Below are 57,671 nucleotides of genomic sequence, written 5' to 3' on the forward strand. Positions count from 1 at the left end.
CGCGCGATTCGCAGCCTTGCGCTCGCCGAGCAATGGAAACAGCTCGCGGTGCCGAGGCCGCACGGCCTGTTCGTCGGCGCACTCAACGATCACGACGACGTGACGCTCTCGACCTACCTGCGCCCGGGCGACAACGACCGCCCGTCGCGATGGCAGCCCTACGCGGCGCTGTTCGCGGCGATGCCCGGCGCTCGCGCGAGCCCGGCCCGCGGCGGCGATGTGCTGCAATGGATGATCGACCATATCGTGGCGCTGCAAGCATCCGCTCCGTTCGTCGTGCGCTTCCCGTTCCTGCTGGAGCCCTACCGGGGCACAGACGACCCGCTCGACGCCATGTGGTCCGCCGCGCGTACCGAGGCACGCGACGGCGAACCGGCGCCAGACTAGCCGCGTCGGTATCGAGTTATGTTCCCGACGTTCCCGGCCATTGCCACGCACGGCAAACGAAACGGCGCGCTCGTCGCGCCCGCGCCTGCCGCTGCACGGCCCTCGTTTACTAGGTCGTTGCGAGCCGCGCCAACCCGCAGACTTTATGTTTCGCGTGTTGCCGATGCGGCTATGCGGTATTCATGTGCACTGCAACATGGCAGAATGGCGGCGTCCATCGAGCGAGCCGCCATCATGATGTTTGCCGTCCATCTCACCGCGCCGACCGTTACCGGCGATGACTCGATCTGGTTCACCGCCTATGCGCCGGGCTGGGGGTACGCCGCCTATGCGCTGCCGGCCACCACGTTACGTGAGAAGCTCGGCGCGGCCGGCAGCCAGCCTCAGCAATTGCTGCTGGCGTTCGAACTGAGCCGCCACCGCCTCGTACGCGCCATCACGCAGCGCCTGCCCGCGCCGCCCGGCGTGCGCACCACGCTCACGTCGAACGACGTCTGAACCGCAGGCCCGCTGCCGGGCACGCCTCGCGGCGCGCATCAATGCGGCAGCCGCCGATCCAGCATTCGCATCGCCGCCCATAGCCACAGCACCTCGTGCATCGCCGCCGCATGCGCCGCGCTGCACCGGCACCAGCGCTCGCACGCGGCGAACTCCTCGGCCGCATCGCCGGCCACGCGCAACCACATCAGCCAGCGGATCGCGCCTTCGCGGATCGTGTCGTCGCCTGCCGCGAGCGCGTCATGCGGCGCGCCCGATTCTGCCCGGATCGTCATCTTGCCGTCCCCCGCAGCACGTTATTTGCCGCGCACCTGCCGTCGCGCCGCATCGCGGCACGCAGCCCAAGCTCGTGCATCGGCGCACCGTGCCCACGCCATCGCGCACGGCGCCTCTCATGAATAGAGTCGGTTCGAAGCGGTGCCAACCCGCATGCGAATTCCGTCGCGCCGCATGGCGCAACGCCGCGGCCCGTCACCCGGAAACGATCAGGATGACGGAGCAACGGCATGGCGGGTACGACCGAGGAAAGGAAAGACGCGGCGGCGAGGCGAGCCCCGGTTCAGCTCACCAGGACGATATTGCCGGGCAAGCGCGTGATGCGCGCGCCGTACATGTGGCCGAGCATGTCGATCACGCTGTCGACGCGCGCGATCGGGAACTGCGCCTGCATGCGATTCTCGCCGAGCGACGGATTGCGCAGGATCACCTTGCCGGGGCGATAGCGGTTGATCTGTTCGACCACGTTCGATAACGGCACGTCGTCGAACACCAGTACGCCGCGACGCCAGGCGGTCGCAGCACCGGTATCGGCGCGAGACACGGCCTGCACGCCGCGATCGTCGTAGATCACCTGCTGATCGGCCGCGAGCGTGCGCCGGCCGGCCGGATGCACGAGCTCGACGCTGCCCGACATGCACGTCACGCAAACGTGGCCATCCATGCGGCGCACGTTGAAGCGTGCGATCGCAGCCTGGATGCGCCCCTGGCCGGCCACCACGGTCACCGGCCGCAGCGGCTCGGCGCGGCCCGGCACCGGCGCTGCCGCGTCGACCTCGGCCTCGCCGGACACCAGCACGATGCCCTGCTCGGTATTCGAGGCGAGGGTGTCGATGCGGGTTTGCGTGTTCATCTCGACGGTCACGCGCGACGACAGCGCGATCTGGCGCTGTTCGCCGGTGCCGGTGTAGTAGTTCGAGGCGAGATCGCCGAGCGACGGCCAGAGGCCAAGCGGCGGGCGGACCGCCAGCCACGACGCGCCGGCCGCGACCGCGAAGCCGACGAAGGCGCGCCGCCCGGTGCGCATCGCGCGTTCGCGCCGGGCCACGCCGGCCCACGCCGCGCCGCGCGCGCGATCTTCCTGGGCGACCTCGGCGGCGGCCGTGCGCAACACGCTCCAGGTTTCGCGCAACTGGCCGGCGGCCTGCGGATGCGCGGCCGACCAGCGCTCGAATGCCTCGACATCGGCCGCGCCGGCCTCGCCGGAACGCAGCCGCAGCAGCCATGCGCTGGCGGAATCGTGTGCGTCGTCGGCGGGGTCGAACTCTGTCGTCATCGTCGGGATGTTCAAAATTTACGCGGCCCGCCACGCGAGCCCGGAAGCGAATCGCCTTCGTCCTGCATGCGCTGCAGGCAATATTTCATCGCGGCGCTCAGTTCGCTCTCGACCAGCCGCAGCGAAATGCCGAACTGCTCGGCGATCTCGCGGTTCAGCAGGCCATCCACGCGCGCGGCCACCAGGATCGCGCGACGGCGCGGCGTAAGCCCGCGCAGCACTTCCTTGAGCGTCTCGACCTTGCGGCGTGCCGCGACGATGCGCTCGGGATCGGCTACTTCGTCGGGCAATTCGAGCACCGCCTCGATGTCGTCCTCGTGCAGGTGCCGCCGCTCGCGCCGATGTTGATCGATCGCGACGTTTTGTGCCATCCCGAGGATATACGCATCGGTGTTGCCGACCTGGGTCGAGACATTGGCGTTTTCGAGGCGCAACCAGGTTTCATGCAGCGCATCGGCCGCATTGTCCTTCGAGCCGGTCGCGCGTTCGAGGCGGCGCACGAGGTGGCTGTAGCGCGAGGCGATCAGCTTGCGCAGACCGGCGCGGGAGGAATCGGACATGGCCGCCTAGTTCCGGGACGCCGCCGTCGGGCAGCGGAAATGCACGCCGCTGCCGATCGGCCGCAGCAGGATCGTGATCGGTTGCGGCAGGTCGGCCGGCACCACGGCATCGAGCCGCAATGCGCGCAAGCTGCGCAGGATCGCCGCGTCGCGCGCGGCCTGACCGCTCGACGCCACCTTGTTGACCGCCACGACCGCCCCCTTGTCATCCATGCGTATCTGCGCGACGAACCGGTAATCGCCCGGCACCGCATCCGGTTGAGCGCACAGCGCCTCGATCAGCCGGGCCTGCAAGGTGCCGGCGAACGCGCGGCGTTCTTCCGAACCGTCCACCCCGTCGATCGGCAAGGCGCCGTCCGGCGGGTCGTCCGTCTGCGCGGTGTTCGCGCCTCTCGATCCCGGATCGGCGACGATGATCGCTTCGTCCGGCTGTGTAAAGTCGGCCCGCAAGCCGGTGCCCGCCAGCGCGCGCAGCAAGGCCTCGCGCGGCGGGTAATCCCCGTCGACCGCCGTGCTCATGCGTCCTTCGAGCAGCGGCGCCGGCGCCAGCACGGCCCACGCCGCCACCTTGGCAAAACGCTGCAAGGTGCGAGACAAGGACTGGGCGGGAAGATCGAAATGCCTGGGGCCGGCTGCCGGCGTGGCCGATGCGCCCGCCGCCGCTTCCTGGCCGGATGCGTGACCGGCGGCCCCTGCGATCAGCATCGACGCAATGGCCGATGCCAGGCGCCCGGTCGACGTCCGAAAGCGTGTCATGAATCCCCGGCCCATTTTGAAAAGCACGGCCGGTGTTGCGCCGCCAGCCCGATGATCGGCCGAGCGGCGGATCTGACAGCGCATTGTGAGCAAAACGTATGACAGTCCGGTGACCGGTTCCGCTCCGGCAAGCAATCGTCATGCCCCATCGGCCCCTATATTGTTCGGGGTACGGAATGATGTCGCATTCCGCCGCACGCAGCCGCTCACGGCTGCCGCACGAGGTAGTTGCCGATCCCGGTCGAGACGACCTCGACGCGAATCGATTCCGAGGCCAGCGTGATGGTGACGGGCGTGTCGATGCTCTCCTCGCCGATCACGACGCGTGACAGCGGCTTGCCGCCATCGGTATAGCGGATCGCCACGTTCGTGACCTCGCCGCCCCAGCGGCGCGGCCGGAACAGATCGTCGCCCATCGTGGCCCAGGCGCCGCTGCCGGTGCGCTGCATGAAACGGTAGCCGCCGCCCACCGGCTGCCAGGCGATCGCCTGCGAGCGCACCTGCGCCTCGTCGGTGGCCGATTCGAGCAAGGTCGCCAGGCGGTTCGCCTCCTCGGTCAACGCGGTGCGGCGGTTGCCGGTGGGCGCGAGCGTGACGGCCGCGATCAGGATGCCGGCGATCAGCAGCACCACCAGCATCTCGATCAGCGTGAAGCCGGCCTCGTGGCGCGAGCGGCCGAGGCGCCGTGGCCGATGGCGTGCGCGCGCCCTCATGCCGCGCTCACTGCCACGAGCCGATGTCGGCATCGTTGCCCTCGCCGCCCGCCTTGCCGTCCGCGCCGTAGCTGAGCACGTCGATCGCGCCGTGCGTGCCGGGGCTCAGGTATTGATAGGCATTGCCCCACGGGTCGTTCGGCAGCCGTTCGAGATAGCCGCCGTCCTTCCAGTTGCCCGGCACCGGATCCACCGTGGGCTTCTGCACCAGCGCGCCCAGCCCCTGCTCCTGGGTCGGATAGCGGCCGTTGTCGAGCCGGTAGAGATTGAGCGACTGCATGATCGAGCCGATGTCCTGCTTGGCCGCGACGCGGCGCGCCTCGTCGGGGCGGCTCATGATCTTCGGCACGATCAGCGCGGCGAGAATGCCGAGGATCGCGATCACCACCATGATTTCGATCAGCGTGAAGCCGCGTTGCTTCCGCCGTGCCCGCCGCCGTGCCGCACCGGCCTTGCGCCGGGCTCGATTCACCGTCATGCCTGCATCCTCGTATCGAAGGGCGCTGCCGCGCCCGTGTCACTGCACCATGTTGTTCAGTTCGATGATCGGCATCATCACGGCCAGCACGATCACCAGCACCACGCCGCCCATCGCGAGAATCAGCAGCGGTTCGAGCAGGCTCGTCAGGAACATCGTCTTGCGTTCGAGTTCGCGCGATTCGCCCTCGGCCGCGCGATCGAGCATGGTGGTCACGTCGCCGGTGGCCTCGCCCGAGCGGATCAGGTGCACCAGCACCGGCGGAAACGTCTTGGTGTTGCCGAGCGCGCGCGACAGCGAGATGCCCTCGCGCACGCGCACGATCGCGTCGTCCACCTTGGCGATCATGGCGCGGTTGCTCAGGGTTTCGCCGGCCGCCTGCAGCGCGCGCAGGATCGGCACGCCGGCGGCGGTCAGGATGCCGAGCGTGCTGGCGAAGCGCACCGTGTTGTAGCCGCGCACCAGCTTGCCGAACAGCGGCGCGGTCAGCGCCCAAGTGTCGAATGCCAGCCGTGGCGCGGGCCGCGCCAGCACCTTGCCGATCGCGAATACCATCACCGCCACGCCCGCCAGCGACGCCCACCACCAATGCCGCACGAAGTTCGACAGCGCCAGCATCAGGATCGTCAGCGTCGGCAGTTGCTGCTTGGTGCTGGTGAACACATTGGCCACCTGCGGCACCACATAGCTGAGCAGGAACGTGACGATGCCGAACGCGATCATCGTGACCACGCCCGGATACGTGAACGCCAGCACGATCTTCTGCCGCAGCGCGTTGCTCTGCTCGATGTAGTCCGCCAGGCGCGACAGCACGATGCCGAGCTTGCCGGTGTGTTCGCCGGCCGCCACCAGCGCGCGATAGATCTCGGGGAAATCGTTCGGATGCTGCGTGAGCGCATTGGCGAAGGTGTGGCCGCCCACCACTTCGGCGCGGATCGAGGCCATCAGCTCGCGCACGTAGTCGCGCTCGGATTGCTCGCTGAGCACGGAAAGCGATTCGCTGAGCGGCAGCCCGGCGATCAGCAGGCTGGCGAGTTGCCGCGTGAGGATCGCCTGCTCGCGCTGCGAAAGCTTGCGGCCGATCGAGAGGCGCTGCTTGCGCTCGCCCTGCTTGCGCGAGGCGGCCAGTTCGACCGACAGCGGCGTGAGGCCCTGGGTGCGCAACTGGCCGCGCCCCGCGCGCGCGCTGTCCGCCTCCAGCACGCCCTTGAGCGTGCGGCCCGCCTGGTCGATCGCTTCGTAACGGAATGCCGACATGTCAGTGTTCCCCGGTAATGCGCACGGCGCATTCCAATGCGCCATGACCGGCCAAGATTAAGCAGCGAATCCGTGCAAATTTGTGACGGATGTTGGGCTACCTTTCATGCCGAAACACCGGGTTATTCGGTTTAAAAAATGAATTCGATAATTTTCAATGAAGCCACGCATTTCAATTCATTCAATTATTCTCGCCAACCGCCAATGACAGAACCCGTCGTCATGTTCGGGAAATTCAACGCCGATGAAAATGGTACGCAACATTCGACACGAAACCGCCTTCCCCCATCAATCCGTCGACCGACCCGCCATCAAAAAAGCACCCCGCTAACTCGACAAAAATGTTGCCTACCTTTTGCTACTAAAAATTCACACTATTTATCAGAAATTAAATCTACATTTCTTTCGCGGCATTACTCACGTCTGGCCGCAGCAACAGCAAAGCACAGCACCTTTATTTCATCTTCGTTCAGGGGAATTCTCATGAAGTCCAGCAAGCGCAAGATCTGCCAGGTCCTGGCACTCGTCGTGTCGGGTTTCGGTGCAACGGCCGCCATGGCCGCCGGCCCGCTCATCCAAGGTGGTGGCTCGTCGCTCGTCGCTCCGACGATCCAGTCGGAAATCACGTCGTACGGCTCGAACGCCGGCACGTTTTCGTATTATTCGGTCGGCTCGGGCGCCGGCCAAACCGCCTTCCTGACCAACGCACCGAGCTCGCTCGGCACGGCGGTCTCGGGCACGGTTGACTTCGCGAACAGCGATGCAGGCCTGCAGTCGGCGCAGATCGCCTCGTACAAGGCCGGCCTCGGCACGACCAACGGCCCGCTGATTCAGGTTCCGTACATCGTCACGCCGATCACGATCCCGGTCGTCAACCACAAGCAGACGATCACCAGCACGGTCACGCCGCAAACGACGCCGAATCAGGCGCACAGCCTGGCGCTGAACGACGACGACCTGTGCGGCATCTTCTCGGGCAAGCTCACGAACTGGAACCAGGTGGTCAACCCGGAAACCAGCACCACCTACGCGGCCAACCCGATCACGGTGATCTACCGTACGGACAGCAGCGGCACGACCGAACTGCTGACGCGCCACCTGCAACAGGTTTGCACGAAGGGTGCGAACTCGAACGTCTCGTTCTCCGATTCGCTGGTGTTTTCGGATGAGTTCGGCGGCACGGTGCCGAGCAACTTCATCGGCGCATCGGGCAGCGGTGGCGTGCGTACCGCGCTGCTGACCTCGGGCGGCGCTGGCGGCACGGTCGGCTACCTGAGCCCGGACTGGACGAACGCGTTCCTCGCACCGTCGAGCACGGCGCTGGCGTCGAACAGCGGCGCGAACGTGGAAGTGGCCAGCCTGCTGAACGGCTCGACGTACTACGCACCGACCTATCAGAACGCAACGCTGGCGGTGGGTTCGGTCACGGTTCCGAGCACGAAGGTGCAGGCTTCGAATCAATTGAACTGGGTGCCGAATGCCGCCAAACCGACCACCGGCTACCCGGTGTCGGGCACGAGCCAGATCATCTTCAGCCAGTGCTACAAGGACGCGAACGTCGCCGCCGATCTGGTCGGCTTCCTGAACGCTCACTACTCGGGCAGCAGCAGCGCCGCCACGCTGCACGGCAACGGCTTCGACACGGTGCCGTCGAACCTGTTGAGCGCACTCCAGGCCGACTTCCTGAGCAATTCGAGCGGCTTCAACCTCAACGTCGGCAACACGGCCATCTGCACGGGTTCGGTCGCCGGCCGTTAAATCCGAACGGAACGCGGCAGGCGCTGTCCTGCCCGATCCGAGCGCAACGCCCCGGGCTTCCCGGGGCGTTTTTCATTGTGCGCGACGCCAGCGGCCGGCCCCGTTCACCGACCGGGCGGATCGAGGTCGACCGGATAGGGCAGATCGTTTTGCGGCTCGGTCTCGGCGGCGCCGGGTTCCACCTGGTGCGGTTTGGGGGATCGATGCGGTCTGCGTTTCGTGCCATGAGCGTGGGCCTTTTTCGCATTCCGATCGTTCGCCGGCTTCTGGACGGCCGGTGGCGGATGCGGCTTCAGGCGATCCGATACGAGATCGACGGCATACGCCGCGGCAAGAACGCAGCCGGTAATGAAGAGCCGTGAAAGCAGCGACCGACGAGGCCGGGGTTTTGACGAACGTCGCGCAGCGGGTGCGGGTGCCGGTTGAACAACGGCGCGCGCGGCCCGTTCTTGCGCCTGTTGGTTGGCCACTTCCTGCGCCTTGCGCATCTGCTCGACGGCTTCCCGGGTTTTGCGCGCCTGCTCGACGGCCTCCCACTCCTTGCGCGCCTGCTCGGCCGCGTCGCGCTGCGCGACAGCCAGCGCCTCGCGATTCAGCTCGGCCTGGATTGCCGTGACGGCCTCGTCGACGGTACACCGGAAAAACTCGCGATTCGGATTGACGCGCCAAGGGTCCAACGCCCGGTGCACGCCTTGCTCGGCGTCGAAGGCCAGCGAGAAATGTGCGGCATGCACGACGTCGAACCGCTGCGGCACGCCGCGATAATCGATCTTCTCGCGCTCGTAGTAATAGAGCGACCCCGCGCGTGCTTCCGGATTCAGCCCCGTGTAACCGATCTTCAGGAGCGGCACCCGGCCGTCGTGATAAACGCGATTGGCCATCACGTAAACGTAGCCCGGCGTCCGCGTGCGCTGCTGGCCGAGCCATGCCTCGCGCGCGGCCCGCGCCGCCTCGGCGTCGGGCTCGCGATGCGTGGCGGGATCGATGTCGTCATCGGCGCCGCGTGGCTCGGGCGGCCGCACCGCCTTGTAGGCGATGTCGCCTTGCACCGCCGTGTGCAAGGCATTCACCGCTTCCTCGATCGAACACGCGAAAAAATCGCGCTCGATGCGGTCCGGATTCAGACGCCTGTCGTGCAGGGCGAGGTGGGCACGACGCATGGTCGCCCAGGCCTTCCACACCATCGCCTGATATTCGATCCGAAACTCGAACGGCACGCCCGTCTTATATAACTGTTCCAGGCTGGCTTTCAGCGTATGGGTCGTATAGCCGATTTTCACGACGGGCACGCCATTCAAATGAAAGCCGGAATTCGCCAGCACATACACATAGCCCGGCTTTTCCGGGACAGCGTGATTGAATTTGCATCCGGACATGAAATTCGAACACCCCAGGAACACCACGCCATCCGCGTGACGTTCGCGCAGCTTGATACGGCCGCCATGGCACAGCGGGCACGGGTCGTCCTCGCGGTGCCCATGCTTTTTGTGCGGGTACGTCGATTGAGTTGACATGAAACTGCGGCCGGCCGGTTCTGGATTATTTTGAAGCGCGATTATGCCACCGGCGGCTTTATTGCATTACATGCATGATGCGATATTCCCCCGCGATATCGTTGCCGGTTTTTATTGATATCGCTCGCCCAAAAGAAAACCGCCGCATGACGCGGCGGTTTTCTTTCCAATGGCGTTGCGGCCTCGTCAAATCTTGCCGATCCGCGCCCTCTCCTGCTCGCTCAACACGCCATGCTGGGTCGGCCCGGCCGGCCCGAAGCCCACCACCGACACCGCGTTCGACGGATCGTAGCTGACCACGCCACGGCGGCGCTTGCGCGAATCGCTGTCGTCCGAATCGCCGAAGCCGTCCACCTGCACCGAGATCGACCAGCGGCGGATCGCACCGCCCGCCGCATTGTTCTTCGCGAGATCCTGCGCCATCTGGCTGGCGGCCGAACCGGCCGAGCTCGCCGCGCTCAACGCGCCGGTATTGACCGCCGCCACCGTGGGAATGCCGGTGGCCTGGTTCGTGACCGCGATGTTGTCGGCATTGACCACGTGCAGCGCCGCGACGTTGATGTTGCCGGCGCGAATCCCGGCGTCGCCGGCATCCACCGTGCCGCGCGGCGCGATCAGGTTGATCGTGCCGATCGGCACGCCCGGAATGCTCTGCAGCGTCGCGATGCCCGCGCCCGTGACTTCGCCGCGCGCATCCACCGTGCAGTAGTGGTTCGCGTCGCACACGTACTGCGGCGCGGGCACGTCGGCCGACGATTTCGAGCCCTTGCCGGCGTTGATGTCGCCGTTCGAACTCCAGATCGTCATGTCGCCGCCCTGTTCGGTAAATACCCGGCTCTGGGCCAGCAGCAGGCTGCGGTCGGTGAAGATATCCACGTCCCCCTTCTCGAGCGTCAGGATGCCGACCGCTCCCGGCCCGGCCACCACGTGGCCCGAAAAATCCAGCACTTCCGGCGGCGTCACGGTGCTGCCGACCAGCGCCTGGCCGCCCGGCCCGAGCAGGGTCACGTTGCCGCCCTGCTGGGTCTGGATCGTGGTGTTGCGAATGTCGAGGTTGCCGGTCGTGATCGTGCTGTTCGCGCCGTTGGTGCCGCCCGTCAGATTGTTGGCGGTGTAGCCGTAGGCCGCCGGGAACAGCGTGTTGATCGCGTCGAAGCCGCGCGCGTACTTCTGGAAGAACGGGCTCGCCGGGTTGTTGTAGTCCTCGCCCACGCGAGTCAGCACCGAGAACAGGATCTGCTCGGCGAAAAGCTGCCGCACATAGGCCGGCAGCGCCTGGAACCGGCTCCACGCATCGGCCGCGGTGATGGGGACCAGCACCGGCTGGTCTTTCACCAGGCCGGTATCGATCACCTTGCCCGCCTCGTACTGCTCGACGAAGGCGATCAGTGCGGGCGTCGTGCCGGCGCCCTGCGCGGCCGCGGAGGCCGGGTCGATATAGGTCGCGGAAAACGTCGGCAGATCCACCCCCGGCCCCACGCCGAACAGCACGTTGATGCTGGCGCCGTCGTGCGGCAGATACGGGTTGCCGGCGTTGCCCACCGCGTCGATGCCCGCATAGGTGGACGCGCTGATGCTGCCCAGCGCCGCATTCGCCTGGATCAGATTGGCCAGCGGCCCGATATTGCGGCCGGCCTCGATATCCAGCACGCCGGGGCCGCCGAGCACGATGGCCGGCACCACTGGCGCGATGCCGATATTCGTCAGCGGCGTGTCGTAGATGTCGCGCCCCGCCACCACGCGCGTCACGTCGGATGTGCGCAGGTTCTGGCCGCGCAAGGACAGATCGACGATATCCACGCCGGCTTGGATCAACGCGGGCTTGTCGATGCCGATCGTCGTCAGGTTCTGATATTGCTCGATCGGGGCGTTGGCCACCGGCACCCCATCGACGATCGACCCGTTGAGGCTGTAGATGCGCGCCGGGTCGGTATCGTCGGCATGCAAGCCCCCGGCGACGTGCGCGGCCAACGTCGCGTCGGTCAGCAACGGCACGTCGACGAACGGCCTGACGGGCGACGGCATCGAAGCCGGATCGTTGTCGAGCAACCCGAAATCGTTGCCGGTCGCCACGCTGTTTTTGATCACGCTGCTACTCGAAATCGAGATCGATTGATCGGCCAGCAGCGTGAGATTGCCCGATGGCGACGGCGTCAGCTCGCCGCTCGAGGCGATGGTGATCCCGCCGTCGATCGCCGTCAGGTTCACCGTGGCCGGCAACACGAACGACATGTCATTCTGCCCCGCCGGCTCGTTGCTGTCCGAACCACCGCCGATAAAGTGCAGATTGGCCAGCGTGCCGAACGCTACGTTGCCGGTGGTCGAGGTGACGTCGAGTCGCGAATCCGTCGAATAGCCCTGCGCATCGACCAGCAAGCCGAACGCGAGGGTTGCCGCCCCCTGCACGTAGGACGGATCGAGCACCCGGCCGAGGTTCACGCCGAGCCGGGCCGTTACGTCGAAGCTCGCATCCTGCATGCCGAGTATCGTGCCGACGTCGATCGCCGGCAGCCCCAAGAACTGCGAGGCCACCGAGAAGTCGGGCGCGATGCGCCCCCCCGCCACGATGCTGCCCGAACCCTGCGCAACGAAATACGTGCCGCTCAGGATATCGCCGCCGGCCTTGACGGCGAGATTGCCGCCGCCGACCGTGTGCAGCGTGGGCGAATCGGTGTTCGTATTGGTCAGCCACCAGGTGGTGGGCAAGGACACCGACAGGTTCCGGATGTCGCCGCCGGCCGTCACCGAGACATTGCCGCCCACGCTCATGACGCCCTGGTCAAAGGCGCCGAAATTGATCGAGGTCTGTACCGTCTGCGTCACGGGGCTGATGGCGCCGACCTGGCCGGTCGGGTTGCCCACCTGCATCCACTGCCACCAGAACTGACTCAGGTCGCTGCCCTTGACGCCCGTCACGAGGCCGGTCGCATCGGTCAACTGCTCGGCGCCGACGATGTCGCCGCCCGCCCGCAGCGTGATGTCGCCGGCCGAATCGGGGTTGGCCCGCTCGGTCACTAGCAGGTCCGGGTAGTTGCCGTTACTGTTGAACGACGGGTTGACGATCGACACCGACGTGTCCGGCGCGGGCGCGCCCGCCGACGGCGCACCGCCGGCATAGATCACGCCCGGCACCAATTGGGTGGTCGCGGGATCGACCGCCGCCGAGGTATCGAACAGCGCGATATTGCCCGCGGCCGCCACGTCGATCGACCCGGTGCCGGTGCGGATCATGGTCGGGGCCAGCAGTTGCCGGCCGTTGCTGTCCAGGTAGCTCGTGTAGCCGTCGAGCACCACGCTGCCGCTTTGCCCCACCGAGCGCACCGGCTGCACGGCGAGCGGATTGGCGCTGCCCAGGTCGGCCCCCGCCACGATTCGCAGCGAGCTGCTGTTGCCGCCCGACAGGCCGGCCACCAGCAGCGGCAACGGGTTGCTCGCGGTGGCGACCGGCGACGGGGAGTTGTCGGTCACGCTCGGCAGGGCGATGGTCGGCGTGCCGATCACCGCCACCGCCTGCACGGCCGGCGCCGTGAGCGCATCGATGTACGGATTTGAGCCCCGATGCTGAGCCTGCCATTGCGCCACGGCTGACAGATACTTCTGGAAATCGTTCAGGTAGATCAGGTACGAACCTGGATCCGTGGCCTGCTGCGCGGCGCTCGGCGCGCTCGGCGCAAGCGGCTGCCCCGCTAGAATGGGACCATTGTGGTTGAATGAAATGAGCTCGACGATATCGCTGCCGGGGTCCCGTTGCAGCAATGTCGCCAGGCTCACGTCCGACGAGGTCAGGTAGTTTTCATAGGCGGAATACAGCGCGTAATACTCCGCGATTTCATCCGGCGTGCCGCCCGCCGGCTTGCCCGGGCCGCTCGCCAGGCCGGCGCTTTGCCAATAGTTGAGTCCGTAGCCGTAGTTGGCGCCGAACACGCCGGCCGGTTGGGTGAAGCCCGTGTACGACGCGTCGTAGGTCGACAGCGGGGGCACCGTGATCGAACCGCCGCCGCCGCTCGGGTTCGCGATCTGGAAGAAGCCGTCGGTCAGGCTGGCCTCGACCTTGACGTCGTTCTGCGCGCGCAGCGTCACCACCGGCGCCTGCCCGCCGAATCGATAGGCCAGGTCGGTCGCGGACGTGCCCGCGCCCAGGTTCCAGTTGGTCAGCACCGAAATATTGCCGCCGTTGATCGCGGCGCTCGGGTTGTCCAGCTCGATGCCGGGCCGGAGAATCGCATCGGGCACCACCGATTTCAACGGGTTCACCACCGCGTCCAGCCCGTGCTGCACGAATCCCATCAGCGTGCCGGGCACCGCCGCGGTCGCGTCGCCGTTCTGGTAGCCGTAGAAGCCCTGATGATCGGCGTTGGTGCTGCCCGGCGCGAAGTACATCGACGCCAGGCCACCGAAGCCGATGGCCGCATCGCCGTTGCGCAACTGCGCGGCGCTCACGGTGGCCGAGGCGTTGGTTGCGGTGTTCGTGACCGTGCCGCCGCCATCGCCGTCGGCATCGGGCGTGAAGCTGAACGTGGCGCCGCTCGCGCCCTGCCCCGTGAACGTGCCGGCCAGCAGGTTGCCCTGGCTGTCGAACCAGCCGGCCGGATCGACATAGCTGTCGAAGTGCTGCGCGCCGGTCGTGGCGTCGGTCGTGCTCCAGACCGCATAGGCCTCGAGCGAGGTCGCCCGCGAGCCGACGATGCCCTTGCCGGCCGCGCGGTCGAAGCCGCCGGACGGCACGATCAGATTGACCGTGCCGTCCGCCAGCAGCGGCGCGCGGAAGCTGACCGTGCCGCCCGACAGGCCGCCCGCCGTGCCGCCCGACACGTCGATCAGCGATTCCGCCCCGAGCCGGATCGTGCCGGCCCGCGACGGATCGATGTTCTCGTAGCCGTAGGTGGCGCTGTACGGGTTCGCCGCGGTGGGATCGAACACGCCGTTGGTGCCGATCACGACCGTGCCGCCGCGCTGCTTCGGGTCCGAGCCCCGCGCGAGCAGCGTGCCTTCGAGATCCACGCCGCTGTGGCCGAACAAATCGATCTCGCCGCCGGCCGCGCCCGAGGCGTCGATCGTGCCGGCGATATCGACATTGCCGCTGGCGGTATCGGCCGCGTTGCCCGCGCCGCCGTCGGCATTGAGCGACACCGCATGCGCCGTGAGCGTATTGCCGGCCGACAGGCTCAGGTTGCCCGAACGGGTATGGATCGTGATGGCGTCGTTCACGCCGCTCGCGGCCAGCGTGGCGGCGAAGCTGTCGAGATCGACGGCGCCCGCCGTGTTCAGCGACAACGAGCCGCCCGTGAAGCCGGCCGCGGCCGAGCCCTTGATCGTACCGGCGAGCAGCACGTTTTGTTGCGGGGCCGACAGCGTCAGCGCCCCGGCCGCGCCGCCGCCGCTGGCGCCCGAGAAATCGAGCGTCGCGCCGTTTTGCACCTGGATCGTACCGGCGTCGGCGACCAATGAAATATTCCCGGCCGGCGTGTAGGCGACCACGTCGAAGAACGTCTTCGACACGCCGGCCGTGCTGACGGTGGCGCCCTGCCCGATCGTCAGGTCGCCGGACGTCGCTTCCAGCGACAGGTTGCCGGCTGGCGCCATGACGGTCGCGCCATTGTCGAGCAGCGTGCCGCCGATCAGCGAGAGCGCGCCGCCCAGCGCATTGCGCGACAGCGCCGTGCCGGCGCCGGCGTCGAGCGTCAGCGTGCCGGTGGTCTTCAGCGTGGCGTTCGAGCTGGTATCGGCCAGATAGACCGGCGCATGGAGCGTGACCGGCGTCGCGCCGAAATCGAAGGTGCCGGTGCCCTGGCCGACGATGCCGCCGGTGGCCGTCATGTCGACCGAGCCGAATCCGCTCAGGTTCTTCGTGCCGGCGCCGAAGTCGATTTCCTGCGCGTTGACGTTCAGCGTGCCGCCGCCCGCGACGGCGCTCGCGTTCGGCGCGCCCGATTCGTTGGTGAAGGCGATCTGCGGCGCATCGAGCGTGACGTGCCCGCCATCGCTGGTGAAGGTGCCCGCGCTGAGGTCGACGCGATTGCCGAACGTGGCGCTCACGTCGCCGAGGAACGCCATGTCGCCGTAGCTGCGCAGCGTCACCTGATCGGCGTTCGCGAACTGGGCGAGGCCGGCCGGGCTGATCACGAAGCCGGGGCGGCTCGCGACCGTGCCGTCGATGCGCTCGGCAAACGTGATGGCCGAGCCGTCGACCACGATCGAGCGGCCCGACAGCACCGCCGCGGGATCGATCTTCAGGTCGCCGGACGAATCGATCAGCAGCGCCTGGCCGCCCGCGAGCGTCGCGCCCGCGCCGATGCTCAACAGGCCCGAGCCGTTCGCGCCGGTGCGCGCGAGCGCCGCCGCCGCGCCGTTCGAGACGCGCAGCAACGCGCCGTCGCCCGAGATCGCGATCGGCGGGTCCTTCAAGGCCGGATAGCTGCCCGATGCGACGATCGAGGCGCCCGCGTCGATACGCAGGCCGTTGGCGGCGTTCGGATCGGCGCCGCCGGCATCGGTCTTGGTGACGAGCAGGATTTCCGGGCCGGTCAGGGTGCTGTTGCCGTCGTTCGACACCACCACGCTATTGGCGATCGGCGTGATCGTGATGCCGCCGGCGCCGGCGCTGCGCGTGCCGCCGATCAGCAGGCTGCCGGCGCCGAGCGTGTCGAGGCCGCTGGCGTCCACCTGCAGATAACCGGCCAGCGCGGTGCTGCCGTTGCCGGTGATCTGGATGTCCTGCGAGGCGATATCGACCTCGGCCGGCGCGCCGCCGGGGCCGGCGGCGGTATTGAGCTTCGCCCCGAGAGCCAGCGACTGCGTCGCCGCCAGCACCAGTTGCCCGCCGTCCACCGGCAGCGGCGGCGTCACGTTGCCCTTGCTCGCCGCCTGCGCGGCGAAGAAGCCGTTGGCGCTGGTCAGCGTGTATTGCGAATACTGCTGCCAGACCGCGCCCGATTGCACGTCGAACAGCGTCGGGGTGGCCGCCCGGCCGCCGGTGGCCGCATCGGCCCAGTAGCCGGCGGTTTCGACCGTGCCGTCCGGCAGCACCTGCCGGGCGCCGGCCGCGACATTGCCCGCCACGCTCGATACCGTCACGCGAAACGCGCCCGGCACGGTGGCGTACTTCGCCGGCAGCAGCGTGTAGTAGCCCGGCGCGAGCCCCGGCACGCCCGACAGATAGACCGACTTGCCCACCGCGTCGCCGACGCCGGCCTGGCCGACGCCGAGCGTCGCCGTGGTGGTGGTCGCCGCGCCGTTGCCGGTGGTCGCGGGCTGGGTGATCTGGGCAAACAGCGGGTCGTAGGCGGCCGCGACCGGCTGCACGCCGGGCACGATCGCATAGACGTTCCCCGCGCCGGCATTGACCGGCACCGCAACGCCCTGCGCGGAACCGGCGAAGCTCACCGAATACTGGCTCAGCACGTCACGCGTGCCGCCCGTCCCCGACACCCATTCGGCCGCCTGCAGGTCGCCGCCGCCCGACAGGTCGATGGTGGCGCCCGGTGCGAGCGAGATCCGGCTCGCATTCAGGCCGATCAACTTGGCCGGCGGCGCGTTCAGGTCGGTGGCCACGTTGCCCGTCAGCGGGTTGTACTGCCATTCGACGCCATCGACGGTGGTGCCGTAGGGAATGATCAGGCCGCCGTTGGACACCGAGGTCACGCTGCCCGCCGTCAGGCTCACGGAATCGGTCGCCACCACCGGCAGCGTGCCGAATTGCGCCTGCGTCGCGCTGCTGGCGGGGTCGCCCACCCCCAGCACCAGCGAGCCGGACGGCACGCGCACCGTGCCGCCCTGCACGATGTCGGTGGCGTCCACCAGCAACGCGCCGGCCGCCGACAGCGGCGTGCCGGACGAACCGTTCGAGGCGAACGTCACGCGGGTCGAGGCCGGCTTGCCGGTGGCCGGGTCGGTCGGGCCAACCGCGTCGATGAGGTACGTGGCGCCGGTGGCGGGATACAGGTCGGCGCTCGTGAAGCTGAGGTTGCCCGGCGAATAGAGCACGCCCGGCGAGTAGGTCTTGCCGCCGGCCGCGATCTTCGTCGAGCTGAGGCGGATATCGCCGCTGCTCGTGAAATTCGCGTGGCCGAAGTTGTTCAACTGCACCTGATTCGACAGGTCGATGAACGCGGCGTTGACGTTCAGCGTGGCGTCCGACAGGGCCGCCACCGGTGCAAACGCCTGATTCGTCAGATTGGCGGTGGGGCCGGCCACGGCGACATACGGCGCCGAGATATCGACCGTGGTGCCGAGCGCGGGCTGCACGGCGTTGCCGAGCAGCGTCGCGATCGCCGAGGGCGCGCCGGTGCCCGATGCCGGCGCGGGCGTGCTCAACAGCGCCGAGAGCTGGTCCGCGCCGATCGCCGCGAGCCGATCGGCGCCGATCACGATCGAGCCCGGCAGCGTCAGGTTCACGTTGCCGACGAACACCACGGGCGGGGCCGCGACGTTGGCGGTCGGCGGGGACGTACTGCCCAGCACCAGGTTCGCCACGCCCGAGCCGTCGAGCCGGTCGACCGCGAACTGGAGCACGCCGGTCGGCGCGCCGATCGGCTGTCCGGTGGTCGGATCGATCGCGGTGGCGAAGCTGTCGCCGGGCGCCAGTCCGGCCGGCGTCAAGACGCCGTCGGGCCGCAATACGAGCGCCGTGGTGCTGACGCCGGCCACATTGAGCCGCCCCAGAATCGACAGGGTGCCGCCCGATGCCTGGGCCGACCCGCCGTGCGCGGCCAGCGTCGCATCGGCGAACAGGCCGTCGGCGGCCGACAGCGTGATCGAGCCGGCGTCGCTCCACACCGGCTGCGGCTGGTAGGTGCCGTTGGCCTGGAGCACGTCGAAGCGGGTTTGCGCGCCCGACACGTCGATGCGCGAACCGGGCTGCGCGACCACATAGCCGGTATCGCTCGACAGCGTGACCGAGCCGCCCGCGAGCACCTTGCCGGTGGTCGGCTGGACGGTCGCCAGGCCGATGCGGGCCGGTACGGCGAGCGGATCGACGAGCGCCACGCCCGCGGCGTCGAGCACCGCGTCCGGCCCCAGCCAGACGGTCCGGTCGCCGTTCGCGAGCGTGCCCTGGAGCTGCCCGGTCACGGCGAAGGTGCCGCCGGTATCGGCGCTCAGCGTGATCGCGCCGCCGGGCGCCACGATCGACCCGAGCACGGTCACCTGCCGCGACGAGCCGAGCCCGACGCTTGCGCCCGGATCGGCGACGATCGACGCACCGGCGCCGAGCGTCACCGCACCCGTGACGCCTGCATACGACGGTTGCGCGCCGCTGGCGTCTTTCCACGCCACATAGCCGCCGGCCGTCATCACCAGGCTGGTCGGCTGGCGATGGTAGGCGTCGAGCGTGCCCGAGGTGGTCAGGCCGGCGGTCGACAGGTTGGCGCCGCTGGCCGTGCCGATCAGCGCCGCTGCGTCGGGAATCCGGTTGCGCTGACTCAGCGAGAGCGTGGTTCCAGGCGTGATCACGCTGTCGTAAAACGCGTTGAGCACGTATTTTCCGAAGCCTTGCTGCGAGAAGAACGTGTCCGGCAACGCCAGCGACCAAGCCGGCGCGGCCGACGGATCGCCGCCGACCTGGAACCCGAGCGCCTGGAGCGTGAGCGTGCCGCCGCCCGAAAACCCTTCGCTCAGGATCGTGCCATCCATCGCAATGCGGCCTTGCGTCGGTTGGGCGAGCGGCAGGCGCGAGTCCCCCCCGTCGCCGAACTGCGCGTTGTTGGACGTGTAGTAGGTATCGAGCGTGAGGCTGCCGCCCTTGCCCTGCACCACGCCATTGCTCGTCAGCAACTGGCCGTTCGACAGCATTTCGCCGCCGCTCGACAGATCGAGCACGCTGCCCGGCCGAAGCAGGATCGACCCGGACGTGTCCGTCGCCGCGCTGCCGCCGAGCGAGCTCTCGTTCGACGCCAGCGTGATGCTGCCGCCGTCGATGAACTGGCGGTTGCCGGCCGTGCTGCCCGGCGCGGCCTGCACGTCGTTGTTGACCCACTGGCCGGCGACGCTCAACGTCGCATGCGGGCCGACCACCACGTCGCCGCCGCTGATGATCGAGATCGACCCCGAGGGGGCGCTCAGCGAGCCGAGCACCGTCGTGCCGCCCGGCCCCGGATTATTGAGCTTGATGGAGCCGCCCGGCTGCACCGCGAGCGCGGCGCCTTCCGCCACCGTGAAGCCGGTGCCGGTCGTCGTGTCCTCGGTCACGCCGACATGGGAGAAGCCCCCCTTGCTCAGCGTATCGACCGGCACCACCGTGGTCGCCAGCACGTTGTTCGGATCGGTGACGCCGAGCGCGCCGAGCGTCGCCGGGTCGAACGCCGTGGAGATGGAGAACCCCGGCGACAAACTGTCGAGGTCCGGCGCCTGATTCTGCAGCACCACCTGCCCCGTCACGCCCGACACCCCCGCCGAGCCGCCCCACGCGCGGTTGACCAGCGAGGCGCCCGTCAGCGCGGCATCGGCGCCCAGGTTGAAGGTGCCGCCGGTCGGCAGGTCGTTGCCCTGCGTCTGCTTGGCGCCGCCGAACGCCTGCGCGCTGATGTCGCCATCCAGCACCGTGGCCGCCGCGCCGTAGATGTCGAGCGTGCCGGCATTGCCGCCGACGATGAACGCCGATTGATAGACGCCCGCGCCCGACTGCAGCGGATTGAACCAGTTGCGGGTGATGCCCCAGCGCGGATGCGATTCGACGAACTGGCCCGCGATGCCGAGATAGGTGTCGTAGGGGTTGGCCTGGCCGATCGGCACGATCGCGCCGTTCGCATCCACCAGCCGGGTCGTGTCGACCACGCCGCCGTCGTAGTGGACATAGCCGCCGTTGAGGTTCATCGACGAGCCGGTGGCCGTCACCACCTCGTTGCCCGACAGGACGATCGACCCGCCGTTGGTCAGCAGTTGATCGACCGAGCGCGGCATCAGGTCGACGTATCCGCTCAGGTTCAGGATCGGGCTGCCCACCCATTGCACGCCGTCGCTGCGCGTGCCGGTCAGCGTGCTGTCCACCACCACGCCCTTCAGGCCGAACAGGAAGCCGTCGCGCAGCAGCGGCGAATCGCCCAGTTCGTTCTGGCCGATTCGGTCGATCGTCAGCAGGATGCTCGACATCGGCAGCTCGACGTTGGCCAGGCCTGACACGTCGATGGTGGCACCGCTGTCCAGGTAGATCCGCCCCGGCACCGCGCGCTGCGCGAGGTCGGCGTTGCTGCTCACGACCGACGGCGTCAGCGCCGTGACCGCCACCGTCGAACCGGGCGCCTCGATCAGCGAGCCGCCCTGGAACCACACGCCGCCCGCCGTCATCGCGATGCTGCCCGGGTTGAAGGTGGTTCCCGGCGTCGAGGTGGCGGTCTGGCCGTTCTCGTCGGGCAGCACGGTCGTGACGGAATTCGGCCCGAAGCTCAGCAGGCCGGCCCGGTGCAGCGTGCTGCCGTCGCCGGTGCGATCGGTGGTCGCGACCGGCAGGCCGGCGTAGGCCGCGCCGAGCGGATTGTTGGCGTGGAATTCGTCGAGCGTCGAAAACGTGATCGTGCCCGGCGTGTTGACGCTGGTGGTCACCCCCACCACGCCGTTCTGGTCGATGCGCCCGCCCAGCAGGTTCACGTTGCCGCGCGACGCCTGGACGATGCCGGTATTGGTCAGCGTGCCGACCGGCGTCAGGTCGGTCGCCGCGCCGGTCTGCGCATTGAGCAGCGTGATCGACCCGCTCAATTCCGGCATCAGCACCTGCGGCTGCGCCGTGTTCGGCTTCAGGCTCACGCCGAGGCCGGCCGCCAGCACGACCTGGCCGTCGCTCGCGGAAATGCTGCCGGCGTTGGTCACGTTGGGCGCGGCGATCAGCACGAAGCCGCCGTCGCTGACGGTGCCGTTGGCATGGGTGGTGATCGATGCGCCCTGCTCGATCGTCACGTCGCCCCACGACTGGTACTGGCTCGCCGAGCTCAGGTTGATGTTGCTGCCGAGCCCCAGCACTTCGTTGGGCACCGATGCATTGCCCGACACGCTGCCGGTGCTGCCGGCCTCGTTGCCCGCGAGCCCGCCGGTGGTGCCGGCCGACGAGGCGAGGAACTGCCGGTTGCTGGCGACGATGCCGGCCGCGTCCTGCCCGAGCGTGGCGTCCGTCACGAACGGCGTCTGACTGACGACCGTCTGGTTGTAGTTGTTCATGTTCAGCAGATCGAGCGACGACGCCACCAGCGCATGCACGTTGATCTGCGAGCCCGCCCCGAACAGCACGCCGTTGCGGTTGATCACGTACACCGCGCCCTGCGCCGTGATGCTGCCGAGGATCTGGCTGGGCCGCCCGCTCGGGTCCATCACGCGGTTCAACACGGCCCAGTTGTTGGCGCCGTTGGTCTGCGTGCCGCCCGACTGGTCGAAACTGAGCGTGGTCTGCCGGCCGACGTTCAGGGTCTGCCAGGTCAGCACGGCGTTTTGCGCGGTCTGCTGGATGTCCACCGCCACGTGGCCGTTGGCGTCGACGCTCTGAGTCGGCGCGCCGGCATTGATCCACAGCACCGGGTTCGACGGATCGTTGCTCGCGCCGTTCGCGACCTGCAGCCCGCCCGCCGCCAGGCCGTTCGGCACGTTCGAGGCCGCGGTGGCGGCCGCGGCGGCCGCCGCGTGCTGGGCGGCGATCTGCGCGGCGATCGCCTGCGCGGTATAGCCGAGGTTGCGGATCGACGGCTGGCTCGCCTGCAGCGCCGCCTGCGGCGACATGCCGATATTGGTCGCACCGAGCCCGGCCACGCCCGCCGCGCTGCCCGAGGCGCGCGGCGTCGCCGCGCCGAGGTTGACGATGCCCGCCGCATGGGCGTGCGCGGTGACGCTCGCGGCCAGCAACAGCGCGACGGCCCGGCAGACCGGGCGCAGCTCCGCTTTCAGGACGGCGCGCGCGGCCGTCCGATCATGTTGTCGTGCTGCGCGTGCGTCTGCTGCCATCCCTCACCCCGAACCCGATAGATGTTGTGCGTGGCGCCAGCCGTTCGAGACGGCGGCCCCCCGGAATCCGACGACGATACGAAGCGCGCGTGGCGCTGCCGTGGCGGGTGTTACGCACCATTCCGGGCGACCGGGAATGGTGCGTACCTTTTGTCACAGTCGGCGCGCCAGCCACGCGCCGAGCGCCACGCCCACGCGCTCGACCAGCGCCGGCCAGTCGCCGGGCCGCGGCTGACGGAACAGCGTGGCCCGCGGATACCACGGGCTGTCGTCGCGATCGAGCAGCCAGCGCCAGTCCGGCACGCGCGGCAGCAGCACCCAGAGCGGCACGCCAAGCGCGCCGGCCAGGTGCGCCACCGAGGTATCGACGCTGATCACCAGATCGAGCGTCGCCACCAGCGCGGCGGTCTGCGCGAAATCGTCGAGCGCGTCGCCGAACCCCGTCACCCCGCTCGCCGCGAAGGCGGCCGCATCGCGCGGCTGCACCACCGGCTGGAGGCTCACGAAGCTGGCGTCGAGCGCGAGCCACGGCGCGAGCGCGGCCAGCGGCATCGAACGATTGATGTCGTTGGCATGGCGCGGGTTGCCGGACCACGCGATGCCGATGCGCGGGCGGCCCGGCGGCAAGCTGGCGTCGAGCCGCTGCGCCCACGCGGCGCGGCGTTCGGAGTCGGCATGCAAATAGGGGATGGCGGCCGGCACTGTGTCGAGCGTGGTGCCGAACGCAAGCGGCAGGCTCATCATCGGGCAGTGCAGATCGAAATCGGGCAGCGGCGCGCCGTCGGCGATCACCCGGCTCACGCCGCGCAAGGTCCCGAGCAGTTCCACCAGCGCCGCCGGCGCTTCGAGAATCACGCGCGCCCCGCGATCGTGAGCGAGGCTTGCGTAGCGGCAGAACTGCAGCGTGTCGCCGAATCCCTGCTCGGCATGCAGCAGCACGGTGCGCCCGGCCAGCGGCGCCGTGCCGTCCCAGGTCGGCCGGTCGGCATGGCGACGCGCGAGGATCGTATCGGCGGCGCGCCAGCGCGATTCATGGGCGGCCCAGCCGGTGGCGAAATCGCCGGCCAGCAGGTGCCCGAACGCCTCGATGCGCGCCGTCTCGCCATGCTGCGGATCGCGCTCGCGCGCTCGCCGCAGATCGGCCATCGCCGCGTCGTGGCGGCCGAGGTGCCGCTGCGCCAGCGCGCGCGTATGCAGCGCGCCGACCGTATCGGCGGGCGCTTCGGCCGCGGCCGCATGGCTGGCCAGCGCGGCGTCGTAGCGGCCCAGCAATTGCAGCATCAGCGCCCGCTGGTAGAGCAGTTCGGCTTGCGGGTCGGCCACTGCCAGCGCGCGATCGAGGCAGGCGAGCGCTGCCTCGTGCCGGTTGAGCATGCGCAACGCAGCCGCACGATTTCGCAACGCGTCGACATGATCCGGCATCCGCGCCAGCGCCTCGCCGTAGGCCTGCTCGGCCTCACCGTGGCGTTCGAGCCGCAGCAGCGCGTTGCCGCGTCCGAGCCAGGCCGCCGCGTTGCCGGGCTGCAAGCTCAGGAGGCGGTCGCTGCGTTCGAGCAACGCCGCGTGGGCGTGCAGCAAATCGAGCGCCACACAGCTCGCGAACAGCAGGCGGGCATCGTCGGGCGCGTGCGCGAGCCCCGCGTCGAGGCAGGACAGCGCCTCCGCCGCCCGCCCCATCTCGGTCATCACCAGGCCGCAAGCCAGCACCAGATCCGCAGTCTTGCCGAGCACCACCATCGCCAACTGATAGCTGTGCAGCGCCTCGCTCCACCGCGCGAGCGCACGCAGCGCATCGCCGCGCACCCGATGCGCGCCGGCGTGGTCGGGCATCGAATGCAACACGCGCTCGACGCTGATCAGCGCGTCGGCCGGGCGGCCGGCCCGCACCAGCGCGTCGCCGCGGCGCGTCCAGGCGCGCGGGTTGGCGGGCTCGCGCGTCAACGCGGCCTGATAGGCGGCCGCGGCTTCGTCGTAGCGAGCGAGGCCCGCCAGCGCGTCGCCGCGGGCCGCGAAGGCGCCGGCATGCGCCGGCGTGATGGCCAGCACGCGGTCGGCCAATGCGAGCGCCTCGTCATGACGGCCGATCCCGGCCAACGCCGCCGCGTGATTGGCCAAGGCCCATGGCGCGGCCAGCCCCAATTGCAGCGAGCGCCGGATCGGCGGTTCCGCGCGCACCGGATCGTCGCGTTCCAGCAGCGCGACACCGAGCAGATGCAAGGCTTCGACGTGGTCGGGCGCCAACGCCAGCACCCCCTCGTAAAGCCTGCAGGCGCGGGCGAAATCGCGTCGTTCGAGGCTGGCGCGCGCATTGCGCAGGCCGTCGTCGAGCGCCGCGCGCCACGCTGCGCCCGCACTCGCACCGGCTGCCGGCGCGCCCGGCCCGTGACGCGACGGCGCGCTCATCGCCTGCCCCCGGCCAGCAACGACGGCAAGGCGGCCCCCAGGCGCTCGACCACGCCGGCCCACTGCCCGCCTTCGTGCTGACGGAACAGCCGCGCATTCGGATACCACGGGCTGTCGTCGCGATCGAGCAGCCAGCGGAAATCCGGCGTGAACGGCAGCATGACAGCCAGCGGCCGGCCCAGCGCGCCGGCCAGGTGGGCCACCGAGGTATCGACGCTGATCACCAGGTCCACCGCCTCGACCAGCGCGGCCGTATCGGCGAAATCCTCGAGTTCGTCGCCGACGAAGCGGATCGCGCTCGCGTCGAGCATCGCGCGATCCTCGTCGCGCACCACTTTCTGCAGGCTCACCCATTGGCAGCGGTCGCCGATGATCGGCAGCAGGTCGGACAGCGCGATCGACCGGTTGCGATCGTTCAGGTGCAGCGGATTGCCGGACCAAACCAGGCCGATGCGCGGCCGGCCATCGCCGCCGAGGCGTTCGCGCCAGCGTGCGACGCGCACCGGATCGGCATGCAGGTATGGCGTGTCGGCCGGAATCGACGCCAGATCGGTATGAAATTCGCGCGGCAGGCTCAACAGCGGGCAATGCAGATCGAACGGCGGCAGCGGATCGCCGCGCGCCACCCATTCGTCGACGCCGTCGAGCGTGCGCAGCAGGCCGATCAGTTCGCGCTGCGCTTCGAGCACGACATGCGCGCCGAGCGCTTTCACGCGCGCTGCATAGCGGCTGAATTGCAGCGTGTCGCCCAGCCCCTGCTCCGCGTAGAGCAGCACGGTGCGGCCCGCCAGCGGCTGCTCGCCGGTCCAGCGCGGTTGCGCGAAATCGCGGCGGCTGCCGTCGAGCTGGCTGTCGCGCCAGCGCCATTCGTACTCGGCCCAGCCCGCTTCGAAATCGCCGGTCGTCAGGGACAAGAAAGAGCGCGTGCAATGCGCCACCACGAACTCGGGATCGACCGCGATCGCATCCGCGTAGGCCTGCAGCGCCTCGTCATGGCGACGCAGCGCGCGCAAGGCATTGGCGCGATGAAAATGCGCGTATTTGTCGTCGGGCGTCGCCGCGATGGCCGCGTCCAGATCGTCGAGCGCGGCGGTGTAGCGATGGGTGTCGAGCCGCGCGCGGCCTCGCAGGAAGCGGGCGCGGCTGTCGTCGGCATGCTGCGCCAGCGCGCGCTCGGCGGCGTCGTGCGCCTCGTCGGCCCGGCCCACGCCGAGCAACACGCTGGCGAAATTGCACAGCACGTCCACCGCGTCAGGCGCGATGTCGAGCGAGCGCTGGTAGCTGTCGATGGCCTGGCCGAGCCGCCCGGCCCCGGCCGCGGCATTGCCGCGCTGCGCCAGCGCCGCCGCGTGTCGCGGCACGACCGCCAGCACCCGGTCACAGCGCGCCAGCGCCTCGTCATGCCGGTCGAGCCGGCCGAGCGCCACCGCGCTGTTGAACAGCGCATCGACGAAATCCGGTTGCGCGGCGATCGCCGCATTGAAATCGGCCAGCGCCCGCGCCGCCTCGCCGATATCGAGCCAGGCCACGCCGCGCAGGAACCGCACCTCGACATGGCCCGGCTGAATCGCCAGCGCGTGGCCATAACTGTCGACCGCGTCGCGATAGCGCCCCAAGGCGCGCAGCACCCGCCCTCGCGCACGGGCCGTATCGACCGTGCCGCCGGCCAGTTGCCGCGCCCGCTCGCAATCGTCCAGCGCCTCCGCCAGGCGACCGAGCCGGCACCGCACCTCGCTGCGCTTCAGGTAGCCGTCGGCGAACTCCGGCACGCGTTCGAGCAGGCGGTCGTAGGCCGCGCCGGCGTCGTCGAGGCGGCCGAGCTGATCCAGCAGCCCGGCGCGCTGAAACAGTGCGCGCCGATGGGCGGGATGGATCGCCAATGCTTCGTCGAGCCGCTGCAGCGCCTGCGTTTCGTGGCCGAGCCCGGCCAGCACGGCCGAATGATTGGTCAGCGCGAGTGGCGTCGGCTGCCGCTCGATCGCGTGCCGGATCAGCGGCTCGGCTTCGTCGAGACGGCCTTGCTGGAATCGCAGGACGCCGAGCAGATGCAGCGCCTCGGGGTGCCCGGCATCGAGCGCCAACAGGGCCGCATAGCCCTGCTCGGCCTGCGCCAGCGCGCCGGCCTGATGAGCGTCGCGCGCCCGGTCGAGCAGACCGGCGAGCGCATCGGCATCCCGGGGCGCCCCCCCGGCCTGCGGCGGCGTGGCGGATGACCCGCCGAGCACGGCCGATTCCCCGTTCGATGTCATCGTGTGGCCCCTGTTCTCTCAGCAACGTTGTGTCCGTCGAGGCTAGCGGACGACCCATAACACCGGTATGACGAAAGTTACGGAACATTTCCTCTATTTCGTTCGCGGGCAACCCGCGCTCGGGGCGCACCGAAAGGTCCGTAGCTTTCGACACGTCGCTGCCACGCGGCCTGCTTAACGTGCAGGTCTCGGCGGGGGCCGCCCGATGTGAAAGCGCGCCAGCCACGGCAGACCAACGACACGAGTTGCGCGATGCGTACCGCTATCCTGACCCGACACGCCGCGCGGCCGGTGCAACGGGGTTTCACGCTGATCGAAGTGCTGATCGCGCTCGCCATCGTCGCCATCGCGCTGGGTGCGGTGATGCGCGCGATCGGCTCGCTCGCGGCCGACACCGATACCGCCCGCATGCGCCTGCTCGCGCTCTGGAGCGCCGACAACGCGCTCGGGGCGCTGCGCATCGGCGCGGCCTGGCCAACGCTCGGCAGCACGCGCTTTGCCTGCCCGCAAGGGCCTTACGCGTTCGTCTGCCGCCAATCGGTGAGCGCCATGTCGATGCCGCGCCTGCGCCAGGTCACGGTCAGCGTCTACCCGTCGGCGGCCAGCCGCACCGTGCTCGCCGAGCTGGTATCGGTGGTTCAGAATGAAGCGCGCCAATGACCGCGGCCGCGCGCGCGGCTTCACGCTGATCGAAATGCTGGTGGCGATCGCCCTGATCGCCGTGATCGCGCTGCTGTCGTGGCGCGGCCTGGACGCCACGATCCGGGGACGCGACGCGATCTCGGCCAACCTCGCGCAAACGCGGCTGCTCGGCCGCTACTTCTCGCAGCTTCAGTTCGACCTGCTGAACCTCGTCACCGCCGATGAAGTGTTCGGGCCGCCGCTGCGAATCCGCCCGGACGAACTGGTCCTGGTGCGCCATGCCGGCATCGGCGCCGGGCCTACCTCGTTGCAGGTCGTGCGTTACTGGCTTCACGGGCGGGAACTGATGCGCAGCGCCTCCCCGCCGCTCGCCTCGCTGAACGAACTGGCCGCGACGCTGCAGGACATGGATCGCTACGCCGGGGTGGTGGTCAGCGGCAACGCGCGCGCGATGCAGGTATCGGTCTGGATCGCGCCGGGCGGCTGGACCGCCAGCCGGGCGCTGATCGAACAGACCTATACGCAATTCCTGTCGCAACACGGCATCAGCAATACGACCACCCTGGGCATGCCGCTGCCGCGCGGGCTGCGCTTCTCGGTATCGATCGGCGCCCCGCCGGTCGACTATGTGCGGAATATGCCAATCGGGCAGTAAGCGCACGCGCGACGAACGGCAGCGCGCGGCGACAACTCGGCAATCGGGAGAGCGAATGAATATCGACATGCATGAACAAGCCGGCGCGGTGGCGCCGATCGGGGCGCGCTCGACCGTGGCGACCGATTTCAAGCGCGCCCGGGCCGCGCACGATGGCGGCCGCTTCGACGAAGCAGCCCAGGGATACCAGGCGGTGCTCGCGCAGGAAGACGGCCATGCCGGCGCGCTGCATGGCTATGGCGTGCTGCAATTCCAGCGCGGGGCCGCCGACCAGGCCGAGGCGCTGCTGAGACGCGCCCGCGCGGCGGCGCCGCACGACGCGCAGGTGCTGTCCGATCTGGGAGCGGTGGTGGGCGCGGCGGGTCGCGAGGCCGAATCGCTCGATCACTTCGCGCAAGCGCTGCACCTCGCGCCCGACGACTTCGCCACGCGGGTACGCCAGGGCAATGCGTTGCTGGGCCTGCACCGCCATGCCGAGGCGCTGGCCGCGTTCGATCGCGCGCTGGCGCACGCGCCGCTGACGCTCGACGCGCTCTGCAATCGCGGCGCCGCGCTGCGTGCGCTGGGCCGTCATGCCGATGCGCTCGACAGCTACGAGCGCGCGCTGATGGTGTCGCCCAACGCGTTTGAGGCCTGGTTCAACCGCGGCCTCGTGCTGCGCGAGCTGGGCCGCCACGCCGACGCGCTGTCCGCCTTCGAGCGGGCCGGCCGGATTCGGCCCGGCGTCGCCGCGATCGACGCCATGCGCGGCCGCACGCTGCTGGATCTGGGCCGGGCCGGGGACGCGCTCGATGCGCTGAACGACACGATCGCAGCCGATCCGACGCGGCTCGACGCACTCTGCGACAGCGCGATGGCGCTGGCCAGGCTCGGCCGCGGCGACGAAGCCCTCGCACGCTGCGAGCGCGCTCTTTCTGCGGATGCGGCCTATCTGCCCGCGCGGCTGTGCCGCGCGAACCTGCTGCTGCAGGGAGGCAAGGCCGCCGAAGCGCTGGCCGGCTACGACGCCGTATTGGCCGCCGCGCCGCGCTCGGTGGTCGCGCATTGCAATCGCGGCGCGGCCTTGCAGCAGCTCGAACGCTTCGACGACGCGTTGATCAGCTACGACAACGCGTTGCTGATCGATCCGGGAATGACCGAAGCGGCGGCGGGACGGGACGCCACGCTGGGTGCGATGCGGCGCTGAAGCCGACCATTCCAAAACAGCCATAGCCCGCGTTCGCCGGCCCGGCTTTACATGGGGAAGCCGGGTGCTGGACAGCACACCCTCCTGGCCTATTCGGCAGCCCGACTGCCTGCGGTCCTGCAACAGGACCGGGTTTCGTCACGCGCGAACCCATGAAAATAAATAATGCATCAATGAAATCAAATCACTTTATTTCATCAATCATCGCGAGATAAAATGCGCTTCACATTTGGTTATATCCATTCAAATGATTTGAATTCAAAAATCAAACTCCGCTTCATCAATCAGGATTTGAATCGCGATGAACCACGACTTCACATTCTTCATCAAAAGCATTCGCTTCGATGAAAACTACCATCCCGGCGAAAACACCCGCATCACCACCAACTTCGCCAATCTGGCCAGGGGCGACGCGCGCCAGGAGAATTTGCGCAACACCTTGAGCATGATCGACCGTCGCTTCAATGCGTTGGCGCACTGGGACAACCCGCGCGGCGATCGCTATGGCGTCGAGTTGGACATCATTTCGGTCGAGATGAATATCGACTCGGGCGGCAATGGCGAGAATGGCGGCGCATTCCCGATGATCGAAGTATTGAAAACGAATATCGTCGATCGAAAAACGGACGAACGCATCGAAGGCATCGTGGGGAACAATTTTTCCTCCTACCTGCGAGATTACGATTTCAGCGTGCGCCTGCTCGAACACAACAGGAATCAAGCCGAATTCGGCATTCCGCACGATTTCGGCGACCTGCACGGCAAGCTGTTCAAGCGCTTCGTGAATTCCGACGCGTACCGAGCACACTTCAGCAAGCCGCCCGTGATCTGCCTGAGCGTGTCGAGCAACAGCACCTATCATCGGACGGCAAATCAGCACCCGGTGCTGGGCATCGAATACCAGCAAGGCAAGCTTTCGCTGACCGAGCAGTACTTCGAAAAAATGGGGCTGCAGGCTCGCCATTTCATGGCGCCCAACAGCGCCGCACCGCTGACGTTTTATTTTCTCGGCGATCTGCTCAACGATTACACCAATCTCGAACTGATCAGCACCATCAGCACGATGGAAACATTCCAGAAGATTTACCGGCCAGAAATCTACAACGCCAATTCCGCGGCCGGAAACCCGTATCAACCCAGCTTGCAGCACCCGGATCATTCCCTGACCCGGATCGTGTACGACCGGGAAGAACGCAGCCGCCTGGCGGTCGAGCAAGGCAAGTTTGCCGAGACGCATTTCATCAAACCCTACCAGGCCATGCTCGAGCAATGGTCTGCCGATTACGCGCTTTGATTCATCAACACACCAGGTCATTCATCATGAAAACGTTGTTGCCCACCTCGACTGCCGGCAGCCTGCCGAAACCCGCCTGGCTGGCAGAGCCGGAGAAACTCTGGTCGCCGTGGAAGCTGCAGGACGAGGCCTTGGTCGAAGGCAAGCAGGACGCCCTGCGCGTGTCCTTGAACGATCAGCAGCAGGCAGGCATCGATATCGTCAGCGATGGCGAGCAAACGCGCCAACACTTCGTCACGACGTTCATCGAGCATCTCGAAGGCGTCGATTTCGAGAAGCGCGAGGTGGTCAGGATTCGCAATCGCTACGATGCGAGCGTGCCGACCGTGGTGGGCGCCGTGGCGCGCAAGCAGCCGGTTTTCGTCGACGATGCCAAGTTCCTGCGCCGGCAAACCCAACAGCCGATCAAATGGGCGCTGCCCGGCCCGATGACCATGATCGATACGCTCTACGACAGCCATTACAAAAGCCGCGAAAAACTGGCCTGGGAGTTCGCCAAGATCCTCAATCAGGAAGCCCGGGAGCTGGAAGCGGCCGGCGTCGATATCATCCAGTTCGACGAGCCCGCGTTCAACGTGTTCTTCGACGAGGTGAACGACTGGGGCATTGCCGCCCTGGAAACGGCAATCGAAGGGCTCAAATGCGAAACCGCCGTGCATATCTGCTACGGCTACGGCATCAAGGCCAATACCGACTGGAAAAAGACGCTGGGCTCGGAGTGGCGGCAATACGAGGAAATCTTCCCGAAGCTGCAGGCCTCGAACCTCGACCTGGTCTCGCTGGAATGTCACAACTCGCGCGTGCCGATGGATCTGATCGAACTGATCCGAGGCAAGAAGGTGATGGTCGGGGCGATCGACGTGGCATCGAACACCATCGAAACGCCGGAGGAAGTCGCCGATACCTTGCGCAAGGCGCTTCAGTTCGTCGATGCCGACAAGCTCTATCCGTGCACCAACTGTGGCATGGCGCCCCTGTCTCGCCACGTGGCGACCGGCAAGCTGAATGCCCTGAGCGCGGGCGCGGAAATCGTCCGGGCGGAACTCTCGGCCTGATATCGGCTTGCAACCGGAGCCAAGGCGCGGCCTCCACCGCCGCCCTGCTCCGGTTCGTCCTTGCCGCACTACCGCACGCCGCCATTGTCGATCCGCGCCACGTTCTTCAAGCGCGAGGCGGGCCGCCGCGATGCGCCCGATCGCCTCGATTAGAATTCCTCATTGCCTGAAGAACGGAACCCCCCATGCTCGAACGCATTCATCTGGTCATCATCCGCGAGGTGCAGCGGCAGGGCTCGCTCACTGCCGCCGCTGCGGCGCTGTTCCTGACGCAGTCGGCACTGAGCCACACCGTGAAGAAGATCGAGCAACAGCTCGGCACGCCGATCTGGGATCGCGAGGGGCGCGGCCTGCGGCTCACGCAGGCGGGGCACTATCTGCTGTCGCTCGCGGAACGGATGTTGCCGCAATTCGAGCATGCGGAGGCGCGCATGAAGCAATATGCCGACGGCGAGCGCGGCACGCTGCGCATCGGCATGGAATGCGCGCCGTGCTACCAGTGGCTGCTGAAGGTGGTGTCGCCGTACCTGACGCGCTGGCCCGACGTGGATGTGGACGTGAAGCAGCGCTTCCAGTTCAGCGGCATCGCGGCGCTGTTCGGCTATGACATCGACGTGCTGGTCACGCCCGATCCGCTCGCGCGCCCGGGGCTGCGCTTCGATCCGGTGTTCGACTACGAGCAGGTGCTGGTGGTGGCGGAAGATCATCCGCTGGCCGAGGCGCGTTACGTGAAGCCCGAGCAGCTGATCGACGAGACGCTGATCACGTATCCGGTCGAGACCGATCGTCTGGACATCTACACGCATTTCCTGCGCCCGGCCGGCGTGGTGCCGCGCCGCACCAAGGCGATCGAGACGACCGACATCATGCTGCAGATGGTGGCCAACCGGCGCGGCGTGGCGGCGCTGCCGCGCTGGCTCGCCGAGGAATATGCGGACCGCGTGCCGGTCGTGCCGGTGAAGCTCGGCAAGAGCGGCATCGCCAAGCAGATCTTCCTCGGCACACGCGACGCGGACGCCTCGGTGGACTATCTCGCGTCGTTCATCGACTTCGCGAAGGACCTGAACTGGCAGACAGCGCGATTTGCACGCTGATGGCGCCCGGCATGACGGCTTGGATTCATGAAGCTGTCCTGACGAAGTCGCCGCGTCGATCGGCAACATCCGGTCCGCCTCGATCGGCCCGCGCGATCTCGACGTCACTGCGCCGGCTGCCCGGCGAGCCATCCCCACCGGCCAAAGATCTTCGCGCCCTGCGGCGATTGCAGGAACGCCACGAACTGCGAGGATGCCGCCACGTCGGCGCCCCTGCGCGTGATCGCGACACCGGCATCCCGATAGATCGCGTAGCGCGGCTCGATCGCAACCGGGTCCGCCAGCGACGGGTTCGAGGTCTGCCAGATATTCCACACCAGCCAGACATCGATATCGGGGTGGTCGATCCACGTCTGACGCGCGACCGCCGTGTTCGGCGCATAGCTGACGATATTGGCGCGCAGCGCCTTCACGGTGCCGATATCGCCAAGCCGCCCCGCCACATCCTCCCACACGCCGTTCTGCCCGGCGCCGTTGACCACCAGCACGCGAACCCCGGGCTTCAATGCATCGCCCAGGCCGCCGATATGCCGTGGATTGCCCTTGCGCACGAGCATCGCCATCGGCCGCAGATATAGCGGCACCGGCGCGTCGGGCGTCAGTTGGTCGCCCATCGCCACGACGAAATCGGACATCATCGTTTCGGAGCCGCTGTAGACGAGGTCGGCATCCGCGCGCGCGTGGTCGATCCAGCCGGCGGTCGGGCCGGCCGTGACCTCGACATGCACGCCGGTCTGTTTCTCGAACGCCTGCGCGGCCTCCTTCATCGCGGGGGCGGGGCCGCCCGCGCCATAAACATGCAAGGTGGCGGATTGGGCCATCGCATGGCTCGCGCACAACGCCGCGCAGATCGTGAAAACGGCACCTAAGGTCTTGTTCAAGCTGGGTCTCCTGATAGTGATCGTGATGGCCGCCGACAGCGGCCCGGTTGAAGCGATGACGCGTGCGTCGCGGTCAGTGCGGTTTCGAGGTCAGCTTGTCGAGCAGGGCCGTCATTCGTTGCGGGTCCACCTGCCCCAACGCCGACGCCACTTTCTCGCCATTGCCGTCGAGCACGACCGTAAACGGCACGCCGCCATGCGTGTCTCCTTCCTGGAGCAGCATCGCGATGCCCGGGCCGCCCGCCAGGTAGACCGGATAGTTGATGCCATTGCGTTTGGCGAATGCGGCAACCGGCGCGGCTTCATCGAGCGCGATGCCCAGGAACTGCACCTTGCCGGCGTACTTCTTCTGGAGTGCGACGAAATCCGGCACCTCACGCCGGCATGGCGCGCACCAGGGCGCCCAGAAATTCACGACCACCACTTCGCCCGGATAGCGGGCCAGTTTTTCGGTCTTGCCCGACAGCGTCTGCAACGACAGCTCGCCGAGATTCACGACCTCGCCGGCATGAGCGCAGCTCGACGCGGCGAGTGCGACGCCGGTGACGGCCAGCACGTACGCCGCGATCATGGCGCAGCGCGAAACCATGGAACGAAACTTCATCGCGTTGTCCTGGGTGAATCGGAAAGGGAACGTTCGGAAGGTATCGCGCCGTGGCCCCGCGGCCCATGACCGATCGGAGCAGATTCATGCTCCATCGTCTCGATTGCGGGCTCGTCCGCAAGCCTGCTTCGGTGTGCCAGGCGGTGCCGATCGCGGCGTTGCTGCGCCACGGCCCACACCGACCTCCGTGGCCTTCTCCCTTCTACCGCCTGCCACAACGCCAGGCTCGACCCCACCCACATGATTTCAAACACACCTCATTTCAAATAATCAAAATAATTACTTTTCGACTTTTTGGATTATGAATTCAGTCTTTCGGACATGATCCCGAACCCCGAATGCACAGCGCAACAACGGGGCCTGACAATCCGGCGGATCGGGCCGTAGCCCCGACTTCGAACGAGCATATCTATCCTGATAATCAGGGCCTTGATTTTGAATCGGCCCGGCGGCCCATGAAGATTATCCGAAAGCCACGAGCATGGCATCCAGCCATGCCAAGGCCGGGGCATCGGGGTCAGGCAGCTTGCCTGGCCTCGAATATCACATTATTACGAAACCTTTCAATATCAGAGCAATGACAACCGATTACCAAACAACCGGTGATTTGGTGTGAGGATTGCACGACGCACCGAATATCCAATGAAATTGGCAATATCTTTAAAAATAGTTAAATTCACAAATGAAAGACATTTAATTTTAAACATTGGAAAAACATGTTTGCAGTGATTTTCACATGTTCATGGTTACCAAAAATAAACTGAGCTCGTCAATTTCGAGATTACCGCAATCTGGTGATTGATTTGTCTGAAAAATCAGACGCCCTATTGCGTATTTCTTTAAAGGCTGCCGACCATGAATCGCATATACCGCTCAATCTGGAACGCCACCCTCGGAACCTGGGTGGCGGCATCCGAACACACGCAGTCACGAGGCAAGGCCAATCAGTCCGCGATCGTCAAGGCTGCCGTGTCATGTGTCGTGCTGTCGGCAGCCTCGATCAACGTATCGCATGCTCAATACGCTGCAGGCAATGGCGTCGCAACCGGTGCCTCGTCGATCGCCATCGGGGTGAATACGCCCCAGACCGCGACGACGGCCAGCGGCAGCTATTCGGTCGCCATCGGCCCGAGCGCAACATCCGGCGGCAATTATTCGGTGGCGCTTGGCAGCACGGCAACCGCCAGTGGCGGCAGCGCCATCGCTTCCGGTTTCGGGGCGACGGCAAGCGCCGAGCATGCCGCGGCCTATGGCGCCGGCGCCGACGCATCGGGTGGGTATGCGACCGCCCTGGGGCCCGGGGCAACCGCGAGCGGTAGTGGCTCCAGCGCCATCGGCGTGAATGCCGTCACATCCGAAAGCAATTCCGTTGCGGTAGGCAATGGAGCACGAGGGACTGGCCTGGGGTCGACCGCCGTGGGGGCGGGCGGAACGGCGAGCGCGCTCAATTCCACCGCGTTGGGCGCCAACGCCGCGGCGGAGTCGGGCGGCGCCACCGCGCTGGGGGCTTATGCCACCGCCTTTGGTTCGAATGCGGTGGCGATCAGCGAGAACGCCCTGGCCTATGGCAGCAACTCGGTGGCCATAGGTTTCAACACGACGGCCGAAGGCCGAAATTCTCTCGCGCTGGGCAATAGCGCCAGTGCGTCGGGTAATGAATCCATCGCGGCAGGTTCAATGGCGGTAGCCAGTCAAGCCAATGGCATGGCGATCGGAAATGGCGCGACCGCATCCAACGCCAATGCCGTCGCACTGGGGAGTGGTTCGGTAACGACGGTGGCGGTAGGCACCAGTTCGGCCACGGTTGGAAGCGTGTCCTACGGAGGGTTTGCAGGCACGACGCCCTCCTCTACGGTCAGCGTCGGGGCTGTCGGCGCCGAGCGAACCATCACGAACGTGGCCGCCGGGAGAATTACGGCAAGCAGCACGGATGCCATCAACGGCTCGGAGCTTTACTCAACGATTAGTACAACCAATAGCAGTATCACGTCGTTATCGACGTCGACTTCGACCGGCATCGGCTCCTTGTCGACGGGGCTGTCGACCACCACCAGCAATGTGGCCTCGCTGTCGAGTGGATTGAGCAGCACCAACAGCAATGTGGCCTCGTTGTCGAGCGGCCTTTCTTCGACCAATAGCAACGTGTCGTCGTTGTCGTCGGGCCTCAGCAGTACCAACAGCAATGTCGCATCGCTGTCGTCCTCGACTTCGACCGGCATCGGTTCCTTGTCGACGGGGTTGTCCACCACCACCAGCAATGTCGCTTCGTTGTCGAGCAGTTTGAGCAGCACCAACAGCAACGTGTCGTCGCTGTCGTCTGGCCTGTCATCGACCAACAGCAACGTGTCGTCGCTGTCGTCTGGCCTCAGCAGCACCAACAGCAACGTCGCCTCGCTGTCGTCCTCGACTTCGACCGGCATCGGCTCCTTGTCGACGGGGTTGTCCACCACGACCAGCAACGTCGCCTCGCTGTCGAGCGGTTTGAGCAGCACCAACAGCAATGTGTCGTCGCTGTCGAGCGGCCTGTCCTCGACCAACAGCAACGTGTCGTCGCTGTCGTCTGGCCTCGCCAGCACCAACAGCAACGTTGCCTCGCTGTCGTCCTCGACTTCGACCGGCATCGGTTCCTTGTCGACGGGGTTGTCGACCACCACCAGCAATCTCGCCTCGCTGTCGAGCGGTTTGAGCAGCACCAACAGCAATGTGTCGTCGTTGTCGTCGGGCCTCAGCAGCACCACCAGCAACGTCGCTTCGCTGTCGAGCGGCTTGAGCACCACCAACAGCAATGTGTCGTCACTGTCGTCGGGCCTGTCGACGACCACCAGCAACGTTGTCTCGCTGTCCAGCGGCTTGAGCACCACCAACAGCAACGTCTCATCGTTGTCCACCGGACTGTCCTCGACCACCAGCAACGTGTCGTCGCTGTCGTCGAGCCTCAGCAGCACCAACAGCAACGTCGCCGCGCTGTCGTCCTCGACCTCCACCGGCATCGGGGTGCTGTCTACCGGCCTCAGCTCGGCCAACAGCTCGATCATGTCGTTGTCCACGTCGACCTCGACTTCGATCAACGCAGCGAAGACGCACTATTACAGCGTGAACGACAACGGCACGCCGGCGAGCAACTATCAGAATGACGGCGCAACGGGCATCAATTCACTTGCAGCCGGCGTGAACGCCAGCGCTGCGGGCGCAAGCAGTGTCGCGGTCGGCGATGGTTCAAGCGCCGCCTCGACCGGTGCGATCGCCATCGGTCAGGGCGCGCTCGCCAATGGCGAAGGCTCGACAGCACTCGGCAGCAATGCGCTTGCCAGCGCCAAGGGCGCGGAGGCGTTCGGTTCAGGCGCGACGGCAAGCGGCATCAATTCCCTTGCGTTCGGTTCAAACGCCACCGCGAATGTCGCCAACTCGATCGCGATTGGTGCGAATTCCATGACGGGCGCGCCGGTCGGCACGCAAGGCGCCACGATTGGCGGCCTGGCCTACACGTTCTCGGGTGGAACTCCTGTAGGAGTCTTGAGCGTCGGACAGCCGGGGCAGGAGCGCCAAATCACGAATGTTGCCGCGGGTCGGGTATCCGCCACCAGCACGGACGCGGTGAACGGCAGCCAGCTCAACGCAACCAACCTGGCGGTCAACAGTTTGTCGACGTCGATGGTGTCGAATATCTCGTCGTTGTCGACCGGCATCGGCTCGCTGTCGACAAGCCTCAACACCACCAACAGCAACGTGGCCTCGCTGTCGACCTCCACCTCGACCTCCATCACCTCGTTGTCGACCGGCCTCAGCAGCACCAACAGCAATGTCGCGTCGCTGTCCACGTCCACCTCGGCTTCGATCAGCTCGCTGTCGACGGGGCTGAACACGACCAACAGCAACGTCGCCTCGCTGTCGAGCGGCGTGACGAACATCAATAACACGCTGAACCAGCTGTCAACGTCGATCAACACCAACCAGACACGTTCGGTGAACAGCACCGGGGTGGCAGTCGACATGAACGGCACGGGCAGCGACAGGCCCTCCGTCACGGCCGGTTCCAATTCGGTGGCGATCGGTGCGAATTCGAATGACGGTGGTCGCTTGAACGTGGTGTCGGTGGGCAGCGATACGCAGCAACGCCAGGTCACGAACGTTGCGCCGGGTACGCAGGGCACCGATGCCGTGAACGTGAATCAGTTGACGCAAGTGCAGACGGCAATGTCGACGGCGCTGTCGGGGCAGCAGGGGCAAATCAATTCGCTGGGCTCCCAGTTGCAACAGACCGATCAGATGGCCCGACAAGGGATTGCCGCGGTCGGCGCGATGGCGTCGATCCCGCAGATCGATCGTGACGCCAACTTCGGGATGGGTGTCGGCACCTCGACGTTCCAGGGCCAGAAGGCGATGGCGGTCAACATGCAGGCTCGCATCAGCGAGAACTTGAAGGCCTCGATCAATGGCGGCTTCAGCGGCGGTCAAAAGGTGATCGGCGCAGGCATGCTTTATCAGTGGAAGTGAGGGCTTGCCGGAACCGTCGCGGCAGCTCGGCTAGCTGCCGTGACGCAGGCGGGACGAGTTCGTCATGCGGCCCGTGGTGTGACGCAATCCAATTCGGTTTGAAGGAGTTAACTGTGAACAAACTTACGCTTGCGCTTGCGCTCTTTTCAGCGGCCATCACGGGGTGCTCGACGGCTTCCGGTCCGACCTACAGCGCTTTCGAACTGCAACCGCGTGGTGGCGTGCAAACGTTCCAGGTGGATTGCGGCGGCTTGCTGGCCGGGCCGTCGACCTGCACGAAGGCCGCTCGCAAGATATGCGGCGATCGAATCGTACGCACCGTCGATTCGGTGCGCACATTGCGCGACGGCTCGAATCCGGCATCGTTGATTTTCCAATGCGATGCGGGGCAAACCCGTGTCGATCCTTGAGCCGGCAAGGAGGTCCGCCGGCTCCGTCGAGAATGGAGCCGAGCGGACAAAGCGGCAAGCCGCCCGAAAACGCATCGACCGACGCGCGACACAAGCCTATCGAGGGCTCGCAATCAGAAGGTTGTGAACCGTGCCCACCCCCGCCACACCTTGTACCGCGGCACCGGCCAGCGTGATCTGGCCGGGTTGCGCGACATCACCCGCCAACGTGACGACCTGGCCTCGCACCTTCACATTGATGCCGGACACATCGAGTCCTGGAACTTGCGAAAGCGCATTGTGCAAGGCCGGTCCCAAATTCGGGTTTTTCCGTTCCGCTACGCTTCTGCCGTGGCGACTCGAGTCCGAAGGTGTGGCGGCAGCGATGTTGCTTTCCTGTGCCCAAGTGATCTGAGTGGCGACGCCGACACAGGCGATTCCGCATATGACTCTCAGGTTTTTAAATGCTTTCATCTTGATTTTCGCCTATCCAACCTAGATACACGTGACGACGATGTTGGTGACCAATCCCGCAACCGCGCCAGCCGCATTCGCGACCGTGCAGTTCTGTACCGGCGCGTGAGGTTGAGATAGCACCGTGACCGAATACGAACGGGAATAGCTCACGGACGTGCCGAACGAGAAGCCGCCATTTCCCGCAAGGGTCACGGTGTCCGCGCCGTTGTTCTGCAGGATGAGCACGTTGCCGGGCGTCAGGCCGGCCACCGTCCCGCTGATCGTATAGCTGTTCGGCGTGCACGAAATAGCGACGTTATCGTCTCCCGGCCCCGGGCCATACCCATCGTTATCGATGATCGAACAGGTCTGCCCCGTGGGCTGCGTGAGCACGGTCACGTTGTAGTCGCTTGAATTGTCGACCGGATTCGAAAAGAGAAAGCTGCCGTTGGCAGTCAATGTCAGGTTGTCGGCTCCGTCATTCTGTACAACCAGGCTGCTCGATGGAAGCAGCCCATCGAGAACACCGCCGACCTGGTAACAGGAGCCGTCACTCAGACAGCTATCGCCGTTATCGCCGCCGCAACCGGACAGGATCAGCATGGCAGCAGCCATCCCGGCCGCCAGACGATAACTGCGACGCGTTCCCAGTGCATGGCGCCGACGGCCGACTGCACCGGCTGGAAAATCATTCGACTCCAATCGGGAATTCATCATTCTTTGGCTAGCTTGCGATTTTTTGAAGATCATGATTTTTGTTCGCACGCCGAAATGATCAAACACTTCAGCGTGCCGGCACGTGAATACTTTACTTCGACGTGCAAGTCTCGATGCCGTTGCCCCCCCCCATGTATTGCGGCTCGTAGTAGAACTTTTTGATCGTGACCTTTCCGCTCGACGCGGTATTCACCGTAGCCAGCGCTACGCCGAAGTCGTGTTTCGACAGATCCTTATTCGCGAAGTCCATGGCCAATTGCTTCCCGTTCGAAACAATCGATCCGACGTATACGTCATCGACCGTCACCTTGTACGCACCGAACTTGCCCGAACTATATTTCGCGTCGAGCTGGAGGATCATGGTGCTGTGCGAATCGCCGTCGTGAATATCGTTGCCGGCGCATTGATAAACACCGCTGATATCAGTGCCGTTGAACGGGGTTCGAGTTGCCTCGATGGTTGCCGCGTGGCTTGACGATGCGAGCACGAGGAGCGACATTCCGAAAGACGTCAAGATTGATTTCATCATCAAATCCAAATAACCATATAAATAACTGACCATTTCGCATATCACCGAAAATCAACGGCGACAGCAGTAAAGCGTCGTTGATACTGCGAGATCACGAAATGGACCACCAACAGCCCGCGAATTTCACAAATCTTCTTATCGATCTTCGTTTTTCAACTATATTTTCAATTAAGCTCGACGTTATTCGACTTCTTGAATCGAAACCAGGCGATACTCTTTGGCGTCGCCAGCAGGATCACAGCCACGACCTCCGCGATGCAATCGATATTGTTACTCGGGGCCAGCGACGCATCCTCCGGGTGAACGACATATGCCAGGAAAATCGCCAACATCTTTATAACCAAAATGACAGACAGAACATTTTTTGCCCATCGCTGCCTGGAAAACAACTCGACCAGCAAAAAACCCTTCACGACCACCCAAACCAGCACTATCGTCAACAAAAAGAAAACGATGGCACCAAGCGCCGCAGCCGACATCTTTTCGGAAGACTGGAAATTGTTCAGCGACTCGAAATCGTGGTAGCCACAAAGCATTTGCACAAAAAGAATGGGCAAAGGAAAATAAAACACCAGCAAAATCATCGCGGCAATTTTTGCAGAAATCGGCGATTTGCCGCTTAGAATTGGCACTTTTCCATGAAGAACAAACCTCATCGCAACACCCCTTTATATTTTCACGTCAAATAAATATATCGTCCCGGCGCATCAAAAAATATCCAATGTTTCAACCCTCTCCCCGGGAAATTCCGACCATTTACTCGATCGTGAATCACCTCCTCTCATGATCAATTTTTTGAGCCACAGTGCGAGTACGCCACGCCCCATCCCGATGCACGGTCCGGCACACATTCAGGTGAAATACTCGCCCTGCCTTGGAGGAAGGTTCACGCTACGATCAGCGTGCACCAATCAATTGCAAACACGAAAGCTGTGCCAGTGCCAACCGTAATAGCCATTGTCGGGTTCGCGACGGCGTACCCAGTGGCAGAAAACCGGGGGCGGCTCCACGACAGCAACGGCAGGAGCCGCGACCACCACGGGCGCAGGCGCAGCCACAACCACCGGAGGCGGTGGAGGCGCCGCCACGACCACGGCCTGCGCCAATGCGGACTGCGAGAAGCAGACGGAGAGCAGTGCCGAACACAGAGCAACGGCACAAGCCTCGAATGAAAATTTTTGCATTTTTTAGTTTCGAAGATGAAGTTCGGTGTGGATCAGCAGAGCACGTCAGCGCCAATAGCCGTGATGCCAATAGCCCCACGAGTCGTAATGAGCCGGAACCCAGACGGCCTGGCCGACGGGGGCGACCACACACCCAACAAGGCTCAAGCTCAGGCTACAGAGCAGCGTCACAATAGAAATGCGTTTCAGCATGGGATGTCGAGTTGTAAAAATCAGTGCTTCTGGAAGGTCCATCTACACACCGCATCACGATGCATCGCGCCTTTTCAATCAATCGTTATCCTGATCAATTGATTGATCGCTACCCATCATGCTTCAGCGATGACATGCCCAGGGCCGTACCCGGCGATACGATCCTCAAAAAACTCACGTTTCAAGGATCGCTCACTACCCTGACAGTGCGTCGATACAACATATCGTATCGTTGAAGAATGAGCGCAGAATGAGCGATCCGGGAAGTACGTCAGTGAGCCAACGTCAGGTCGTTGCCGACATCGTCGAGCATCACGGTCCACCCGAGTCCGCGCACATTGCGAATCACGGACCCACCGAACTTCTTTCGCACCGAATGAATCAGGGCGTCGATCGCATTGCTCTCGACCTCTTTTCCCCAGCCATACAGGCGGTCTTCAAGCTGCCCGCGCGACAGGATCGTTCCCGGCCGCTCGAGAAACGCCAACATCAGCGAGAACTCGCGTGCGGACAACACCGACGTGCTGCCATTGCACGTCAGTGTGCGTTTGTCCATGTCGAGGCTGAAGGATTCGTTGCCGAGGCGAGAGGAGGCATAGCCCGCCTTCCGCCGGATCACGGCACGAATTCGTGCCAGCAGTTCGGGAACCGCAAGCGGCTTCAACATATAGTCGTCTGCCCCGACATCGAGGCCTTCGACCCGTGAATCGAGATCATCCTTCGCCGTCAGGATCAGAACCGGCACGGCCTTGCCCGCCTTTCGCAATGATTTCAGCAGTTCCATGCCGTCCATGCCGGGCAAACCCAGATCGAGCAGCACGACGCTGTACTCCGCGTCGTCGGTGGCACGTAGCCCGGCCACCCCATCACGTACCCAGTCCACGCTGATATCGGCATTCTTCAATGCGCGCAGCAGGCCTTGACCGATCTGTACATCGTCTTCGATTAGCAAAACTCGCATTTCCATTACCTTGAAAAACACCATGAACGGCCGAATCCCGCGGGATCGGTGGGGCCTCAGGCGGCGCCATCACGTTCCATCGGCAAGCTCACCATGGCGATGATTCCGGACTGCCCGTCGCTGCGATTGTGCAGTTGCACCGTCCCGTCGTAGCGAGTCACGATGGCCCTGACGATCGCCAGACCCAAGCCGCTGCCGTCGCCGCCGACATCGGCGCGAAAGAAACGATCGAACACGCGCGGCAGCAGTTTGGGATCGATGCCCGGCCCGCTGTCCTTGACCGTGATATCGACCGTCTTGCCCCGTACGTGGGTCGATACATCGATCCTGCCGCCGTCCGGCGTATATCGCACGGCATTCCCGACCAGGTTCCTGACCACCGTGTCGATATCCAGCTCGAGCATGCGCACTCGCGCATCGGTCATTTCGTCTGCGCCGATATCGATCCGTCGTTGTATTGCCGTCGGCAACACATCGGCAATGGCATTCACGATGGTCGGGCCAACGTCGATGCTCGCCATCGCCGACGGCATCGACTTGCCCAACAGCGGCGTATCGGCACGAGCCAGTCGCAGCAGTTGAGAAATCAGGTTACTGCTGCGTGTGATGCCGCTTTGCAGTTCGCGAAAGCGCTCCAGACTGCCCAATCCGATCTCGTGTTGCAGATTGTCGGCCTGCAATTGCAAGGCGGTGATGGGCGTTCGCAGCTCGTGGGCGGCATTGTCGATAAACTGGCGCTCGGTTTCGATCGATCGAGCGAGACGTTCGATCATCAGATTGATGGACCGGATGAAGGGCAGCAGTTCATCGGGCACCCGAGTCAGCGGCAACGCTTCCAGACAGTTCACGTCGATGGCGCATACCGTATTGCCGAGCCGATTCACCTGTCGCAACGACCGGCTCACGACGATCGGCACCGCGATCCAAACGAAGGGAATCAGCACGACGATCGGCCAGAGCGAGTAGGTCGCCAACCGCGTCTCCATTTCTGCCCTTGCCGACATCCGTTGCGCAATCTGGACCCGCTGGCCGGGGCGGCTGCGCGTGTAGAGCCGCCACTTCTCTCCGAACAGAGTCGGGTTGGTGAAACCGAGCCGCGCGTCACGCGGCAACAGCAAATCCGGGTTGTTGGAATAGACGGGTTTCGATTCGTCGTCTTTCCATACGACGATGACGAGGTCATGCTTGTCCGGGGGCGTGGAAACCCGAAAAAACGTCACGCTGCGCGTGTCGAAATCGAGCCGAAGGCGGATGGCCAGAGAGGCCATGCGCCGGTCGAGCAGCGCGGCCGTACCGGCTTTCAAAAAGTGGTACGAGCTCGCGCCTTGCATCAATGCAAGCAAACTGATCATCACGCCAATGGCGAGGATGAGTTGGTTACGAAGCGATTTGAGCATGAACATGGTCGTAAGTCGCGAAGCCAACCCGCCACACGCCTTCCTGATCGGGAGGCAACGAAGTGACCACCGTTTATCAAGCGCCCCCGGTGCCCTCACCGATCATGGCGGCGGGGTTGATGAACTTCTCGTAGTCGGATTCGCTGACCTTGCCCGATTTGAGCGCCGCGGCCTTCAACGTGGAGCCGGTGGCCTGCGCGTCCTCGGCGATATGCGCGGCGTTCTGATAACCGATCACCGGCGACAGTGCCGTCACCAGCATCAGGTTGTTGTCCAGGTAAGCCTGAATCCTGTCGTGATCGAGATCGGTTCCTTCCACGGAATAGGTCCGGAACTTTTCGCAGCCATCGGCCAGAATCGTCGCGCAGTGCAGGAAGTTGTTGATGATGATCGGCCGCATCGCGTTCAGCTCGAAATTGCCCTGGCTCCCCGCAAAGGCGACCGCCGTGTCCTCGCCGATCACCTGGATCGAGATCATGACCATCGCTTCGCATTGAGTCGGATTGACCTTGCCCGGCATGATCGACGAACCGGGTTCGTTGGCCGGCAGCTTCAATTCCCCCAGCCCGCAACGCGGCCCCGACGCCAGCCAGCGCATGTCGTTGGCGATCTTCATGAGCGACACCGCTGCGCCGCGCAGCGCCGCGGAGGCGCGCACCATGGCGTCCAGCGAGCCCTGCGCCATGAATTTGTTCGGCGCCGTCACGAACGGCTTTCCCGTCAGCTCGGCAATCTTCGCCGCCACATTCTTCGAAAATCCCGCCGGCGCATTGAGGCCGGTGCCGACCGCGGTGCCGCCGAGCGCCAGTTCGTAGAGCCCTTCGCGGCTGCGTTCGATCTCCGCGATGCAGGCCCGCAGCTGCGCGGCCCACCCCGACCATTCCTGCCCGACCGACAGCGGCGTCGCGTCTTCCAGGTGGGTACGCCCCACCTTGATCACGTTCATCCACCCGCTTGCCTTGCGTTCGATGGTGGCGGCGAGCCGGCTCAGGGCCGGCACGAGACGCTCGTCGATCACGGTGACGGCGGCGATATGCATCGCGGTGGGGAAACTGTCGTTGGATGACTGGCCCATGTTGACGTCGTCGTTGGGGCCCACCGGCTGCTGCGTGCCGAGCGTGCCGCCCAGCAATTGAATCGCGCGGTTCGACAGCACTTCGTTCACGTTCATGTTGGACTGGGTGCCCGACCCGGTCTGCCACACATAAAGCGGGAAATGCGCATCGAGTCGGCCGGCGATCGCTTCGTCGGCGGCATGAACGATGGCCTGGGCTTTCCAGTCGGGCAGCCGCCCGGCCGCCTGGTTGACCAGGGCACATGCCTTCTTCACCGTGCCATAGGCGTGATAGACCGCCTTGGGCATCCGGTCGTCGCCGATCGAGAAATGCTCGAGCGAGCGCTGCGTCTGCGCGCCCCAGTATTTTTCGGCGGGCACCGACACCTTGCCCATGCTGTCGAATTCCTCGCGGGTGCCCGAGGCATTGAGGCCGATTGCAATGTCCGCCAGGACGGGGTGGCCGAGGTTGGCGTTCGTCATGTTCAGTGTTCCTTGATAGAGAAGGTCAGTACTCTTCACCATTCACTTGCACCTTCCCCTTGAAGGTGAAGTAAATGAACATCGTGTATAAAATCGTGATCGGCAGCACGAAGACACCCGCCCCCCAGAACAGAAACGACTGGCTCGACTGTGGCGCTGCGGCTTCGGTGGTCGTCATGGCGAACGGAATCAGGTACGGATAGAACGACGCGACGAACGTACCGAGCCCAACGGCAAACAACGCCACGGTGAGAAGGAACGGGGCCAACTCCCGACGCGCGCCGATCGCCCTTGCCATCAACGCACTGATCACCAGGGCTTCAATCGGAAACAGAAACAGTGTCGGGTGATCGATCCAGCGCTGCATGAGGAGCGTGTTTCTGAGCAAGGTCGCGACGAACGCCACCGCAAGAAATCCCAATACCCCCATCAGCAGGCGCGGCAGCAGTTGAAAGGCCAGTTGTTGCGTGGTGCGGCGCGACTTGTAGGCGAGCCAGGCGGCGCCGATCAGCGCGTATCCCAAACACAAGCCCAAGCCACAGAACAACGCAAAGGGCGACAGCCAGCCAAAAGCGCCGCCGATGTAATCGTGCCCGTTCATCGGCAGACCATTTGCCAGCGCGCCCGCGGTCGTGCCTTGCATGAAAGCCACGACGTAGGATCCGATCATGAATCCCTTGTCCCACAACGGCCGGGTGCGCGTGCTTCGGTCACGGAATTCAAAGGCAACGCCTCGGAAAATCAGCCCGGCCAACATGACCATCAGAGGCAAATAAAAGGCCGACAACAACGTCGCGTAAAACAGCGGAAATACCGCGAACATGACCGTCGCGCTCATGACGAGCCAGGTCTCGTTGCCATCCCACACGGGTGCGATCGACGCCAGCATGCGGTCCCGCTCCGACGCGTCTCGAACCCATGGAAGCAACATGCCGACGCCCAAGTCGAAACCGTCGAGCGATACGTACAGAAATGTGGTCAGAACAAGCACCGCAACCCAGAAATCGAGCATCATGCGAGCGTCTCCGATTTGCGATTCGAGTCGATGTTCTCGCTCGCCAGCGATAAAGGACGTCTCGGGTTCGTTCCCGCTGCTGCCGGTGCAGAAACACTGGCTGGGCCACGCTTGAGCAAGCGATAGATGTAGATCGTGCCGAACAGGAAGATCACGCTGTATATGACCGAGAAGAGGATCAATGTGGCGCCGACTTCCGGACTGCTCAAAGTCGGGGTGACAGCCTCCGCGGTACGCAATTGACCGAACACCGTCCAGGGTTGTCGGCCCACTTCGGCGGTAAACCAACCCGTCAAGGTCGCGATGAAGCCAACGGGAAAGGACAGGAAAATCGTCCGGAGCAACCAACGGCTGACCTGAGCACGCTTGCGTACCACCTGCCAACTCCCGTACCAGGCGAGTGCCAGCATCAGCAGCCCACACGCGACCATGATTCGGAATGCGAAAAATGGGATGGCCACCGGAGGGCGATTCGCTTTCGGCCAATCGGTCAGCCCGACCTCTTTTGACGTGAGGCTCATCGAGCCGATCAGGCTACCCAGGTAAGGGATGCTGATCGCGTAATCGTTCGATTCGGTCTTCTCGTTGGGCCAGGCGATCAATACTTCCGCCGCCGGTTGCTCGTCGTGCCAGCGCGCTTCTATCGCCGCGAACTTGGTGGGCTGTTTATCGTGCGTATAGTCGCCGACCAGGTGCCCGAACAACAACTGACACGGCACCAGCACGGCAGCCAGACCAAGCGACATGCGCATCATGGTGCGCGACTCGGCTTCGAACTGCCCTTTCAGGGTGTGCCACGCACCGGTGGCGGCGATGCAGAACGCCGACGTGAGATAGGCGGCGAGCAGCATGTGCGGGAAGCGCACGAGCATCACTGGGCTGAAGATGATGGCCGGCCAGTCGGTCGGCGTGAAAACCCCCTTCGCGTCCATCACGAAACCAACCGGGTATTGCATCCAACTGTTGTTGACCATGATCCAGAACGAGGACAAGGTCGTACCGAGCGCCATCATCAGACAGGAAAAGAAGTAGAGCCATCGAGGCAAGCGGTTCCGGCCGAACATCACCATGCCGAAAAAGCTCGCCTCCAACGCGAACGCACTGAACGTTTCATAGGCCAGCAGCGGCCCCTGGATCGCACCGGTTCGCCGTGAGAGTTCACTCCAGTTGGTGCCGAACTGAAACGCCATGACGATGCCCGACACCACCCCCATCGCGAACGCAACCGCGAATATGCCGCGCCAGAAATCAAACAGACGACGATAGGTTGGGCGCCCTGTCGTCAGCGACATCCCCTCCAGCACACAGAGCCACGCAGCCAGCCCTACCGTGAAAGCTGGAAAAATGATGTGAAACGACACGGTTGCCGCGAACTGGATTCGCGACAGCATGAGTGCGGTGAGGTTCATATGGCTTCCTTGAGCCGATTTCCAGCCGGACAGCCGCCCGAGCAGAGGCAAGTCGTGCTGTGTCCACGTAGATTCGTGGCGAGCGCCACCTACGTCTGCGTTGATTGATATCGAAATTGCGGTAACCGGCATCACGGCTTTCCCCGGCGCGAAGAACATTCGCAGTGCGAATGGAACGCGTTGCCAGTTCATCGGCCGGGTCGAAACTCACGCACACTGCCGCGTCAAACGTTTTCCAGCCCGAGCACCGCCGCGGTATGGGCGCGGGTTTCTCGGCATGCCTCGCCGTCTTGCTTCAGATCGACCCCGTAAGTCGGGATGATCTGCTTCAGGCGCGGCAGCCAATCGCCATCCGTCATTCGATCGGAGAAGCAGGTACGCAGCACTTCGAGCGCGATATGGGCCGCCGTCGACGCGCCGGGCGATGCACCCATCAAGGCCACGATCGACTTGTCTTGCGATGCGACGAGTTCGGTGCCGAACTCCAGTTCGCCACCGCCCTTGCCATTGGACTTGATGATCTGGACACGTTGGCCGGCCACCGCCTCGGTCCAGTCTTCCTCTCTGGCGCCGGGATAAAAGCCCTGCAGGGTTTCGAACATCTGATGCGGCGTCTGAACGATCTGCCCGACCAGATACTCTTCGAGTTGCAGGCTGTGTCGCGCAACGTCGAGCATGGGCAGAATGTTGGCGGGCCGCACCGACTTGAACAAATCGAAATAGGAGCCCTCCTTGAGAAACTTGGTCGAGAACCCGGCATAAGGCCCAAACAGAACCGAGCGCTTGCCGCCGACCACCCGGGTGTCCAGATGCGGTACGGACATCGGCGGCGATCCATGGGCCGCCTTGCCGTAAACTTTGGCGTGGTGACGTTGCGCAACGGCGTCGACGTCACAGCGCAGCCATACCCCGCTGACCGGAAACCCGCCGTAACCGTGCCCTTCCGGAATGCCCGATTTCTGCAGCAGTTCGATCGATGCACCGCCGGCGCCGATGAATACGAATTTCGCCAGCGTGATGCTGATTTCGCCAGTTTCGCGATTTTCCACCTCGACCTGCCAGGCACCACTTTCGTGACGCGCCAGGCCCACGACGCGATGCTGGTAATGCACCGAGAATCCTGACTGGCCGGCCAGTTGCGCCACGAGCAAGTGGGTCAGCGCGCCGTAGTCGACATCGGAGCCGCTCGCCATGCGGGTCGCGGCCAACGGCGTTGCCGGATCGCGCCCCTCCATCAGCAACGGTGCCCATTCGGCAATCTGCTTGCTGTCCTCGCTGTACTCCATGCCGGCGTAGCAATGATGCGAGGACATCGCTCGAAAGCGCTCGCGCAGGAATGTCCGATTAGCCTCGCCGGTGACGAAACTCATATGCGGACACGCGTGGATGAACGCCGCGGGATCGGCTATTTTCCCGGTCTTGACCAGGTGGGCCCACAGCTGCCGGGACGTATCAAACTGAACATTGACTTCGAGCGCCTTGGCGATGTCGACACTGCCATCGGGCAGCTCGGGGGTGTAATTCAGCTCGCAATTGGCGGCGTGCCCGGTGCCCGCATTATTCCAACCATCCGAGCTTTCGAGCGCGCAGTCGTGCAAGGTTTCGAACATCACCACCGACAGTGACGGATCGAGTTCCTTCAGCACCGTACCCACAGTCGCGCCCATGATGCCGGCGCCGATCAGAACGACATCTGCATTCCTAAACGTATTCTCAATACTCATCTGAAACTCCGTCGACCAGATAACTAGTCTTTTTTTACGAAACAGGGGGTGGAGAACGGCGTGAAGATCACATACGCGCGCCGCCACGGCTCGTCGTCCACGAGCCTCCAGCGGTGGCCGCTTCCCGTCGTGTCCTCGGCAAGCAGCACATCGCCTGGCGCGATGGTAAATGTCGCACCCGATCGCGTGGTGAACTCGAGCGTGCCGCTCAGCGTGATGACGAACTGGCGAGCAGGTGCGTCGTGCCATTCGAAAGCCCCACCCGCACGTGTCTCGCGAAACGAGATGGACACCACGTCGACGGTTTCGCTCAGCACGTCGCCCCGCTCTCCCTTCGGGAGATCGATCAAGCCTTCCTCGAACAGCGAGTCGCCATCACTGCCGGTCCAGATTCGAACACATCTGATCATTGCACGCTCCACCCAATAGTCTGTTAAATAATCTTTGCTTGATGCGCAATCCTATAAAGGAAAAAGGCATGAAAGCGGACAATACAGCAGCGGAATTTTAAAAGCATCCTTTCGAAAGTTAAACATTTTTCATCTACGGTCATCCTCATTTTTTCTCATCCATTTAGTTCCTATCTTCAGTAGATAGCAGATCAATTCAAATCAAGTTTAGTAATTGCTTTTGGATGTTTACCTTGAATTCTTTCAAATCAGATTCATCACACCAATCTTGCCTGCCGAACCACCCACGCACAATTCACCCGCACCTCTTCATGGAGTGCTTAAACAATTTTCTTAAGCCAATGATTAATTATCAAGTTCAATACTCTTGATAGGAAAGGGAATTGAAATGAGGAAGGCATACCTGCGTCCGAGCGCGGAAGAACGCCCGACGCTCATGGCCGGGCAGCCCGACGCGAGCCCGGTCGGCGGCCGACGAAAGCGGTGCGCGGCAATGCACGCGAAACGCGGTTCGTCGTGCCATGCCGAATGAACGATGCAGGAAGATTTTCACGGAACGCGAAATAACCTGTTATTTCGCCTTGGAGGAATACTTGGTTATTGATAATGCCAGGTTACAGCCGCCGCACCCTAAAACTTATTCAACACTCCGATCCGGAGTTTGACCTGATTATGCGATCCGGCCGGAAAACCATTCGCAATATCGCCAATGGAGTCCACCGCATTAACGACATTTCCATAGGCATCCAATGTCGAGCCACTCGCATGCTGACAACCCCCAACACATAGAGCAAGGTTTTCCGGCTAAAAAATAAATGACCGTGATGCCCAGGTTCGGGTAACGAGGAGGTAGCGCATCTCCCGCAACAGATTGATCGAACAGATATGGACGCCCCCGGATCGAGCAGGTATTCAGATTCCTGCTTGCGCACGAGACGGGGCGATTATCGATTCCCCGCTTGATTTTCCCCACCGCCGGCGCCGCTGCGCGCCAGTTGTGCCATCCGGAAAAGTGCGCCCAACAGAAGCGCAACGGCAAACCATAACGCCATATCGCGCATCAGCCGGGTGGCGAGCCCTCCGAACACGGCGCCGGCGAAGAAGCTCAAGCTCGCGCCGCCGAGCAACGATGCGTTGTGCAGCGCCAACTTGTCGTATCTTGGAATGAGTCCTTCGAGAAGACTTTTCGCCGCGCCGCGAAGGTTGCCGGTCGTCATCATTGAAGAGTACGCAAGATTCTCGACATGCGTAAACGACAAGGTCTGCATGGTGGCGACGAACGTGATGCCCGGGATCAACCACAGTTCCGCGCGTCCACACACGCCACTGGCGGCTACCGTCAGAAAGAGAATCTCGAGTAAAAGGCAGACCAAGGCGGGACGCCGAATCACGTTGGCCACGATGTCGAGTCGCAACAGATGGACGACGAATACCGCAAGTACGAAGGCGACGAGTGGCGGGACGTGTCGTTGCGCCTGAACCCAGTTGCCGGCTGATATCTGGATGCCAAGGAGTGCCACGTTCCCGGTCATGGCGTTTGCGAACACGCCGCCGTGGCCAACGTAGGCATAAGCGTCGAGAAAGCCTCCGGACAGCGTCAAGAGGGTGGCGACGCTACGGCTTTTGCCTGCCGTATCCAGATTCATCTTGCTCGCTCCTGTTTCCTTCATGATGTTGCCGCGCATGGTAGCAGCGAAGAATGCGCTGTCGGGAAGACAATTGCGTGGCCTGGCCGGCGGATAGCCGAGCTGCCCGGCTTGCCATTTCCGATCCACTTTTTGTAGACTTCCGATAGGTAGCACGCCTGTTGCCACTTCTCGGAAGGGCGCCGCACCGGCCCGGCGTTTGGACCGGCTGCCAACGCCGACACGACGTGGCTTCGGCACGCTCTGCCCTTCTCAGGCGCAGAGACTTTCTGGTCATTCCATCAGCAAGCGATGCAGTTCGAGGTCCGCCGACCTTGCTGCGTGATTCGCCATGGACACCGCCCATGCCCTACGTACTCTTTGTCGAAGACGACCCCGATTCCAGGGATATGCTCGTGGCGCTCGCCCGGACCCAGCACCTGACATGCGACGCCGTCGGCACATTGGCCGAGGCCCGGGCCCTCATTGCCAGGCGCATGCCCGACCTTATCCTGAGCGACTTGATGTTGCCCGACGGTCAAGGTGTGGACCTCTTTGACGAGTTGCCCAAGGGAACGCACTGCGAAAAGGTGGTGATGACCGGCCACGCCAGCATGGATTCGGCAATCAATGCGATCCGATGCGGTGCGAACGACTATCTCGTCAAGCCGTTGAACATGCACCGGCTCAACAGCATCTTCGCGCGCGTGCCCCGAACGCCGGCGCTCCACGAAGAGATCGCCAGGTTGCGCGACGAGCTGAAGCGTCTCGGCCGCTTCGGTCTCATGCTCGGCAGCTCGCCGGTGATGCAGCGTGTCTATGACGCCCTCACGCGGGTGGCGAGCACGGATGCGTCGGTGCTGCTGACGGGAGAATCCGGCACCGGAAAGGAATTGGCGGCGGAAACCGTCCACAACCTCAGCAACCGCCGTAGCGGCCCGTTCCTCGCCGTCAATTGCGGCGCCATCGCGGCAAACCTGGTCGAGAGCGAACTGTTCGGCCACGACAAAGGCAGCTTTACCGGCGCAGACCGCCAGCACCAGGGCTACTTCGAGCGCGCGGATGGCGGCACCTTGTTTCTCGATGAAATTACCGAGATGCCGCTCGAATTGCAGGTCAAGCTGCTGCGCGTGCTCGAAACAGGATGCGTATCACGCCTGGGGGCCACCGCAGAGGTGGATGTCGACGTGCGCATCGTGGCGGCGACCAATCGCGATCCTGAAGCAATGATCGCCAGCGGCAAGTTGCGGGCCGACCTCTACCATCGAATCAACGTCTTTCCGATCGCGCTGCCACCGCTTCGGGAGCGTGGCGACGACATACAGTTGCTCGCCGGCGCGCTGCTCGAGCAGCACGGCAAAGCGTCCGGACGCAACCGGCAGTTCGCCCCGGCCGCGCTGGCCGCGCTGTCGAATTACGCGTGGCCGGGAAACGTGCGCGAACTGCGCAACTTCGTGCAGCGCGCGAGCATCTTCAACGACAGCGATTTGATCACCGAACTCCCGCCGCCCATCCTGACCGAAGTATTGGGCGACGGGGACGCCGCCGACGAGGTCGTGACGGTGCCGCTGGGCATCACGCTCACCGAGGTCGATCGACGCATGATCCTCGGCACGCTGGCGCAATGCGGCGGCGTCAAGACACACGCGGCCGAAGTGCTCGACATCAGTCTGAAGACGATCTACAACCGCCTCGCGGAATTCAACGACACCGATGACGATGACCCGCTGAACCACGGCGCCTCGTAACATCGCCCCCGACACGCGCGGCAAGCCGGCCCGGCGATCAGGCGTGCGGCGCGCTCATGCGCTTGCCGCGCGTCGAGGCGGATCGATGGGCCTCATGGCCGGCCCCCTTGCTGCCATCCGACGCGCCAACCCGTCTTCGCGGCCGCTGCACCGGTTTCGATACCGCGCTTCCCGCGGCCTTGACCAGCAAAGCCGCAAACGCCACCTCGTCGATCCTCAACCCGCGTCGCGCACGGCACGGCCCGAGCGCCGCCAGCCCGCCGGCCTCGAACGCGTCGAGCACCACCGGATGGATATAGCAGCGTCGGCACACGGCGGGCGTGTTGTAGAGCAGCGCAGCCACCGCTCGCACCGTCTCGACGATCTGCTTGCGCGCCTGCGCCGCGTCGATCCATTCGATCCGGCGCAGCGCGCCGAGCGCGTGAACGCTGCCCGCCCACGTGCGATAGTCCTTCGCCGTGAAATCCGCGCCGCTCGCCTCGTGCAGATAGGCGTTGATATCGGCCGATCCGACCGTGTGCCGTTGACCATCGTCGTCGACGTACTGGAACAGGTCGTGGCCGGGCAGCTCCGCGCAGCGCCGCAACATGCGCCGCAGGCGCGGATCGTCGATCGTGACGTCGTGCTCCACCCCGCTCTTGCCGGTAAAACGCAGCCGCATTTCGCCGGCCGCGATCTTCAGGTGGCGCTTGCGCAGCGTGGTCAGCCCGTAGGACGCGTTGTCCCGTGCGTATTCGGCGCTGCCGATCCGCACCAGCGTGGTATCGAGCAGACGCACCACGGTCGCCACCACCTTGTCGCGCGGCATGCCGGGCCGACGCAGATCGCGCGTGACGCGCGAGCGGATTCGCGGCAAGGCCCGGGCAAACGCGGTCATCCGCGAATATTTGTTGGCATCCCGAAGTTCCCGCCACAGCGGATGGTAGCGATACTGCTTGCGACCGCGGGCATCGCGGCCGGTCGCCTGGAGATGGCCGCGCGGGTCGGCACAGATCCACACGTCCGCATAGGCCGGCGGGATGGCCAGCGCGTCGATGCGCGCGATTTCGTCGGCATCGCGAATGCGCCCGCCATCCACGTCGAAATAGACGAAGCGACCCCGCATGCGCCGCCGCGTCAGACCGGGCCGACGGTCGTCGACATGGCGCAGCGGCCCGACGCGCGCCTGTGGGTCTGGTGTGCCTGTCATTGCATCCTCCTGGTCCCGTGTGGTTCGCGGCACGCAATCGGTTCCCACGATGGCGAATCCGATGGAAAACGTCGGACGCGGCAGGCGACCAATTTGCAAGCACCGTGTACAAAAGCGCCAACCGGCGCGCCGGCCGGCCCGGACTCCCGCGATCGTCCGACGGAGCCGATCATGGGGAGCCTTCGCGCGTGCGATGAACCTTCGGCACTCAGCAAATTCGATGCCCGGCTGGCGCGCGCGCCACGACCGGCGTGGGTACGGCGCTTGCGCAAGCACAAGCGCCCACCCCACCGACGGAGCCATCGATGACCCCCACCGCGCTGACGATCCACCCCCTGCCGTTCGACCCGCTGTTCGAGCAGATTCCCGACGATGAAGCCGATACCACGCGCGAGCTGATCGATGCCCTGAACCACATCCAGGACATCACGTCGCACGACTACGCGCATGCCGTGCGCAGCGTGCATGCCAAAAGCCACGGCCTGCTCGAAGGCGAACTGACGGTGGCCGCCGATCTGCCGCCCGAGCTTGCGCACGGCGTGTTCGCGCGCAAGGGCGGCACCTATCCGGTGACGCTGCGCCTGTCGACCAATCCCGGCGACGTGCTCGACGACGCCGTCTCCACGCCACGCGGCCTGGCGCTGAAGATCGCGCAGGTCGACGGCGCGCGACTGCCCGGCAGCGAGGCCCATGCCACGCAGGATTTCGTGATGGTCAATGCGCCGGCCTTCTCCGCGCCCACCCCGAAGGCCTTCGTGCGCAGCCTGAAGATGCTGTCGAAGACGACCGACCGTGCGCCGGGCGGCAAGAAGGCGCTGTCGGCCGTGATGCGCGGCGCCGAACGCGTGATCGAGGCCGTCGGCGGCAACAGCGCGACGCTCACGAACCTGGGCGGCCATCCGGCCACGCACATCCTTGGCGAGACCTTCTATACCTGCGCGCCGTGCCTGTACGGGCCGTATTTCGCGAAGCTGGCCGTGGTGCCCGTCTCGCCCGAGCTGGTCGCGCTGAAGGATGCGCCGATCGACCTGAGGGGCCGCCCGGACGCCCTGCGCGAGGAGGTGGTGGCCTTCTTCGCGCGGCACGGCGGCGAATGGGAGCTGCGCGTGCAACTGGCGACCGACATCGAAACCATGCCCGTGGAGGATGCCTCGGTCGCGTGGCCGGAGGACGTCAGCCCGTATGTCGCGGTCGCGACGATCCGGGTGGCGCCGCAGCCGGGCTGGACCGACGCGCGCTCGACGGCGATCGACGACGGCATGAGCTTCAGCCCGTGGCACGGCCTCGCCGCGCATCGCCCGCTCGGTGGCGTGATGCGCGTGCGCCGGGCGGCCTACGAAACGTCCGCGGCGTATCGCGGCACGTTCAACGGCTGCCCGGTGCACGGCTGAAGCACACGACCCACGAATCCGGAGCTCAGACCATGCACGATACCGACGAACCCACCACCCGCGACGCCCCCGACACCGATCCCGAACGCCGCAACGCGGCCTATCCGCACGCGTCGGGCGGATGGGGATCGATGAAGGCGGTCGTCGCGATCCTGGCGAGCGAGCACGCGGTGCGCAAGGGCGGCGCCGCGCTGATGCGGCAGAACAAGCCGGACGGCTTCATGTGCGTCAGTTGCTCATGGGCCAAGCCGGCCAGCCCGCATCCGTTCGAATTCTGCGAAAACGGCGCGAAGGCCACCGCGTGGGACATGACGTCGAAACAGGTGGGCGCCGCGTTCTTCGCGGCCCACACCGTTACCGAACTCGCCGGCTGGCACGACCACGATCTCGAGGCGGCCGGACGGCTGACCGAGCCGCTGCGCTACGACGCGGCCAGCGACCGCTATCTGCCGGTCGGCTGGCAGCAGGCCTTCGACGAGATCGGCCGCGAGCTGAACGCGACCACGCCCGATCGCGCGGTGTTCTACACGTCGGGCCGCGCCTCGCTGGAAACCTCGTACATGCTGCAGTTGTTCGCGCGCCAGTACGGCACCAACAACCTGCCGGACAGTTCGAACATGTGCCACGAAAGCAGCAGCGTCGGCCTGCAGGCGGCGATCGGCGCAGGCGTCGGCACCATCGGCCTCGACGATTTCGAGCAGACCGACCTGATGTTCTTCTTCGGTCACAACGTCGGCACCAACAGCCCGCGCATGCTGCATCCGTTGCAGGACGCGCGCCGTCGCGGCGTGCCGATCGTCACCTTCAACCCGCTGCGCGAGCCGGGCCTGGTGGGCTTCGCGAATCCGCA

General features: G+C 65.1%; 37 protein-coding genes and 4 pseudogenes (1 of these 41 cut by a window edge). 15 read left to right on the top strand and 26 right to left on the bottom strand.

Annotated features, from left to right (window positions below; genetic code table 11):
* Both ACYP33_RS21635 and ACYP33_RS21640 read left to right on the top strand, forming a co-directional pair.
* Positions 1–387 (top strand): annotated as a pseudogene (locus ACYP33_RS21635) (hypothetical protein); the annotation flags it as partial.
* A 204-nt stretch (positions 388–591) separates the two neighbouring features.
* On the top strand, positions 592–885 hold the full coding sequence (locus tag ACYP33_RS21640) for a hypothetical protein (RefSeq protein WP_459623859.1): 294 nt from the start codon (positions 592–594) through the stop codon (positions 883–885).
* Between the two features lie 38 nt (positions 886–923).
* On the opposite strand, the gene ACYP33_RS21645 is transcribed toward ACYP33_RS21640, so the two are convergent.
* The 7 genes from ACYP33_RS21645 to gspF all read right to left on the bottom strand — a co-directional run bounded on the left by ACYP33_RS21645 (position 924) and on the right by gspF (position 6,201).
* Positions 924–1,160 (bottom strand): DUF4880 domain-containing protein, encoded by a 237-nt coding sequence (locus tag ACYP33_RS21645; protein WP_459623860.1) that lies wholly within the window; start codon positions 1,158–1,160, stop codon positions 924–926.
* Between the two features lie 284 nt (positions 1,161–1,444).
* Positions 1,445–2,437 carry a FecR family protein gene (locus ACYP33_RS21650; RefSeq protein WP_459623861.1) on the bottom strand — a complete coding sequence of 331 codons (993 nt, stop codon included), beginning with the start codon at positions 2,435–2,437 and terminating at the stop codon, positions 1,445–1,447.
* 11 nt (positions 2,438–2,448) lie between these two features.
* The gene (locus ACYP33_RS21655) at positions 2,449–2,997 is read right to left on the bottom strand and encodes an RNA polymerase sigma factor (protein WP_459623862.1); all 549 of its coding nucleotides are present in this window, start codon (positions 2,995–2,997) and stop codon (positions 2,449–2,451) included.
* Between the two features lie 6 nt (positions 2,998–3,003).
* Entirely contained in the window at positions 3,004–3,837 is an 834-nt protein-coding gene (locus tag ACYP33_RS21660; RefSeq protein ID WP_459623863.1) for a secretin and TonB N-terminal domain-containing protein, read from the bottom strand.
* Positions 3,838–3,959: 122 nt separating this feature from the next.
* On the bottom strand, positions 3,960–4,466 hold the full coding sequence (locus ACYP33_RS21665; RefSeq protein ID WP_459623864.1) for a GspH/FimT family pseudopilin: 507 nt from the start codon (positions 4,464–4,466) through the stop codon (positions 3,960–3,962).
* 7 nt (positions 4,467–4,473) lie between these two features.
* Positions 4,474–4,944 (bottom strand): type II secretion system major pseudopilin GspG, encoded by a 471-nt coding sequence (gene gspG, locus ACYP33_RS21670; protein ID WP_459623865.1) that lies wholly within the window; start codon positions 4,942–4,944, stop codon positions 4,474–4,476.
* A gap of 39 nt (positions 4,945–4,983) precedes the next feature.
* Positions 4,984–6,201: a type II secretion system inner membrane protein GspF gene (gene gspF / locus ACYP33_RS21675; RefSeq protein ID WP_459623866.1), complete on the bottom strand. Its 1,218-nt coding sequence runs from the start codon at positions 6,199–6,201 to the stop codon at positions 4,984–4,986.
* 483 nt (positions 6,202–6,684) lie between these two features.
* Here gspF and ACYP33_RS21680 point away from each other — a divergent pair, with 483 nt between their 5' ends.
* Positions 6,685–7,959: a substrate-binding domain-containing protein gene (locus ACYP33_RS21680; protein ID WP_459623867.1), complete on the top strand. Its 1,275-nt coding sequence runs from the start codon at positions 6,685–6,687 to the stop codon at positions 7,957–7,959.
* A 104-nt stretch (positions 7,960–8,063) separates the two neighbouring features.
* Here ACYP33_RS21680 and ACYP33_RS21685 read toward each other — a convergent pair whose 3' ends face one another.
* From ACYP33_RS21685 to ACYP33_RS21700, 4 genes are all read right to left on the bottom strand, one after another.
* Positions 8,064–9,473 carry a GIY-YIG nuclease family protein gene (locus ACYP33_RS21685; RefSeq protein WP_459623868.1) on the bottom strand — a complete coding sequence of 470 codons (1,410 nt, stop codon included), beginning with the start codon at positions 9,471–9,473 and terminating at the stop codon, positions 8,064–8,066.
* 186 nt (positions 9,474–9,659) lie between these two features.
* Positions 9,660–22,391: a filamentous haemagglutinin family protein gene (locus ACYP33_RS21690; protein WP_459623869.1), complete on the bottom strand. Its 12,732-nt coding sequence runs from the start codon at positions 22,389–22,391 to the stop codon at positions 9,660–9,662.
* Positions 22,392–22,544: 153 nt separating this feature from the next.
* Complete coding sequence (locus tag ACYP33_RS21695; RefSeq protein ID WP_459623870.1) at positions 22,545–24,794, bottom strand: tetratricopeptide repeat protein; 2,250 nt, start codon at positions 24,792–24,794, stop codon at positions 22,545–22,547.
* Positions 24,791–27,043: a tetratricopeptide repeat protein gene (locus ACYP33_RS21700; protein WP_459623871.1), complete on the bottom strand. Its 2,253-nt coding sequence runs from the start codon at positions 27,041–27,043 to the stop codon at positions 24,791–24,793. Before ACYP33_RS21700 ends, ACYP33_RS21695 begins: the two co-directional genes overlap by 4 nt.
* Before the next feature lie 252 nt (positions 27,044–27,295).
* Here ACYP33_RS21700 and gspI point away from each other — a divergent pair, with 252 nt between their 5' ends.
* The 6 genes from gspI (at position 27,296) to ACYP33_RS21730 (ending at position 32,969) form a co-directional block, all read left to right on the top strand.
* Positions 27,296–27,703 (top strand): type II secretion system minor pseudopilin GspI, encoded by a 408-nt coding sequence (gspI, locus tag ACYP33_RS21705; RefSeq protein ID WP_459623872.1) that lies wholly within the window; start codon positions 27,296–27,298, stop codon positions 27,701–27,703.
* Positions 27,687–28,340: a PulJ/GspJ family protein gene (locus tag ACYP33_RS21710; protein ID WP_459623873.1), complete on the top strand. Its 654-nt coding sequence runs from the start codon at positions 27,687–27,689 to the stop codon at positions 28,338–28,340. The genes gspI and ACYP33_RS21710 overlap by 17 nt, the downstream gene beginning before the upstream one ends.
* A gap of 55 nt (positions 28,341–28,395) precedes the next feature.
* Complete coding sequence (locus ACYP33_RS21715; protein ID WP_459623874.1) at positions 28,396–29,526, top strand: tetratricopeptide repeat protein; 1,131 nt, start codon at positions 28,396–28,398, stop codon at positions 29,524–29,526.
* Between the two features lie 301 nt (positions 29,527–29,827).
* Positions 29,828–30,820 (top strand): DUF1852 domain-containing protein, encoded by a 993-nt coding sequence (locus ACYP33_RS21720; protein WP_459623875.1) that lies wholly within the window; start codon positions 29,828–29,830, stop codon positions 30,818–30,820.
* Positions 30,821–30,846: 26 nt separating this feature from the next.
* Positions 30,847–31,875: a methionine synthase gene (locus ACYP33_RS21725; protein ID WP_459623876.1), complete on the top strand. Its 1,029-nt coding sequence runs from the start codon at positions 30,847–30,849 to the stop codon at positions 31,873–31,875.
* A 185-nt stretch (positions 31,876–32,060) separates the two neighbouring features.
* Positions 32,061–32,969 carry a LysR family transcriptional regulator gene (locus ACYP33_RS21730; RefSeq protein ID WP_459623877.1) on the top strand — a complete coding sequence of 303 codons (909 nt, stop codon included), beginning with the start codon at positions 32,061–32,063 and terminating at the stop codon, positions 32,967–32,969.
* A 104-nt stretch (positions 32,970–33,073) separates the two neighbouring features.
* On the opposite strand, the gene ACYP33_RS21735 is transcribed toward ACYP33_RS21730, so the two are convergent.
* Together ACYP33_RS21735 and ACYP33_RS21740 are read right to left on the bottom strand one after the other, a co-directional pair.
* Positions 33,074–33,850 carry a substrate-binding domain-containing protein gene (locus ACYP33_RS21735; protein ID WP_459623878.1) on the bottom strand — a complete coding sequence of 259 codons (777 nt, stop codon included), beginning with the start codon at positions 33,848–33,850 and terminating at the stop codon, positions 33,074–33,076.
* A 73-nt stretch (positions 33,851–33,923) separates the two neighbouring features.
* Positions 33,924–34,454 (bottom strand): TlpA family protein disulfide reductase, encoded by a 531-nt coding sequence (locus ACYP33_RS21740; RefSeq protein WP_459623879.1) that lies wholly within the window; start codon positions 34,452–34,454, stop codon positions 33,924–33,926.
* Between the two features lie 855 nt (positions 34,455–35,309).
* On the opposite strand from ACYP33_RS21740, the pseudogene ACYP33_RS21745 reads away from it, so the two are divergent.
* The 3 pseudogenes from ACYP33_RS21745 to ACYP33_RS21755 all read left to right on the top strand — a co-directional run.
* Positions 35,310–35,831, top strand: a pseudogene (locus ACYP33_RS21745) (ESPR-type extended signal peptide-containing protein); the annotation flags it as partial.
* 150 nt (positions 35,832–35,981) lie between these two features.
* Positions 35,982–38,948: pseudogene (locus tag ACYP33_RS21750) on the top strand (YadA-like family protein); the annotation flags it as partial.
* A 113-nt stretch (positions 38,949–39,061) separates the two neighbouring features.
* Positions 39,062–39,334: pseudogene (locus tag ACYP33_RS21755) on the top strand (OmpA family protein); the annotation flags it as partial.
* Between the two features lie 120 nt (positions 39,335–39,454).
* On the opposite strand, the gene ACYP33_RS21760 reads toward ACYP33_RS21755, so the two are convergent.
* From ACYP33_RS21760 to ACYP33_RS21815, 12 genes are all read right to left on the bottom strand, one after another.
* Positions 39,455–39,811 carry a BON domain-containing protein gene (locus ACYP33_RS21760; RefSeq protein WP_459623880.1) on the bottom strand — a complete coding sequence of 119 codons (357 nt, stop codon included), beginning with the start codon at positions 39,809–39,811 and terminating at the stop codon, positions 39,455–39,457.
* 21 nt (positions 39,812–39,832) lie between these two features.
* Positions 39,833–40,576 (bottom strand): hypothetical protein, encoded by a 744-nt coding sequence (locus ACYP33_RS21765; protein WP_459623881.1) that lies wholly within the window; start codon positions 40,574–40,576, stop codon positions 39,833–39,835.
* A gap of 25 nt (positions 40,577–40,601) precedes the next feature.
* Complete coding sequence (locus tag ACYP33_RS21770; RefSeq protein WP_414444715.1) at positions 40,602–41,009, bottom strand: hypothetical protein; 408 nt, start codon at positions 41,007–41,009, stop codon at positions 40,602–40,604.
* Positions 41,010–41,203: 194 nt separating this feature from the next.
* Complete coding sequence (locus ACYP33_RS21775; RefSeq protein ID WP_459623882.1) at positions 41,204–41,695, bottom strand: hypothetical protein; 492 nt, start codon at positions 41,693–41,695, stop codon at positions 41,204–41,206.
* A gap of 991 nt (positions 41,696–42,686) precedes the next feature.
* On the bottom strand, positions 42,687–43,376 hold the full coding sequence (locus ACYP33_RS21780; RefSeq protein ID WP_459623934.1) for a response regulator transcription factor: 690 nt from the start codon (positions 43,374–43,376) through the stop codon (positions 42,687–42,689).
* 56 nt (positions 43,377–43,432) lie between these two features.
* Positions 43,433–44,773, bottom strand: a complete 1,341-nt coding sequence (locus tag ACYP33_RS21785; protein WP_459623883.1) for a sensor histidine kinase — start codon at positions 44,771–44,773, stop codon at positions 43,433–43,435.
* A 76-nt stretch (positions 44,774–44,849) separates the two neighbouring features.
* A complete protein-coding gene (gene fumC / locus ACYP33_RS21790; protein ID WP_459623884.1) occupies positions 44,850–46,310 on the bottom strand; it encodes a class II fumarate hydratase in 1,461 nt (486 codons plus the stop codon).
* 25 nt (positions 46,311–46,335) lie between these two features.
* Positions 46,336–47,325, bottom strand: a complete 990-nt coding sequence (cydB, locus tag ACYP33_RS21795) for a cytochrome d ubiquinol oxidase subunit II (protein WP_459623885.1) — start codon at positions 47,323–47,325, stop codon at positions 46,336–46,338.
* Entirely contained in the window at positions 47,322–48,734 is a 1,413-nt protein-coding gene (locus ACYP33_RS21800) for a cytochrome ubiquinol oxidase subunit I (RefSeq protein WP_459623886.1), read from the bottom strand. Before ACYP33_RS21800 ends, cydB begins: the two co-directional genes overlap by 4 nt.
* Before the next feature lie 224 nt (positions 48,735–48,958).
* On the bottom strand, positions 48,959–50,458 hold the full coding sequence (gene mqo / locus ACYP33_RS21805; protein ID WP_459623887.1) for a malate dehydrogenase (quinone): 1,500 nt from the start codon (positions 50,456–50,458) through the stop codon (positions 48,959–48,961).
* Between the two features lie 23 nt (positions 50,459–50,481).
* Positions 50,482–50,868, bottom strand: coding sequence for a cupin domain-containing protein (locus ACYP33_RS21810; protein ID WP_414444708.1), 387 nt, complete (start codon positions 50,866–50,868; stop codon positions 50,482–50,484).
* 944 nt (positions 50,869–51,812) lie between these two features.
* Positions 51,813–52,754 carry a YoaK family protein gene (locus tag ACYP33_RS21815; protein ID WP_459623888.1) on the bottom strand — a complete coding sequence of 314 codons (942 nt, stop codon included), beginning with the start codon at positions 52,752–52,754 and terminating at the stop codon, positions 51,813–51,815.
* Positions 52,755–52,858: 104 nt separating this feature from the next.
* Here ACYP33_RS21815 and ACYP33_RS21820 point away from each other — a divergent pair, with 104 nt between their 5' ends.
* Positions 52,859–54,241, top strand: a complete 1,383-nt coding sequence (locus ACYP33_RS21820) for a sigma-54-dependent transcriptional regulator (protein WP_459623889.1) — start codon at positions 52,859–52,861, stop codon at positions 54,239–54,241.
* A 37-nt stretch (positions 54,242–54,278) separates the two neighbouring features.
* Here ACYP33_RS21820 and ACYP33_RS21825 read toward each other — a convergent pair whose 3' ends face one another.
* Positions 54,279–55,430, bottom strand: coding sequence for a DNA topoisomerase IB (locus tag ACYP33_RS21825; protein WP_459623935.1), 1,152 nt, complete (start codon positions 55,428–55,430; stop codon positions 54,279–54,281).
* 305 nt (positions 55,431–55,735) lie between these two features.
* On the opposite strand from ACYP33_RS21825, the gene ACYP33_RS21830 reads away from it, so the two are divergent.
* A complete protein-coding gene (locus ACYP33_RS21830) occupies positions 55,736–56,821 on the top strand; it encodes a catalase family protein (protein ID WP_459623890.1) in 1,086 nt (361 codons plus the stop codon).
* Positions 56,822–56,853: 32 nt separating this feature from the next.
* Positions 56,854–57,671 carry the 5' end (the start) of an FdhF/YdeP family oxidoreductase gene (locus ACYP33_RS21835; RefSeq protein ID WP_459623891.1) on the top strand. Its footprint extends 1,510 nt past the window's final position, so only the first 818 of its 2,328 coding nucleotides appear in the window; its start codon is at positions 56,854–56,856; the stop codon falls past the right edge of the window.

It is taken from the genome of Burkholderia sp. 3C, assembly GCF_054589155.1.

Coding starts and splice junctions, on each gene's coding strand:
- ACYP33_RS21640 (WP_459623859.1), top strand. CDS start 592: ATGGCGGCGTCCATCGAGCGAGCCGCCATCATGATGTTTGCCGTCCAT.
- ACYP33_RS21645 (WP_459623860.1), bottom strand. CDS start 1,160: ATGACGATCCGGGCAGAATCGGGCGCGCCGCATGACGCGCTCGCGGCA.
- ACYP33_RS21650 (WP_459623861.1), bottom strand. CDS start 2,437: ATGACGACAGAGTTCGACCCCGCCGACGACGCACACGATTCCGCCAGC.
- ACYP33_RS21655 (WP_459623862.1), bottom strand. CDS start 2,997: ATGTCCGATTCCTCCCGCGCCGGTCTGCGCAAGCTGATCGCCTCGCGC.
- ACYP33_RS21660 (WP_459623863.1), bottom strand. CDS start 3,837: ATGCGCTGTCAGATCCGCCGCTCGGCCGATCATCGGGCTGGCGGCGCA.
- ACYP33_RS21665 (WP_459623864.1), bottom strand. CDS start 4,466: ATGAGGGCGCGCGCACGCCATCGGCCACGGCGCCTCGGCCGCTCGCGC.
- gspG (WP_459623865.1), bottom strand. CDS start 4,944: ATGACGGTGAATCGAGCCCGGCGCAAGGCCGGTGCGGCACGGCGGCGG.
- gspF (WP_459623866.1), bottom strand. CDS start 6,201: ATGTCGGCATTCCGTTACGAAGCGATCGACCAGGCGGGCCGCACGCTC.
- ACYP33_RS21680 (WP_459623867.1), top strand. CDS start 6,685: ATGAAGTCCAGCAAGCGCAAGATCTGCCAGGTCCTGGCACTCGTCGTG.
- ACYP33_RS21685 (WP_459623868.1), bottom strand. CDS start 9,473: ATGTCAACTCAATCGACGTACCCGCACAAAAAGCATGGGCACCGCGAG.
- ACYP33_RS21690 (WP_459623869.1), bottom strand. CDS start 22,391: ATGGCAGCAGACGCACGCGCAGCACGACAACATGATCGGACGGCCGCG.
- ACYP33_RS21695 (WP_459623870.1), bottom strand. CDS start 24,794: ATGAGCGCGCCGTCGCGTCACGGGCCGGGCGCGCCGGCAGCCGGTGCG.
- ACYP33_RS21700 (WP_459623871.1), bottom strand. CDS start 27,043: ATGACATCGAACGGGGAATCGGCCGTGCTCGGCGGGTCATCCGCCACG.
- gspI (WP_459623872.1), top strand. CDS start 27,296: ATGCGTACCGCTATCCTGACCCGACACGCCGCGCGGCCGGTGCAACGG.
- ACYP33_RS21710 (WP_459623873.1), top strand. CDS start 27,687: ATGAAGCGCGCCAATGACCGCGGCCGCGCGCGCGGCTTCACGCTGATC.
- ACYP33_RS21715 (WP_459623874.1), top strand. CDS start 28,396: ATGAATATCGACATGCATGAACAAGCCGGCGCGGTGGCGCCGATCGGG.
- ACYP33_RS21720 (WP_459623875.1), top strand. CDS start 29,828: ATGAACCACGACTTCACATTCTTCATCAAAAGCATTCGCTTCGATGAA.
- ACYP33_RS21725 (WP_459623876.1), top strand. CDS start 30,847: ATGAAAACGTTGTTGCCCACCTCGACTGCCGGCAGCCTGCCGAAACCC.
- ACYP33_RS21730 (WP_459623877.1), top strand. CDS start 32,061: ATGCTCGAACGCATTCATCTGGTCATCATCCGCGAGGTGCAGCGGCAG.
- ACYP33_RS21740 (WP_459623879.1), bottom strand. CDS start 34,454: ATGAAGTTTCGTTCCATGGTTTCGCGCTGCGCCATGATCGCGGCGTAC.
- ACYP33_RS21760 (WP_459623880.1), bottom strand. CDS start 39,811: ATGAAAGCATTTAAAAACCTGAGAGTCATATGCGGAATCGCCTGTGTC.
- ACYP33_RS21770 (WP_414444715.1), bottom strand. CDS start 41,009: ATGTCGCTCCTCGTGCTCGCATCGTCAAGCCACGCGGCAACCATCGAG.
- ACYP33_RS21775 (WP_459623882.1), bottom strand. CDS start 41,695: ATGAGGTTTGTTCTTCATGGAAAAGTGCCAATTCTAAGCGGCAAATCG.
- ACYP33_RS21780 (WP_459623934.1), bottom strand. CDS start 43,376: ATGCGAGTTTTGCTAATCGAAGACGATGTACAGATCGGTCAAGGCCTG.
- ACYP33_RS21785 (WP_459623883.1), bottom strand. CDS start 44,773: ATGCTCAAATCGCTTCGTAACCAACTCATCCTCGCCATTGGCGTGATG.
- fumC (WP_459623884.1), bottom strand. CDS start 46,310: ATGACGAACGCCAACCTCGGCCACCCCGTCCTGGCGGACATTGCAATC.
- cydB (WP_459623885.1), bottom strand. CDS start 47,325: ATGATGCTCGATTTCTGGGTTGCGGTGCTTGTTCTGACCACATTTCTG.
- ACYP33_RS21800 (WP_459623886.1), bottom strand. CDS start 48,734: ATGAACCTCACCGCACTCATGCTGTCGCGAATCCAGTTCGCGGCAACC.
- mqo (WP_459623887.1), bottom strand. CDS start 50,458: ATGAGTATTGAGAATACGTTTAGGAATGCAGATGTCGTTCTGATCGGC.
- ACYP33_RS21810 (WP_414444708.1), bottom strand. CDS start 50,868: ATGATCAGATGTGTTCGAATCTGGACCGGCAGTGATGGCGACTCGCTG.
- ACYP33_RS21820 (WP_459623889.1), top strand. CDS start 52,859: ATGCCCTACGTACTCTTTGTCGAAGACGACCCCGATTCCAGGGATATG.
- ACYP33_RS21825 (WP_459623935.1), bottom strand. CDS start 55,430: ATGACAGGCACACCAGACCCACAGGCGCGCGTCGGGCCGCTGCGCCAT.
- ACYP33_RS21830 (WP_459623890.1), top strand. CDS start 55,736: ATGACCCCCACCGCGCTGACGATCCACCCCCTGCCGTTCGACCCGCTG.